The organism is Mucilaginibacter sp. CAU 1740, assembly GCF_039839285.1.
Classification (GTDB): Bacteria; Bacteroidota; Bacteroidia; order Sphingobacteriales; family Sphingobacteriaceae; genus Mucilaginibacter.
Genome location: NZ_JBDOQS010000007.1, coordinates 57672 through 115342, shown reverse-complemented (window position 1 = coordinate 115342; position 57671 = coordinate 57672). Strand labels below are relative to the sequence as shown.

45 protein-coding genes (2 of these 45 cut by a window edge) are annotated in these 57671 nt (G+C 41.1%); 26 read left to right on the top strand and 19 right to left on the bottom strand.

The genetic code is table 11. The features are described 5' to 3' along the window. Nucleotides 1–1347 carry the 3' portion of a hypothetical protein gene (locus tag AAFN85_RS16335; protein WP_347528672.1) on the top strand. 180 nt of this gene lie to the left of the window's left edge, so the window shows 1347 of its 1527 coding nt (coding positions 181–1527); its start codon lies beyond the left edge, outside the window; its stop codon occupies nucleotides 1345–1347. A gap of 680 nt (nucleotides 1348–2027) precedes the next feature. After that, nucleotides 2028–2345 (top strand): hypothetical protein, encoded by a 318-nt coding sequence (locus AAFN85_RS16330; RefSeq protein ID WP_347528671.1) that lies wholly within the window; start codon nucleotides 2028–2030, stop codon nucleotides 2343–2345. A 181-nt stretch (nucleotides 2346–2526) separates the two neighbouring features. Here the strand turns inward: AAFN85_RS16330 and AAFN85_RS16325 are convergent, their stop codons facing one another. Beyond that, nucleotides 2527–2904 (bottom strand): hypothetical protein, encoded by a 378-nt coding sequence (locus AAFN85_RS16325; RefSeq protein WP_347528670.1) that lies wholly within the window; start codon nucleotides 2902–2904, stop codon nucleotides 2527–2529. A gap of 641 nt (nucleotides 2905–3545) precedes the next feature. On the opposite strand from AAFN85_RS16325, the gene AAFN85_RS16320 reads away from it, so the two are divergent. The 10 genes from AAFN85_RS16320 (at nucleotide 3546) to AAFN85_RS16275 (ending at nucleotide 10875) form a co-directional block, all read left to right on the top strand. Beyond that, entirely contained in the window at nucleotides 3546–4028 is a 483-nt protein-coding gene (locus AAFN85_RS16320; RefSeq protein WP_347528669.1) for a hypothetical protein, read from the top strand. A 599-nt stretch (nucleotides 4029–4627) separates the two neighbouring features. Next, entirely contained in the window at nucleotides 4628–4900 is a 273-nt protein-coding gene (locus AAFN85_RS16315; protein WP_347528668.1) for a helix-turn-helix transcriptional regulator, read from the top strand. Nucleotides 4901–6361: 1461 nt separating this feature from the next. Next, entirely contained in the window at nucleotides 6362–6499 is a 138-nt protein-coding gene (locus tag AAFN85_RS16310) for a hypothetical protein (RefSeq protein ID WP_347528667.1), read from the top strand. A gap of 182 nt (nucleotides 6500–6681) precedes the next feature. Beyond that, a complete protein-coding gene (locus tag AAFN85_RS16305; protein WP_347528666.1) occupies nucleotides 6682–6843 on the top strand; it encodes a hypothetical protein in 162 nt (53 codons plus the stop codon). 521 nt (nucleotides 6844–7364) lie between these two features. Next, nucleotides 7365–7655: a hypothetical protein gene (locus tag AAFN85_RS16300; protein WP_347528665.1), complete on the top strand. Its 291-nt coding sequence runs from the start codon at nucleotides 7365–7367 to the stop codon at nucleotides 7653–7655. 955 nt (nucleotides 7656–8610) lie between these two features. After that, nucleotides 8611–8892 carry a helix-turn-helix transcriptional regulator gene (locus AAFN85_RS16295; protein WP_347528664.1) on the top strand — a complete coding sequence of 94 codons (282 nt, stop codon included), beginning with the start codon at nucleotides 8611–8613 and terminating at the stop codon, nucleotides 8890–8892. Nucleotides 8893–8941: 49 nt separating this feature from the next. Then, a complete protein-coding gene (locus tag AAFN85_RS16290; RefSeq protein ID WP_347528663.1) occupies nucleotides 8942–9352 on the top strand; it encodes a hypothetical protein in 411 nt (136 codons plus the stop codon). A 323-nt stretch (nucleotides 9353–9675) separates the two neighbouring features. Continuing rightward, the gene (locus AAFN85_RS16285) at nucleotides 9676–9957 is read left to right on the top strand and encodes a hypothetical protein (RefSeq protein WP_347528662.1); all 282 of its coding nucleotides are present in this window, start codon (nucleotides 9676–9678) and stop codon (nucleotides 9955–9957) included. 311 nt (nucleotides 9958–10268) lie between these two features. Beyond that, nucleotides 10269–10523, top strand: a complete 255-nt coding sequence (locus AAFN85_RS16280) for a helix-turn-helix transcriptional regulator (RefSeq protein WP_347528661.1) — start codon at nucleotides 10269–10271, stop codon at nucleotides 10521–10523. Nucleotides 10524–10545: 22 nt separating this feature from the next. Next, a complete protein-coding gene (locus AAFN85_RS16275) occupies nucleotides 10546–10875 on the top strand; it encodes a hypothetical protein (RefSeq protein ID WP_347528660.1) in 330 nt (109 codons plus the stop codon). 147 nt (nucleotides 10876–11022) lie between these two features. Here AAFN85_RS16275 and AAFN85_RS16270 read toward each other — a convergent pair whose 3' ends face one another. Beyond that, a complete protein-coding gene (locus AAFN85_RS16270; protein ID WP_347528659.1) occupies nucleotides 11023–11286 on the bottom strand; it encodes a hypothetical protein in 264 nt (87 codons plus the stop codon). 408 nt (nucleotides 11287–11694) lie between these two features. Here AAFN85_RS16270 and AAFN85_RS16265 point away from each other — a divergent pair, with 408 nt between their 5' ends. Further along, nucleotides 11695–11958 (top strand): hypothetical protein, encoded by a 264-nt coding sequence (locus AAFN85_RS16265; RefSeq protein ID WP_347528658.1) that lies wholly within the window; start codon nucleotides 11695–11697, stop codon nucleotides 11956–11958. A gap of 1576 nt (nucleotides 11959–13534) precedes the next feature. Here the strand turns inward: AAFN85_RS16265 and mobC are convergent. From mobC to AAFN85_RS16245, 4 genes are all read right to left on the bottom strand, one after another. Then, nucleotides 13535–15583, bottom strand: a complete 2049-nt coding sequence (mobC, locus tag AAFN85_RS16260) for a conjugal transfer protein MobC (RefSeq protein ID WP_347528657.1) — start codon at nucleotides 15581–15583, stop codon at nucleotides 13535–13537. A 4-nt stretch (nucleotides 15584–15587) separates the two neighbouring features. Next, complete coding sequence (locus AAFN85_RS16255; RefSeq protein WP_347528656.1) at nucleotides 15588–16544, bottom strand: DUF5712 family protein; 957 nt, start codon at nucleotides 16542–16544, stop codon at nucleotides 15588–15590. Nucleotides 16545–16552: 8 nt separating this feature from the next. Beyond that, nucleotides 16553–17107 carry a BfmA/BtgA family mobilization protein gene (locus AAFN85_RS16250; protein ID WP_347528655.1) on the bottom strand — a complete coding sequence of 185 codons (555 nt, stop codon included), beginning with the start codon at nucleotides 17105–17107 and terminating at the stop codon, nucleotides 16553–16555. Nucleotides 17108–17292: 185 nt separating this feature from the next. Then, nucleotides 17293–17454, bottom strand: a complete 162-nt coding sequence (locus tag AAFN85_RS16245) for a hypothetical protein (protein WP_347528654.1) — start codon at nucleotides 17452–17454, stop codon at nucleotides 17293–17295. Nucleotides 17455–17788: 334 nt separating this feature from the next. On the opposite strand from AAFN85_RS16245, the gene AAFN85_RS16240 reads away from it, so the two are divergent. Continuing rightward, nucleotides 17789–19264, top strand: a complete 1476-nt coding sequence (locus AAFN85_RS16240) for a recombinase family protein (protein WP_347528653.1) — start codon at nucleotides 17789–17791, stop codon at nucleotides 19262–19264. A 27-nt stretch (nucleotides 19265–19291) separates the two neighbouring features. Here the strand turns inward: AAFN85_RS16240 and AAFN85_RS16235 are convergent, their stop codons facing one another. The 6 genes from AAFN85_RS16235 to AAFN85_RS16210 form a co-directional block, all read right to left on the bottom strand. Beyond that, nucleotides 19292–19942 carry an HNH endonuclease signature motif containing protein gene (locus AAFN85_RS16235; protein ID WP_347528652.1) on the bottom strand — a complete coding sequence of 217 codons (651 nt, stop codon included), beginning with the start codon at nucleotides 19940–19942 and terminating at the stop codon, nucleotides 19292–19294. Between the two features lie 28 nt (nucleotides 19943–19970). Beyond that, nucleotides 19971–21533: an ATP-binding protein gene (locus tag AAFN85_RS16230; RefSeq protein WP_347528651.1), complete on the bottom strand. Its 1563-nt coding sequence runs from the start codon at nucleotides 21531–21533 to the stop codon at nucleotides 19971–19973. Nucleotides 21534–21537: 4 nt separating this feature from the next. Then, on the bottom strand, nucleotides 21538–22359 hold the full coding sequence (locus tag AAFN85_RS16225; protein ID WP_347528650.1) for a hypothetical protein: 822 nt from the start codon (nucleotides 22357–22359) through the stop codon (nucleotides 21538–21540). After that, nucleotides 22337–23284, bottom strand: coding sequence for a site-specific DNA-methyltransferase (locus AAFN85_RS16220; RefSeq protein WP_347528649.1), 948 nt, complete (start codon nucleotides 23282–23284; stop codon nucleotides 22337–22339). The genes AAFN85_RS16225 and AAFN85_RS16220 overlap by 23 nt, the downstream gene beginning before the upstream one ends. A gap of 256 nt (nucleotides 23285–23540) precedes the next feature. After that, nucleotides 23541–25796 carry a hypothetical protein gene (locus tag AAFN85_RS16215; protein ID WP_347528648.1) on the bottom strand — a complete coding sequence of 752 codons (2256 nt, stop codon included), beginning with the start codon at nucleotides 25794–25796 and terminating at the stop codon, nucleotides 23541–23543. Between the two features lie 760 nt (nucleotides 25797–26556). Next, complete coding sequence (locus tag AAFN85_RS16210) at nucleotides 26557–27486, bottom strand: rhodanese-like domain-containing protein (protein ID WP_347528647.1); 930 nt, start codon at nucleotides 27484–27486, stop codon at nucleotides 26557–26559. Nucleotides 27487–27764: 278 nt separating this feature from the next. On the opposite strand from AAFN85_RS16210, the gene AAFN85_RS16205 reads away from it, so the two are divergent. The 11 genes from AAFN85_RS16205 to AAFN85_RS16155 all read left to right on the top strand — a co-directional run bounded on the left by AAFN85_RS16205 (nucleotide 27765) and on the right by AAFN85_RS16155 (nucleotide 43171). After that, nucleotides 27765–28598 carry an ABC transporter ATP-binding protein gene (locus AAFN85_RS16205; RefSeq protein WP_347528646.1) on the top strand — a complete coding sequence of 278 codons (834 nt, stop codon included), beginning with the start codon at nucleotides 27765–27767 and terminating at the stop codon, nucleotides 28596–28598. A 6-nt stretch (nucleotides 28599–28604) separates the two neighbouring features. After that, the gene (locus AAFN85_RS16200) at nucleotides 28605–29393 is read left to right on the top strand and encodes a hypothetical protein (RefSeq protein ID WP_347528645.1); all 789 of its coding nucleotides are present in this window, start codon (nucleotides 28605–28607) and stop codon (nucleotides 29391–29393) included. Nucleotides 29394–29404: 11 nt separating this feature from the next. Next, nucleotides 29405–29806, top strand: a complete 402-nt coding sequence (locus AAFN85_RS16195; protein WP_347528644.1) for a GntR family transcriptional regulator — start codon at nucleotides 29405–29407, stop codon at nucleotides 29804–29806. Further along, entirely contained in the window at nucleotides 29793–30536 is a 744-nt protein-coding gene (locus tag AAFN85_RS16190) for a hypothetical protein (RefSeq protein ID WP_347528643.1), read from the top strand. Before AAFN85_RS16195 ends, AAFN85_RS16190 begins: the two co-directional genes overlap by 14 nt. Before the next feature lie 16 nt (nucleotides 30537–30552). Further along, nucleotides 30553–31440 carry an ABC transporter ATP-binding protein gene (locus AAFN85_RS16185; protein WP_347528642.1) on the top strand — a complete coding sequence of 296 codons (888 nt, stop codon included), beginning with the start codon at nucleotides 30553–30555 and terminating at the stop codon, nucleotides 31438–31440. Nucleotides 31441–31452: 12 nt separating this feature from the next. Further along, complete coding sequence (locus tag AAFN85_RS16180; RefSeq protein ID WP_347528641.1) at nucleotides 31453–35088, top strand: hypothetical protein; 3636 nt, start codon at nucleotides 31453–31455, stop codon at nucleotides 35086–35088. A 394-nt stretch (nucleotides 35089–35482) separates the two neighbouring features. Then, on the top strand, nucleotides 35483–35869 hold the full coding sequence (locus tag AAFN85_RS16175; protein ID WP_347528640.1) for a hypothetical protein: 387 nt from the start codon (nucleotides 35483–35485) through the stop codon (nucleotides 35867–35869). Between the two features lie 236 nt (nucleotides 35870–36105). Then, complete coding sequence (locus AAFN85_RS16170) at nucleotides 36106–37140, top strand: efflux RND transporter periplasmic adaptor subunit (protein ID WP_347528639.1); 1035 nt, start codon at nucleotides 36106–36108, stop codon at nucleotides 37138–37140. Nucleotides 37141–37169: 29 nt separating this feature from the next. Continuing rightward, nucleotides 37170–40334, top strand: a complete 3165-nt coding sequence (locus AAFN85_RS16165; RefSeq protein WP_347528638.1) for an efflux RND transporter permease subunit — start codon at nucleotides 37170–37172, stop codon at nucleotides 40332–40334. A gap of 4 nt (nucleotides 40335–40338) precedes the next feature. Further along, on the top strand, nucleotides 40339–41718 hold the full coding sequence (locus AAFN85_RS16160) for an efflux transporter outer membrane subunit (protein ID WP_347528637.1): 1380 nt from the start codon (nucleotides 40339–40341) through the stop codon (nucleotides 41716–41718). A 226-nt stretch (nucleotides 41719–41944) separates the two neighbouring features. After that, the gene (locus AAFN85_RS16155) at nucleotides 41945–43171 is read left to right on the top strand and encodes a hypothetical protein (RefSeq protein WP_347528636.1); all 1227 of its coding nucleotides are present in this window, start codon (nucleotides 41945–41947) and stop codon (nucleotides 43169–43171) included. A gap of 308 nt (nucleotides 43172–43479) precedes the next feature. On the opposite strand, the gene AAFN85_RS16150 is transcribed toward AAFN85_RS16155, so the two are convergent. The 6 genes from AAFN85_RS16150 to AAFN85_RS16125 all read right to left on the bottom strand — a co-directional run bounded on the left by AAFN85_RS16150 (nucleotide 43480) and on the right by AAFN85_RS16125 (nucleotide 52260). Beyond that, nucleotides 43480–44502: a hypothetical protein gene (locus AAFN85_RS16150; protein ID WP_347528635.1), complete on the bottom strand. Its 1023-nt coding sequence runs from the start codon at nucleotides 44500–44502 to the stop codon at nucleotides 43480–43482. Nucleotides 44503–44606: 104 nt separating this feature from the next. Beyond that, complete coding sequence (locus tag AAFN85_RS16145; protein ID WP_347528634.1) at nucleotides 44607–47735, bottom strand: efflux RND transporter permease subunit; 3129 nt, start codon at nucleotides 47733–47735, stop codon at nucleotides 44607–44609. A 141-nt stretch (nucleotides 47736–47876) separates the two neighbouring features. After that, nucleotides 47877–48935 carry an efflux RND transporter periplasmic adaptor subunit gene (locus AAFN85_RS16140; protein WP_347528633.1) on the bottom strand — a complete coding sequence of 353 codons (1059 nt, stop codon included), beginning with the start codon at nucleotides 48933–48935 and terminating at the stop codon, nucleotides 47877–47879. A 5-nt stretch (nucleotides 48936–48940) separates the two neighbouring features. Continuing rightward, a complete protein-coding gene (locus AAFN85_RS16135) occupies nucleotides 48941–50269 on the bottom strand; it encodes a TolC family protein (RefSeq protein WP_347528632.1) in 1329 nt (442 codons plus the stop codon). Between the two features lie 210 nt (nucleotides 50270–50479). Further along, nucleotides 50480–51241: a LytTR family DNA-binding domain-containing protein gene (locus AAFN85_RS16130; protein WP_347528631.1), complete on the bottom strand. Its 762-nt coding sequence runs from the start codon at nucleotides 51239–51241 to the stop codon at nucleotides 50480–50482. Next, nucleotides 51238–52260 carry a histidine kinase gene (locus AAFN85_RS16125; protein WP_347528630.1) on the bottom strand — a complete coding sequence of 341 codons (1023 nt, stop codon included), beginning with the start codon at nucleotides 52258–52260 and terminating at the stop codon, nucleotides 51238–51240. The genes AAFN85_RS16130 and AAFN85_RS16125 overlap by 4 nt, the downstream gene beginning before the upstream one ends. A gap of 303 nt (nucleotides 52261–52563) precedes the next feature. Between AAFN85_RS16125 and AAFN85_RS16120 the strand changes: the two genes are divergently transcribed. After that, nucleotides 52564–56067 carry an ABC transporter permease gene (locus AAFN85_RS16120; protein ID WP_347528629.1) on the top strand — a complete coding sequence of 1168 codons (3504 nt, stop codon included), beginning with the start codon at nucleotides 52564–52566 and terminating at the stop codon, nucleotides 56065–56067. A 208-nt stretch (nucleotides 56068–56275) separates the two neighbouring features. Here the strand turns inward: AAFN85_RS16120 and AAFN85_RS16115 are convergent, their stop codons facing one another. Continuing rightward, nucleotides 56276–57671 carry the 3' portion of a glycosyl hydrolase gene (locus tag AAFN85_RS16115; RefSeq protein ID WP_347528628.1) on the bottom strand. It continues 1886 nt past the right edge of the window, so the window shows 1396 of its 3282 coding nt (coding positions 1887–3282); its start codon lies off the right edge, out of view; the stop codon is at nucleotides 56276–56278.

Genomic DNA, 57671 nt, shown 5'->3' with positions numbered 1-57671 from the left:
GGCAAAGAAGGCCCTGCACAAATGGTGCAGGCGGTAAACGAGTGGGTGAGGATGATCGAGATTTGTTATATTTTATGGCTCGACAGAAAAACCCCGGATGATTGGGATAAGGCTGAAATTGTTGAGGGGAGTGAATTGCGGTTTGCCAAACATACATGGAAATATTTTCCGGATGATCTGTCGTTCTACGAAGAGCGCAATCCATATATAGTTTTTAGGCGAATTTTTAGCTATATCAGCTTGCAGGACCTCCGTGACTATTTCGATTACTGGCTTTACGCAGCTCTTAGCAATAAGGCATTGACTGTAGAACAATTTGAAGGCAATATGCCCCAATTATTTGATGACCTATTAAAACTACACTCGGCAGCTTATATGGTCGAACAACTTGCCATTGGCGCGGTATGGGAAACCCTCACTACAAATAACGGCCATCATTTATCTTACACCAAAGACGGCAGGAAGGTGATCACGATTATGGAGGATACGGAAAACTACAATCTTTTTGATTGGAAGTTGCCACGGGCACTTAAACGCAAAAACAGATTAGAGAAGGAATTCAAATTCGGGGAAATGGCAGAGGCTCTCGTAAAAGAATTTCCATTTATTAAACATGTATGCCACCTGGGTGCTATACCACATGCGGACAGGATTTACCTGCTGATTTTAGTTGATGACCAGGTTGAGATAACAGAAGATGAGGTATCGGATAAAATTCAATCTGACAGGCTTGGAAAAACCTTTATCGTTCCCATCGTTTATAAAGTCAAAGATGCTTTAGATGAAATCAAAACGAATCCACGCTTTTGGGAATGGGTAATTTATGCTGGGACAGCATTATATACCGACCCGGATCTTTTGATTCCAAATCCTGAATATGTGACTGTCGAATTGCATAAGACGGTGTTGGAAAGGTGCTGGAGAAACGCTCATAAACAGTGCAGCAGCCTGTTAAAACGAGTAGAAACCCATTTGAAGAAAGAAGAATACATATCTGCACTATCATTTATGATCAAAGCGATTGAAACTGTACAACGGTGTGCAATAGAGCTTAAGTTGGGATACAACAGACAGGACGGAAAATTTGCCAAACTGCAACAGATAATTAGTCTGTTTACTGATGATTACCAATATATCCTTTATAAGGATACAGATGATGATACGGAGTTTGTTTTCTACAATCTTTTCGATAAGGGATATCCTAAGGCTAAAACGAAAAATTTCAAAGCCGACAAATCCATTTTGGAAACTGCCGTAAAAAAGATTGAGAAGTACCTGTCGAGAACTGAAGAATTATATAATCAACAAATCGCATTTCTTGAGTATGCTCTGGGCAAATTTTCGTGAGTAAATACCGTAAACTAAAATAGGTTATGTTTTAGAGTATTTTAGAAACGCAAAAAATGGAGTATCCGGGTTTTCATTGTGAAATTTGTATTGTACCGTCAAGTAACGAGGGGTGGCAACGGCCAAGGCCCGGCGAAGGCAAATGCAGGGGCGTAAAATTCACGGCCCTGCCCGCTTAGCCGGAAACACGGAGTTCTTAGAATTGATCCAACTGAAAATATTTTTTTTTAACCGCTTAATACGTAGGTTTCGGCGATTTTTAGCCTAATAATTAGCCTAAAAAATGTAACAATCAATCCATTTGTTGATCTCATCCCACGACATTCCGGATCATTAATCAATGTGTCCCGAAAAAAAGTTCAGGAATTCCGTTACATTTTGATCACGCTATCTTCTGAACCAGGTATTCGAATTTGATATTCTAAACGTAACTCGATGTGTAATTTGCGCGGAAATTTGTGGTCAAGTATGCCGGGATGTCCAGTAAATTCTGCATATTTGAGAATTGAAACTTGTCAAAGTTTCATTGTGATAAGGTTTAGGAAAAAGTCCCGGCGGCGAGCGCTTAGGGGCTTTTATAAGAACATATCTTATCGCTGGCAAATAATTGCGAAACTACATAGTATCATAATTTTTATCTCAAACATCTTTTGCAGATATTTATTCAAATAGCCTTATTTATGAAAATGATTGTCCGTTTTGAATTTGATTCCCAGCTATTTTATTCAACGTACTCTGGTCCTCGCAACATTATTTTTGAGAATCCGCCACACATTCCAGCGACAGGTGATCCTGTGAATTTTAAGATCAGCGATTTTTTTGAGGATAAAAAGGTAATCAGAAAGTTTAATTCTATAGAAGAGAATAACCTATTTTATGCTGAACGATTGCAGGCGAAATATCATAAAGATTTTGTGGAGATTATAATTGTTCTATATGAAGAAGCTATTTTTAAGGCAAAAAGACCTGATCTTTTTGCACAGAATTCACTGTATTGAAGTTATATAAATAATTCTTGTTTTGCTGTGAAATAAGTTTTGCGCTTATCGATTTCAGAGGTAAGAATGGATTCCCCTGAAAGGATCAACCTTTGTTTTGGCCAGTGTACTTGTAGAAAATCACGCTCTTTTTCTGTGATTGTATCGGGAAAGTTTTTTAAATTATGATTCTCAGCATCTGTTATAACAGTTTCAATGTCTGTGGTTTGCACTTCAATATTTTCCCCTGGAATATTATTAGCAATTGAGAATGGGAAATGCCTTCTGCGTACAATATTTCGTCCACGTATGCATCGACGAGGCCCTCAACAATTTTGTCGTCAGTCAACACTGTTTTGATCGGCTTCGAAAGTTTTGCCGGCGCAGAGTCTAAATAACCAAAAGGCATATTCACAGTCAAGCGCAAATGCTGGTTTAATGTCGAGTTGTAAAATAACAGTCTCTCGACAATCGGTGATTGCGAAGCCAGTGCGGTATCTTTTCTTGCCTTCAAGGTCTTAATTTTCATTTGGATCAAATCTCCAATATCGGCTTTAATCAACAGGCAGTTTTCTTGCATGGCAGTCCGTTTTTTACAATCCATTCGAAAAAAAAATTTTCAGCGCAAGAAGAAAAATTTCAAAGCCGACAGACCTATTTTGGAAACTGCTGTAAAAAAGATAGGGTTGTATCGGTCAAGAACTGAAAAATTATCCAATCAACAAATTACATTTCTTGAGTATTCTTTGGGTAAGTTTTCGTAAGCAAAACGTATAAACTAAAATATGTCATGTTAAAGGATATTTTAGAAACGTTAAGAATAGATTATCCAGATTTTCATTGTGAAATTTGTATCGTACCGCCAAGAGGTAGTGGGGACCGACCAAGTAGCCGACCGGGAGCCTTAGCAGGGTTTGGATTTATTCAAATCCTGCGGGCTTCTTTGTGATTGACTACGGTAAAGAAAACAAGAGCAAAAACGACAAATACTTTGGTAAGGAGTCGTTCTTTCTAAGGGCAATCTCCAAGCTCGATTTGAAATCTGGAACTCCGGTTAGACATTCTCAAGACGACTTGAACAAAATTAGAAAACCGGAATTTGAATTAGTCGAAGACTCGATAAAAAAGGTTGATCAATAATTATTTAAAACAGTCCTTATATAAGGCTTGGCACTCTTCTTGAATCACTCCTAAACAAGTTTACTTTTCTGTGGCAAGAAGATGAGCAGCATTGAATCAAATTTAGAAAACAGTGTTTTTAGCTTTAGGGGCTTAGAAGATTTTATTGCTCAAGACTTCTCCCCTGTCTCCTATTCAAAATCGGAATTAAGACAGGCCAATCATCCCATCGAGCTTTATCGTTTTAACAGGATATATAAAAACGATCTTCCTTTATCATTATTTGGCATTGCCGTTAAAAATATTTATGCCTATCGGCAAAATGATGACAATCTATGCCTTTATCTACTATTGCCCGTCAATAGTCATAGGAATATAGATCGCTTCTGCGAGTCTTTAGGACGGCCATGGAATGTGACAGAGGACGATTACAGGCAAAGGCGCTATGGCTCGTTAATGTGGCAAAAAGAAGAGTTGGAAGTTGTCCTTATGAAGAATTTTGATTATTCCAATCCAGAAAGCACCAATTTGCTTATCATTACAAATATCAAACTGTCCGCTCTTGTAAATAATGATCCATGGTAACTGTAATCGACAGTAAAAATATGCTATAACCAAACAACGATCGCCATCGTAGAAGGTGCGTTGCTGTTAGTGCCAATCAAGGTGCTTCAGCTAAATCCGTATTACACCGGATGACGATTGTTTAACGATGATGACCAGACCGAGAGATAATCAGAAAATCAGATGTTCCCGCTGTGGCAATGTTCTGCACTATGAATTACAGCGAAACTGGATTGGCAGAAACATTCTTTCCATGCTGCCGATCAGGCGCTTTTTTTGTGTCGGATGTTTTCAGTTTCGTTTGATCTGGGATAGCATTCAAAAATAAAAAGCGCCAGACCTCGCGCCTCGCGCTTTTTACCGCGTTGCCTGGGACAACAGTGCGTAAATTGAAAAAGTATATACTTTATATTACAATTCAACAGGTTAAAGGTTTTCACATGCCTAAATAAGCGAAAAGCGGATTCAGCAGGATTCGTCTTTTTCCCATCGCTTATTAAGGTTTATCTTTATTTAAGAGTGCAGTTTTCAGTGTGGCAATCTGTCTCTTCTCATCGTTTTGTTTTGTATCTTCGGCGACAGAATAATTTGTTTCTGTTTGAGTAAACAGCGATTTTATTATGCAATTGTCAACGATACATGTGAAGGTGAGTGGTGTAACAGATAATATCCGCCACATTCGACGCGCTAAGGACTATACGCAAGCCTATATGGCGCAGCATCTGGATATTTCACAAACAACCTATAGTAATATTGAAAGCGGCAGTGTCGCACTTACATTGGATCGTTTCTTGGCAATCGCTCAAATTCTGGACGTCGATACCAAAGAACTGCTTGCAGTACCTATGCCGGAAAATAACTTTCCGGCGGTTGACCAGTCCTTTGAAGACTAAGTTAAAAAGAACGGGTACCTAAAGCACCCGCTCAACCAATTTTAACCAAGGCTTATCAATAAGCCTAAAATGACAATACAATATAATTAACCTATTGTTCTGCGGATATATGATTAAAAATATCTTTTAAAAAAGCAATTTCAAACTAAACCCACAATAATGGCTTTTGCAGCTTAGCAAGCTAATTATAGCAGGACGCAAAAGTTTAATGCAAGCCTGTCCGTGAGCTTTAGCTTCGGCAGGCTTTTTTATGATTGGTCATTTGATTACCTGACACGAAAAATTAAACTCTGGCTGTTGTTTTATTGAGAAGATTTAGTTTTTTTGTAAAAGATGCGTAAAGGTACGATAAAAAGTACCTTGGATTGATAGGGACTGGCTTTCATAGTGATGAGCCAGTCCATTTTTTACTGCCTATTCTCGAATACACCCTTAACCTTAGACTGAAAAAAGAAAAGCCTATCTTTACACGATATTAATTGGCGACAGCCAAATCTCTGCTACATATAAAGGCTGGCGCAACGCCAGCCTTTATCCTTTCGGGGCAACCGATAATCGCTACCGGAACCCCAACCCTGATTAAATGACAATTGTCACCCTTTGCCTGCAAAGATAATAAATATCCTAAAAAAGGGATATTTGCCTCTCTCATGTTAATGATGCTTTATGTCCATTTTTAATCTATGGTTAAACCCTGACTGATTTTGCTTATCTTCGCCGCCTAACGCAGCAAAGGGTTTCCTGCATTCGCAAAAGTTAATTTGACCCTTCGGATTCGCAAAAAAGCCGGAGGGTTTTTTCTGCGTTACAATCTTAAAAGATCGAACAAACAAAGCCCCGGCTATAAACCGTGGCAAAGGAAGCCTGCACCATCACATAAATTACGCAATCACAAAAAGGTCGCAGTCTCCGATATCATCAACGCTCAATAATGAGGTGTTTGCGTCGGCATCGCATACATCTATAGCGTTTAACAGGTAGCCAGAACAAAAACAATTTCATTAAAAAATTTCGTCTTATGCGGTGGAACGCATCACGACTGGCACCGCAACTGCAAGCTTTCTTTGGAGGTTCAAGGGCAAGGATGTTCGTCATAGCTGTGAGATGTCGAATGATAAAATCTTCTCACAAGCGGTTTGACTTTGGTTAGAGTAAATATAGTCAAAACTTAAATTCTTGCGCAGGATTTTTTATCTTTTAAATCACAGTTGTGAGTTTGATTTTCCGTTTGAGAGGCCAGAGTTGATGTATCTAAATTCACGATTCCGGTTTCAGTCCCTCCATTGGCATGACGTTTTTTGTCGAAGTCTTGTTATAGGGTATTGCAAAATTGAAAGCAGTATCGGCGAAAATGGCGGTCGCATCAAAAAATGATGCCGCAGGCGAACCTGCCTATGATCGGGCTTACAGTCGCAGCTCTTTCCGGCTCTTAAAACACCTTGGAAATATGACGGCTACATCATGATCATCATAGCCGATCCGCTTTATCTGAAAAACGATTTAAGCAAACTGGACAGCAATAAATATAACAGAAGGGATAGTGATTTTAGTGGCGTAGTGCTGTACTCAACACCAAAAGGGAAATTTGTCAATGCGTGATTTTATAAAGACGGCTCCATAACCGGCAAGCTTTTACCTGACGGAACTAATCCAGCCGATTCACTAAATGGCAAACAGATTAGGTACAGGATATCAAGACGAATAAAATCATCACAATCCCTACGTGCAAAATCTCGTGCCAGACTTCGATTTTCGAATGTACCACCACGGAACCATATAACTTGGTACATTGTACAACCACTAAAGTTAATGATGGCACCAATGGCAATACTGGCGGAGGTACTACGGTGCCTGGCGGGGCATGTAGCTCGGGAGGCGTCTCAACTCCTGCTAACGCTTGCATAACAGGCTCAGCCAATCCATCATCGGCACCTAAGATATAAATCAACGGCGTCAAGATGCAATATGTCCAGCCACCACCGCCGGTGGACGGAAGAACAGGTTATCCGCGACCAAGTGGCACCTTCCTTGCCCCGGTTCGGCCACCTCTGTAACGATTGTTGCGCCCAATCCGGTAAAACCCTGCGCCCTAAAATTTAAGGATATCACATCAAGTTACCTGGCCGTTGCCGTTACAGATTATAAATTCGGCATTACTGATAACGTATTCGGTACAAAATTTATTAAATTTAATATACAGATAGGAGCGTCAAACTCTGTGAACCTTGCTAAGGCACAAAATGCGACAGCTGCCGCCATGCTGGTTGCGGAAGCAACGATTGCGCAAACGCATGGCGTGGACTTTTCCTGAGCGTCGGAGCGCAAGGCACCTATTCGAAGGAATTTGCAAATATTGTACAAGCGCAACTTACTGTAGCCTTAAGTACTAAAGTGGATGTGAGCAACGCAATTAGTAAAGGCACGCCGATCATTACCTATGCTGATAACAACTGTGATTAAGAAAATGGATGTAATAGAACTGACTAAAATTATTGACAACTATTATCCACCGGGCATCGCGTTAAACGATGATAGGTTAAAGGCTAATGACCGGTATCGTCGCTTGATCGAAAAATGCCTGTTGGCTGATTCGGAGCGAGAGCAATGGCAAAGGCTTATCACGTCGATAAAACAACAGGTCGATGCCGAAATATCCGAATTCATTTTGCTAAAAGAACATAATTCTCGTTCCTGGCCGTTATTCTTACCAGCTCATATGACCATTCAAAGAGTGACTATCAACCCTGCCAATTGATTCTTAAAGTGAGTGTAATAGCACCTGTCTATGCACTTTATTTTGACAACTTAAGTTCCGATCTCAATCACCGCTTGATCCGCAATAATCCCATTACTGATCTTGAAGCTGATTAGTTATACCAATGTACAGCAAATGTTATCATCTGAATATCCAGATTTCAGGCAGATGGATTTTGCGTTGTTGTACCATCAATTAACGAAGTTAGGGAACATTAGCTTGTCTAATAACAGAAAGCCTTTTTTAGGTGAGTGTATTTTTGGCTTATATTTAAGCATTCATCCCTATGTCTATCCAAGGGATAAGCCCTATCTCGATAATATTTAGAAATGGTGGGCAAACCCATTTACCAATTTTCTGCAATCAGCTTTATTTATGGTGATTTATTCTTACAACGATAAGTTGATTATTTTTCGGCGCTATTTTTTGTCTTTTTTAATGCCATGCTTTTTAAATGCATGGTTCGAACTTATTTTTTATTCAAATCTTATGTGCCGTAATTTACTGTTAACCAAAGTTATAATACTTCACCCCTTTTTAAATAAATTCGTCACTCTTTTTTTCTTTCACGAAACTATTCTACATTATTCCTCGTAGGAATATTAAAGTGAAATATTATAGTGTCAAAACCATGGATAATAAAAAATTTGGCATGTTGATCCAGATGATTAATATGCTTAGCATGTTGAGCCTTGAGAAATACTGGAAGAATGGATATAAAATCATATTTAAAAAGCACAGCAAATCATGAACTCGTTCAAAATATGGCTTGTTTGATAAGTTCATATGATCAACATGGGCGACTGAAATATTGGGGCATCTACGCCCCTCTTTGTGTAAAAATGACCCGACCAAATCGACGGTAACAATTAAAACACAGTTGACCTGCATTAGGCATCAAAGTTGCATCTTCGCGCTCGCGAGTGACGAACAAGAAAAAATCACTGCGAGATGAATGGAAAACGATATAGATCAGCTCATTAGGCTAAGAGTAAAAAAACTATCTTTAAACATCAGAGAAATACGGACAAATAAAGGTTACAAGCAAGATTACATGGCGGCAAAGTTGTTAATTTCACAAAACGCCTATAGCAAAATGGAGCTTGGCCGCAGCTCATTGACCATCGCACGATTATTTCAAATCGGGCAAATACTTGAGATGGATATATTTGATATTATCAATTATCAAAGTCCAGCAATCACCAACACTTTACACCTTTCAGACAAGGTAGCCTGAACAAAACACTTTGTTAAATATGTATGTTTAACATTCAGTTGAGAGAGGTATGAAGGCACCGCTGCTTTTTACAGGATTATGTTGTGTATGTTTTGCCGCTTGCAGCCAAAGGCATTCACCAGCTAATAACGGATTTCAAAAATCAGCTGACACAGCGGCGACCGCTTATAAAACTGCTTCTGATGTGGATGCTGCCTATGAAAATAATAAAATCAGCGAGTGGCGCGCGGCACAGGACGGCGACGAAGCCATTATGATAGGCAGGCTATTGGTCAAAACGAATTTGATTTGCGGCGAGTATCTTATCAGAGAAAGTAATAAACAAAGGGATTCTTATCTCTGCGCGTGCAGGCCAGGCGTTGAAGATCATGAGAAATGGGTTTACGTTCAATTATGGCCGTTGAGTAATGAATGGCGGATAGTTAAAGCCAGCGAGGTCAAGAATCCGCCAGACCTGTAAAGCATAATCAACCTTCATTTACTGTTTTTGTTCCCGGATGGTGCGGATTGTGTCGATCACCGCTTTAACTTTTTTATCAATTTCTACTTGATGTTACGGAGCTGGAAACTATGTTGGTTGCCTTGCAATTGTGATACCGTTGGCAATGATGACACAAAAGAAGCATAATGCCGTATGCTGTAGCGCGAATGTTACCCACTCTGTAGCAAAACATACCCGGTATCGCGTCGATAGTACGCAATGAAAAGCTCAATAAATAATTTCTAAGAAAATGATTTGAAAAATAATTGAATCGTATCTTGTAGGCACCTATCCCCCTTATTATGAGAATACAAGGAACGTTCAAAAATGAGCGACTTGAGTTTGACGTCGAATTATTTTCCGACCATGAGCACCGAATTACCTTCCTGGTGCTCCTGAATGACACCAAGTACATGCTGGTTCGAAAAAACGTTGATTTCCAACCGTGGCTCCAAATTTCAGGGAGCTTTATAATGCCGGAATTTCGCCAGGCGATATTTGCCGCGATGAGTTCCGCCGATCAGTCGGCATGGCATGATGAGATCAAGCCGCTTCGAGATCTTGATCCGCGGTATCTGAGATAGGAAAAGAGCACAGAGTGCTAATACTAACTATCATTTCTCTGGTCGCTTTCGCTTAAACGAGAATTTAACGCCGTGTTTCCAATAATTCTCTAGTAGCACAACGCTGAGTATGTTCATTGCCTGAACAAGCAGACTGAATTTTCTGTTATCCATATCAGGTAGGTTTATATATTTTCATACGATACCGTACATCATAAAGTTTCGCTAACTATGTAACAAAAAGCTCATTATTAGCGATATATAGAAAAAACATCTTCTATACATGTAAATTATTATTGAAACTTTCCTGTTTTTTGTTTCGTATAGAGGTAATGAACCATATCGTCATTCGCGAAAAGATCAGCCTTGTGCTTCACAATATCCGCTCAGTACGACATTTCAGGAATTTTACCCAGGAGTATCTTGCCGTGCAAATGGGAATCTCTCCAAAAACCTACAGTAAGATTGAAAATGGCGTAATCACTTTAACGGTTGAATATCTTTTACAAATTGCGGAGATTTTGAATATTGAGCTATCCCAGCTGATTGGAAACGAGAGCATCAGCGCAGTTTCGGTGTTGACCTAATCTGTGTTATTTATCTACGACCATGAAAGTGCTTTCTATTACTTTTACCCCTCCGGCTAACCATATTATTGCGACCTTGCAGGATCAGTGTCGGATACTTTTACTCCATATCTTAAAAGATAAGATTACTATCGTGCATCAATTGAAACAGGTAGTTGCCATGGAGACGGCTGAATTATATACGCAACACCCAGAGGCCCGGTTCGAACACATCACCTTTGAAGTGTCGTCCAATCTTACATATGAGACTTTTACAATCCTCCGCGATGGGAAAGAAATAGTAACACTGAAGGCAAGAAAAAGCGCCTTTGAGTATGCGTTCAGAGATTATGATAAGGGACTGCATTGTTGAAAAACGATTTGATGTTCTTCCTTTAAATGCGGTCACAAAAAAAGCAAGGCCTCGCGCCCTGCTTCATACTTATTACATGCTAAACCTAAAATGGACAAGTATCCTAATGCTATAACACAATTTAAAGATCGCGGTTTGCGCTGATTGCTACCATCCTTCTAACATTCGTAATGCTGCCATATGATGATGATTGAGCCAATGCTGTAAAGCGCGGTCAACACACTGCCACCCCCATTCTTCATCTTTAACAAACACAAAATGCGAGGTATCTCCTTCTGTCTCGATATGCCGGTGGCTAAAGGTGCCTCGATCACGGCCAATGGAAATAATCAGCAAATCGATATCGCACTTATTGATGGGAGGCAGCACGGTTCGCGCTTCCAAAAATGCCTGTTGTAATGGTGTAAGCATAAACCTGTGTATATCATGATCGGTATATGTTATATATACATACCCCATCATGTTTAGTTTTTATATTTACATCATAATGGACTTAAAATTGTAAAAGCCAGACCTCGCGCCTGGCTTCCACCTCATTTATCTAATCTTTGATATCTATAATTGTGGAACAATGGTTTTCGGTCATTGTTTTTATAATCTACTGATAAATAGATCTATTTGCTACTTTCAGCACTTCGCATTATTTAATCACACCGTAGTTGGATCACCGGTAAGTACTGGAATGTAAACCTTGATCATTCAGCACTGCACAGCTATGAAAACTATTCCCAAAAGCTCTAAATGCTTGATTTTCAATATTATTACTAAACAAAAAATAAGACCTATCCGTATTACTTAATAGTTTATAAACGTAAACCTATGTTGCCCGATCCTTGTCTTGAATCTTTGAAAGTGTTAGTCCTGGTGAATGGCAACACCCTCCTTACTGCGCCCTATGAGGCGAAACAATTGGCTACACTCATCGATAGTCGCACCCAGCACCCGGTAGCTGAGATTACGATCTTGCGCCTGTTTGGGTTTGTTGCCGCTAAATTTCCGCCTTCAGCCTATACAAAAGATGTCCTGGCGCAGTTTTGCGGATATAGCGACTATGCCATGTTTTGTGAAGATCAGAGGGTTTAAAAAATAAGCGCGCCGATACCTGCACCGGGGCAGATACGGCAGTAAAACGGGGGTACCAATTGTTATAAAGATGGGATGAAATTCGAAGGAATCGTCTGCTTGATAGCATCCGTGATATTGAACGCAAAGATATGGTTTTTAATTAATAAGCAATACTATTTCGATTTATCTTGGTGATTAAAGAGAGAAATGTAAATTGCATTTTTAGAAAGAAACAAAAGATAGCTGCCGGACTTGAAACCCGGCAGGACCATTAATTAAACATGACCTATGTGCACTCACTAATTACGCACATACTCTTATATACGTCTGAGTAACAAGTTTGTTTATTAATTTTAACTCTCTGAGCTTACATAATTTAAAATCGCATGAAAAAAACTCCTCCGCAATTAGTATATCATAACTGTGGCGGCTTGCTAAATTTTAGACAGTACTCGTTGAGAAGCACTATTGATACGACAAAATTACTCAAGGATTGTTTTTCTAACTTTCCAATGGTACCGTTATGCCTGTTCCTAAAACAAACGCCTGCATAACACGTTGATTAAGTACTTAGAGTTCATAGAGTCATTTTGGTTAAACTCAATTATGCAAGCAGTCCTGTACAGTTATCTGTGCAGGATTTTTTTATGGCCTTGAAGCGTTAGATTAATAGCAAAGCATTTTAGCTATAACGTGACTGCACAGCCTGGCTATGGTTAAAATGCTTAAATTATTCATAGAGAGAAGTAGAGTGCAGTACAAATATACATCCCATTTCCTGCAATACAGCTATGTTATCCACTTTGTTACCATACTGAGATAAGGTGTTTTGTTGTAGCGTTAATGATAAATGTAAAAGCCAGGCCTCGCGCCTGGCTTTTACCCCTAATTTTAAATTGTTTGTACATTTAGTCCAAAACGAAGATATTCAATCCTCCTTACAATATGTCACACTTTTTCTCACTCACGAATAAACATTTCAGGAATATTAATGTCTCATTGATGAGGAATGAGAACATGAGCGGACGAACGAATAAAACGACTGAATTTGAAGCACGAAAAAACAACTTTGCCCGAAGGCTTGCACTTTTTGATGAATCCTACGCGGCAGTATTAAACGACAATGACTGCAGCACATTAAATGACTGCTTTGAGATAGTGTTTGCACACAATAGCTTCGGTCTCCCATGCTTTCGCTTGCGCACGTGTCATTTTTGTACCATTCCGTGTCATTTTAATACGATTGCTCAAATGCTATTTAAAGAATGTATGGGACCATATGCGTTGTAAGTGCCAATAATTCTCGTGCCGAGCAACCTGTAACGGGATATGTCATACTCCTTGACTGATATTAGATCTTTTTTCGGTCAGAAAGGCTGTAGTAAAGACAAAAAAGTATATCACCACGCATTCTTTATGTATGAATTTATTGATAATTAAGTCGTATAAAAATAGTTAAAGGTAAGCAAGCAGATTAACCCTACATTGAAAATTATGTCAATTACCAAACAAGATTTTTTTGTGATAAAAGACATTTTGAAACTGCGAAACTTTTATCTTTTTATATTCTATCAATTTGTTTAGCCGTACGTCTTTAAAATGACACTCCCGCTCCTTTCGAACTTCTGTCTTTGTCTTGACTGTCGCCATTTGAGTTGTTATCACTTTCAAGAGGTATTATCGTAGCTTTTCTTGCTTTCAATAAATCAATCTCAGTTTGAATTAGATTTCTAATATCCGATTTAATCATTAGGTAATTTTCCTGGACATCTGTTGAGGTCACCTTATTTACCTCTGGAATCGGCACGTATTCATCTTCTTCCGCCTTGATGGCAGCATGATCGTTTTGAATTACATTGTGAAAGATCTTCAAATCAATCCTTTCATCCGGATTATCTGCTACCATACCAACAAACGCCCCGGATGACAAAGCGGATATTTTAGACGCTGGCACCGCGTAATCTAACTGTGTGGATTTACTCAGCGATGTATCGCTGGCATTTATACTGACACTTTCACGTTGCTGTATGATTTTCCCGATACGCTCTGACAATTGCTTTGCAGTGTCGCCAGTTACCTGACCGCTGATTATGTTACCGACGATATTCATGATTACTTCGGCTTGTTCCCGTCCATAATCTTTCTTTAATTGACTGTAATCTTGTATTCCCAACGTAGTAGCCACACGATTACTTCTCGCAGTTGCCAAAAGTCCATCCACACCCGAACCACCGATGTAAATCGTAGGGAACTCGTCGAAGATCAGGCTGCTTTTCAATTTACCTTTCTGGTTGACCAGTTTGATCATCCTGGATATGTATAATGATAATACTGCACCATAGACCTGAATTTTTTGAGGGTTATTACCCATGCAAACTATCTTAGGTTCTTTTGGATTATTAATATCAAGCGTAAAATCATTACCGGAAAGCACGTAATATAATTGTGGTGACGAAAGACGGGCTAAACTGATCTTCGCACTTGCTACCTGCCCCTCCAATTGCTCCCTGGCTTTATTTTGAAAGGCCGATATAAAAGGATTGATCAACACTTTAATATCTTCCTGCTCCTGCAATATGGGGAACAGTTCCTCGTAATCGGCCTGCATCAATTCAATGACATGAGGTAAAGTACAAAACCTGCCATTTTCATACTTGCGCAGATACCAGATAATGGCCGTTAGAAAGTTGATGGGGCTTTCAACAAAGAAGTCGCCTTGCTTTTTTACCCATTCCCTGTTAAGGCCTAAAAGGATCGTTCGCGATGATTCCGTAGCATCCGTAATATCTTCCATGCTCTGAGGGTCAAGAGGGTTGCAACGGTGAGTTTTGGAAAGGTCATCAAAATTGATGAGATAGAATTTAGGTTTAACTTCATAGTTACGCCTATATCGTTTCAATTTGTTATAAGCCAGATTGGTGAGGTCATCGAACTTAAAATCATAAATGAACATGGAAAAACCTTTTCTGATGTGCTGATCGATGATATGACGAATGACAAAATACGTCTTTCCGGCTCCCGGCGTGCCTATGACCAATAAGCCCCGAAAAAGGTTAATAAAATTGATCCAGCTTTTCCTTACCTTTCCTTTGAAATGATAAATCGCGGGCAGATTGACCGAATATTCATTTTCAATGAGCCGTTCTTCCTGTGGAAATGTTTCATTTTCAGTATTGAATATATCTTTCTGTAAGTTCAATTTGAGCAAACGGGATAAACGGCCACCGCCGGTTAAAACGAGTATATAACCCATTGCAGTGAAGAACGCGTACATGGTTACGATTAAAGATGGAGCTGCTCTCAGGTAAAAGCAAAGCGCACTGACAAAATAAAAGAACAGGCCCGCGCCTATGAAAATGGCGATGAAGTCTTTTCTGATATTCTCATCTTTTTTCCCTTTAGCGCCAATTAAGGAAACCACTAATAAAAGTAACGCCGCCAGTTTAGCTTTAAAAAAACCTTCGAATAATCCGGTTTTGCCGATATTAAGTATTATACGATCAACAATTTGCGTAGTCAAATGCCAATATTGAAACACCGTATATCCGCTAATGTAAAAATGGATACTTAAGACGGTAACGCTGAGTACCCTCGTAAAATCAAGAATCTTTCTTAATCCCTGTATATCTTCTCCTGTTTGCATGATATTATAAGTTTAACCCTTTACGTTTTTTATCCTTTTTCTTCGGCAATAGTGGGGCGATGTCGCCCTTATTTCCTGGTTCCAGCAATGTCTGTAGCCGGTCAGGTATGTTTTCAAGAAGGTTTGACGAATTTGGGTAATGACCTTTATCCAAAAGGCTTGTAGTCTGTTGACTTTTTTCTAAACCGAAAATTCTTTTACCTGGCTGTTGTCCGTGATATTGATCATATCTTTCGGCCCCAATGGCGATACGTTGTCCGAGGGTGCCTTTTTTTTGAGCATTAGCATACCGGTAAGTGTCTTTCAAATCACGCTGAAATTTAAACTGTTCGTCGAATAGCCTTTCACCTGATTCTTTAAAGGCCGACCGGTTAAACTGTCCGACCTTTTTAGAATGCTCCTCGTTTGAACCGCGTGATTTATTCATCGGGCTGAGCTTGATCTTATTCGTAATATCTTTTCGGCTAACGATGACCTGAATGTGCATTTGTTCACCGGGCTTTATATCCCCGCGTTTTCTAAAACCATTTTTTACTTCATCATCTTTGTGATTGAAATAACGGTGATTTTCCAACTTTCCGAACCATAGCAGATCGCTGTTGCTTTTTATGCCGGGTCGATTAAAGTTTTTTGCGTATTCGTCCATGATACCCACCGCAAATGCTTTTAGCATATCCTTCCCACCAGCCTCACCATATTGTGATTTAAGCCAGGCAATTTCTTTCTGACTGGGGCTGATATTGATAAGAAAAAATTTAGCATCGTCGCGGCCTAATTTGGCGATGTTGTCATCCAGCCTGCTACCAACTTCATGTGGCAAAATGCCGTTACTTGTTCCATTGAACCATCGCTCCGGCTCATGCCGATCAATCAGACGGTTCTCTTTTTCAAGATAATGAACCAATTGTTTACTGCTTTCTTTGTTATTTCCGGCTTCGCTGTCGGTGATATTGATATACATAATGGCTTCTATAAGTCTGTTATCTGTTTTCTAAAACTTTCCGTCAGTTCTTCTTTTTCTCTGTTCTTGAAGCTGCCGAGTTCCTCACGCATTTTGATGTAGCCGGTAAGGATCATGAGGAATTTCGCTTTAAGCTTTTCTTTGGTATCGATCCGGCCGTAAACAGCCTGAAGCAGCTTGTCGGTTTCTTTTTGCCTGGAAGCTTGTGTTTCCTGACCTGTTAGAATGGCCTTGTTTGCATTGACTACCTGCTCGTTAAAGTATCTGACTATTTCGCGTTGGTTGTTGATCATCCGGTCAACTTCTTCTTTCAAGGGTATGAGCAGGGTATCTTCCTGGGTACGGATAAACCGTATATAGGTATCGTGGTTTTTGGCGAGCGACGTTTTTAGCATTTCGTCGCTGATATCCGCAGGGTCTTTTTTTGTCTTATAAAAATATTCAACCATCAACCCGAAGAGTTGCAATTTACTGCGGTTCAGCTTCTGCGCCAGCTTGCCAAACTTTTCGTCCAGTGCATCGGAGAACCTTAGGGTTTTCGTATGTCCATCCTTATTACTCATTCTGTCGTTTTTAGTGGTGGGTTATAACCGGGGTTATACTTTTTTCGGTGTTTTGGATATAGCTTGTGCTACAACTTATACCCGGAGTATAAGTTAAACCCTCGTAGCGAAGCGTAGAGCAAGCAAAGTAGGGCTCTGCCCAACTTCCGCTTGCTCCTTTTTTCTTTTAAAAAAAGGACACGCTTTTAACGGTTGTCCGGCCTGCGGCCCGACAACTCCAACGGTTCGAAGGAGCGCAGGAATTGACGAATCTGCTGACGTGGTTTGGTGCGGATAAGCTTAATCTTGGTTATATGTCCGTTGAATTTTCTGCCTTTTACTCCTGGTAGTATTTCACTGTTTTTCATGACTATCTGAATTGATAGTCAAAGGTGCTAAGCAAGCATCTTAGCTTTTGACAACTTGCCTAAAATAAAAAGTGAAATTGGGAGATGCCATTACACGCTTAAATTTCATCGTGATAAAATCTTAGGCAACTGGTCTATTCATTAGTTGACAAGTCCGCAACATTGTAGTATCCAAAACAAGATATGAAAATGGTTAGCCAGAAACGAAGTATAACGCCGGAAAAGGCGGTGGCCTTATTAAAAAAAGATGGTCTGATTATTAGTCCAACCGAGGCAGAGGTGATAGTTAACTTTCTTTACTTGCTTGCAGAAATAGTAATTGACATAAATGCAGATGATGAAGGTAGCAGATCTATATATTAGGGTAAGTACAGATGAACAAGCGGATAAGGGTTATTCCCAACGAAGTCAGGAGGAAATGCTGCGCAGATATTGCCAACTACATGGCATTAGCGTCGGACATGTTATCTATGAAGATCATTCGGCCAAGAGCTTTAACCGGCCCGGTTGGCAGGGCATGCTAAATCACTTCAAAAAGAAATCAGCAGAAAGGCCACATTTGATATTATTCACTAAATGGGATAGGTTTAGCCGAAATGCCGCTGATGCCTACCAAATGATCAATTTGCTTAGGAGCTATAGAATTGAACCTCAGGCGATAGAACAGCCATTAGATTTGACTATACCAGAAAACAAGATAATGTTGGCCTTTTACTTGGCTGCGCCAGAAGTTGAAAACGACCGGCGTGCGCTCAATGTCTTTCATGGTATGCGAAGAGCAAAAAAAGAAGGGCGTTGGATGGCCACTGCACCAATTGGCTATAAAAATAAAAGTCACGAAGACGGGCGCAAATACATAGGAATTGATGAGCCGATCGCAGAAATATTGAAATGGGGTTTTGGAGAAATAGCAACCGGTAAAACGTCAATAGATCAAGTATGGAAACAGGCTCGAAATAAAGGATTAAGCTGCACTCGTTCCAATTTTGCTTACCTCCTGAGAAATCCTGTCTATTGTGGTAAAATCGTGATTGCCGAGTTTAAAGATGAACCTTTGCAAATAGTACAAGCACAGCATCAGCCGATAATTACAGAAGCTTTATTCGAAGATGTGCAGAGGGTTTTAGATGGAAGAAAGCGATTTAAAAGTTTAATAAGCCTGCCTTCAAAACTGCCGTTGCGAGGCTTGCTCCGATGCCCAAAATGCGATCGTATGCTAACCGGTAGCCAGTCAAAGGGATGTAGGTCTTACTACTCTTATTACCATTGTTCATCAACCTGTGGAATACGATTCAATGCGGATCAATTAAATCAATCCTTTATAAACGAGTTAACCAAATTCAGGGTGAAAGGAAAAGTTTTAAGTCTTTTTAGAAAGGTAATTGAGGATACCTCACAGAATAAAAACATTTTCAATCTTAATAAAAAAGCCCAACTCACGAAACAAATTGAAGATCGACAAGCTCGCTTTAGACGCGCCCAAGATTTATTGCTTTTAGGGGATTTAGATGCAGAAGACTATCACGAAATAAAAAAAGAAACAAAAGTCAAAATAAGGGAATTAAATGAAATGCGATCACTTTTGTCGAATCCCGATGAGGACATTCGGCAATTAGCCAATAATCGAGAAAAATTGATCCTAGATTTGTCGGCAGTATATCAAAAGGCAAACATTGCGCAAAAACGCAAGTTAATTGGTGCTTTATTTCCAAAAAATCTTGCCTATTCAGTAGTAGGATTTGGCGACTTTGAAATAGAAAGTTCGATACAATTATTATATTCCTTTGAAGTTAAATTAACCGATATTTGAGCATGCGAGTATAAGCCATTTTCGATCTTACATCTTGGCACATGCGAAAAACTGCTCATTATGAAAATCCATTGATGTAGGCGAAATTGTATGTTTCAATAGTTTAAAGCCATTTTTTGTTAACGGGATAGCTTTGAAATCCAACAGGACATGACAATTTGGACATACGCAAATCATATTATCTAAGGAATCTTTGCCATTATGAGGTCTACCTAAAGGAATAATGTGATGAATCTCGATATAGTACTCATTACTCGCTAACTTTAATCTCCCTAAACAAATTTGACATGTGAATTCATATAATCTTTTAAGTTTCGCAACCGTCGCCCTATTTCGAAGAATTACATCAATTTTTCTAAGGGTTCGGACGACCTCCTCGCTTTTATCTTTCTTTACAACCATGTTCAAACTGATTCCATAAATCAATAACAATTGGTTTTCAGAATATTTTTGATACGTTGGTAATACTTGAATGCCACCGGTTATATGTAAATCCTTTTTAATCTGTAAATTTGGATTGTTAATATATTCATCTTCAGTGATAAACAAAACATAACCAGACTTGTCAAATAACACTCCTGGGAATCGTTTAAGATTGTGATACCAAAGCCCATCTTCACGATATAACGCATGATTTGCCTCTATGGCCAGCAATCGATTCAATTGGGCTCCGGTCATAATTTACTGTTATATCTCCCTTCCCAAATTAGTCTAAAATATCCAACCTCAACCTTAAGAAATGATCCTTTATCAATTTTATAGTGCTTGGATCAATTGATTCTACGATAAAAAAGGCTTTCCATTCCGCTATACCATCATAGATACAATTTAGCAAGAAATTAAATGCAGAAGATTCGTCCAATTCTGACCAGTACGAATGATTTTTATTGATAACTATTGTCAGTTTATCTCTATCTGATCTTGCCTGAACAATCAAGTAAGGGTCAAAAACAGAACTTTCATCACTCATCAGGACCAAAATTTCTAATTGGCCAATTTTTGCAATTAAACTTTTATGTTCAACCCTTGAAACCCGGCGAACCGCCTCATCATTGCTAGATTCAATGACTTCCTCTGGTAAAACGTCTTTCTGGAATAAAGTGTATTGAAAGTCCTTAGTTTTTAAGTTTTTGAGAACATGGCTGGTTGCAAGTTCAAAATTGATTGTTGGACGACTTTCAATTTCTTTTACTCTAAGTTTTGATGCCAATTTTTTGAAGTCACCTATTTCTCTTATCAAATTTTCTTCCAATGCAACTTCTTCTTCTTCATCAAATAAAATTTGGTCTTTAGTATGACTCACCTCAAAGCCATCTACATGCAATTCGCCAACCAAACGTTGATTAATTAAGTCGTTTCGGCCACCATCTTCTCCAAAAATCGAACGGGGCTTATATGCCATAGGAAATCCTTGTATTACTCTATTTGCTTGTAACAATGAAAATCCCGCGTATTTTCTACCACCATTTTGTAAAACGCCAGCCCAACCGTAAACATTTTTGCCATTTATTACAAAAGAAAAACTTCTATGCAAGCGAGCTCGACTATCATCCAGAGCCAAACGAGATAAAATTTCCTCCATCGACCACCTTAAGGCTTCACCTTGAAAATTTATTTCGACGCTTTTAGACTCTAAGTCTTTGCGGTAAATTGATGATAGGTATTCCCGACAGGTTGAGACGGTCGTTGCTATAAATTTTCTGTATAAGTCAGTGATATGTATTCTGGTACCATGGCTACTTACGTCGCAATCTACTTTTTTAATTTCCAGATTTGGCTTGAATTGTATAAGAGCTTCTACATTCGGATTCTCAAGGCGTTGCTTTTCGTAAAATGCTTCTTCTTCTTTTAAAATTTTGTTGAGATCGACTTCGACTATGAGTTTTTTTGCGCTTCCATATTCCGTCGTTTCAATTGTCCACGCGCGCCCGAACCAAAATGCTGCGGTCTTCAAACCCAAACCATATTTGGAGAGTCCGTCTTTTACTTCAGGTTTTTTTCCAAGGATTAAAGCGTTTTGGAGCTGCTGTTCATCCATTCCCCAAGCATTGTCCACAATTGAGATAAAGCCGGGATTTGTTGCCGTCTTATTCTGATAGCTTATATTTACGAATAGCCCAATTCCTTCACCTTTCAAAATATCTTTAAGTTCAGGGTGATTTCTATAAGATTGAATACTGTTATCGATAAATTCAGCTAAAGCGTACCAGATCTTGTATGGAAGCCTTTGATAAGAATCGAGAATTTCGTAGCCCAGTAGTAATTCCATAATTTTAAAGTGGCTGGATTATTAGTTTATTATCAACATCAATCACCAACTGCAAAAGGTCGTTTTTGTCGAAGTTATGATCAACAATTTTAAGCATACATTTGCTGTTTTTTTTCTTTGGTTTCGTCAATACGGCATTATAAGGCACCATATTGAAATGTACTTCAATTTCGCCAGAAGACAAGTGGCTTACAAGGTCTGCCTTTTCAATGGTGAAGTGCATTTCGTCGTAGTAAGCAATTTTGGTTGTGTTAGTAATATCATAAGGATACTTACCACCTAATCTATAAGCGTCAAAGTGGTTTCCATGCTCTCGATAAACTTCCAATACACAAACATTTAAGCTTTTATAACGCAAGTCGATCTTTTCAAATACCTTTTTGTCATAATCGTCAAAAATTACTAAAACTTCTGGAGCTTTTGCATTGGTCTTTATTAGATTGATGAGTTCAGCCTTATGTTGGACGAAAGTTTCATTGTGTTTCAATAAAAACTTAATTACATCATCGGGGTCAAAGTAAGGGTCTAAGAAAGTGTCAATTTGACGAAATGTATGTCCTAAATCAGGCTTGCAAAGTTCCACTTCCACAAGTATCCATCGATTGAACTTTTTTGATATCAGCAATAAATCTGGTTCGTATGATTCCGATATATCAGATTTCTTTTTAATAGTGTACTTAAATTTTACAGCATAATAATTTGAAAAAAGCTCTTTGGAGTACTTAAATAGCTTTGCCTCGAAGTCAGGCTCACTATAGTCTCTTATGCTAGCGATTGGTTGATATAAACGCCGCTTTTTGTCCTCAATTACTAACAGCTGTGCCATGTATCAAATTAGAAAATCGTCCTTTTGAACCGTTAATATACTCAATATTCAATTCAGTAGAAATCCATTTTCTGTTAAGATTTTCCGCAACCGCTCCTGTCGTATTAGATCCGCCAAACGGATCTAATACCATATCACCTTCATCCGTTAACATGCGAATAAAAAATTCTGGAATTTCTTTCGGCATCCTGGCGGGATGCAGTGGAATATTGTTTGCTTTACAATAAATTTGGTAGTCAGTATTTGATGATGTATTAGAAGAAATTAATACATTACTCGGTATAGAGCCTTCATGAACCTTCAGAAAGCTGGTTTCATTAATAACATGTTCACTTGGCCGTTGACCAGCGTTGTATTTCTGATCCTTTAGCAGTTTCTTCATGGACTTGCTATACTCCTGAAGAACTTTTCTATTATCAGCTTTTGGGAAAGGAGTTTTTGAAAGCCACCAAATATGTGTGAAGCTTTCTTTGACTCTTATACGCTTTACATTCACCCACTCGGCAGGCCCTGGCAATTTGGCCGCGTTATACCAAACAAAACTTTGGCACAGATGAAGGTTGCATTTATTTTTTATAGCTAGAAGCGCCTCAATCGGCAAAGTTGACATTTCTGGAATCCCTGGTTCCCAAGCGTTGCCCACCTCAATTACTAAAGAGCCATCATCTTTTAAAAATTGAAGTAAGTGATTAACAACATCGACAAGCCAATCAAGATAATCTACCCCATTTAGATTCCCATATTTTTTCTTACGCTTCAACGGAAAGGGGGGGGAGGTGAAGATTAGACTAGCTTTTTGATCAGAAAGATTTTCGAAATCCGCTTGATTTAGCTCAGCAGTGCTACCATGATAATAAATTCCGTTGTCCGTTCTATAAGCTATATCCATTAAAATATTATTCTGATAAGGAAAATAATCAGCCAAAGTATGATTTTTTTAAAGGATTACGGAGAATTATTTCAACTTCATACTGTGAAGAGTTAAACCAAATAGTCAGTCAAGCTATCACGACTAAGAGTGAGCACTTTTCATTTATTCAAATTCAAAGTACTCGATATCAAATTGCGACATGGTTTTGGAATTTTAACATATTTGATTTTTAAGCAAAGCGTTAGCTGATAACATTAATAAGAATTTCAATTTCTTTTAAAGATCGGCTCTCAAGCCATTCATCGCAATACTATAACTTTTCCACGGGGCACGGCTGCTCTGCTATAAATCCTGCTTCTATTTCTGATCTTTGCGATTCTACTAGCCTGTGTTTTCTTTTTGAAATTCCAAACGTTGAAGCCCAAGAAATACCATTGCCTACACGTTCTTTTTTTGTAATATATGTTCGCCTTACCACTTCTATTCCAACAACTAAACCTAAGACAATCACGATCCAAGTAAATTGATTATCCGAAAGATAATTGGGAACTAAGAAAAGTTTTATTTTTTCAGAATATCTGGACAGGATAAATACAGAAAATGCTGTTACAAATAGCATCAAAGTTGGCACAAGAGAATATTTAAAATCCAAAACATACTGCTTCCTTATTTGTGCCAGGCGCTCATCACAAAATTTTGTTTTTTTTTCTGTCCAATCGAGCACCCTTTCTAAGTGTATTTTTTTATCTTGTTCTATTTTCCATGCAGCTTTTAAGGTTTCTACCTCTGTTTTTAGACTTTTAATCTCTTCTATAGATTTTTCTTTAAGACGATGGTTGGAATCCGTTGCCAAGGCAAGTTCTTCAGAAATAATTTCAATTTCCCGTTCCGCATCTTCTTTTTGTTGCGTAAGAAGTTGATTTTCAACTGCGATCCGATTTTCAATCAATTCGATTTGTGCCAGTTGATCTGTGCTTAGTTTTTCAAACTTCTCAAGCAATACCTGATCTCGAAGAATGGCAACCTTTGTTTTAAATGACGTATCATGATAGCTGTCGTTTAAAATTTGTAATGTCTTTGATCTTGTTCCGGTATAGTCAATTTCGAAAGTTCTCAAGTCCGGAATGCTAAACGTGTCAATGAATTTTTTATTAGTCACATAGTCATTTTGAACAAATGGTCTAATTAATTGAAGAAACGTACTTGGACTAATGATGAAATTAATTTCCCAACGACGCTTATAGTTTTCTCGTTCAAATTTGCTCAAGACATAATCGGAACTAAGGAAAAACGCCTTGCTTTCCAAAAATTTTGTTTTCTTAAGATTCAGACTCCGGACTTCCCTCAATACTTCTATATCATGCTTAAATCCTTGGTATGTTTTAGGCTTTCTGTTTTTGTTGGACTCATAAAACGTCTTATACTTCTCAATATCCTCTTCAACCTCCGCTGAATCGTAAACCGATTTCTTTCCAACAGTGTATTCCGTTAAACCAAGATCTTTAATAATTAGATCCACATGATCATACTTGTCAAGAAAAACTTCGGGGTCTATATTGTTTTCGACGTTTTCCTTATGAAATAACTCCTCCAAAGGGCTAAGTCCGTCAACAGCTAAAGCCAAACGGCTGGTTTCCCTGCTCCACTTAGTTGACTTTATAAACAACGCCTTGGAATCAAATGCACGTTTAAACTCAGAAAGCGTTTCAGGATGAAACGTGAGTTGAAATGGGAAATTATTCTTTTTTATCTCTGATAAAATCTCCCTTGCAGATGCGTCCTCGTTATTTTTATGCAGGTCAAGTATCCCGAAAATAAAGTTTGTATCAAGAAACAGGAATAAGTTCTGAAAACGATTATTAAGAAAATTAACAGTGTCATTATCGGATGTTAGCGCAAAACTAGTAAACGTTGCGTCAACCAATTGAGAAAGATAACTTGTTCGCTCTTCATCAGCTTTCAAGATAAATTGATTGATAGCATTAGTTAAATTTTCTTTTGAGAACTGACCTCCGTTTTCTTTAATTACCTTTTCTAAGATGGATGTTAAACTCAGTTGGGCTTCATCTGATACTTTTAGAGAAGGATTAAGTAAATTCAATGTTTCAACGCCATGTTGCTCCAATACATTAAAAAGGTAATCTGTTAAATGTCTCCAGAGCATTTCATAATTATCCGCGCTGATTTCGGGTAATACCTGAGCTATTTCGTAAAGCCACTTGCTTTTAACTTTCGATTCTAATTCAGTATTATCACTTATACGCTTTTTAATTCTTTCCGCTATTTGCGGTTGCAGTGTAATTGCTCTAGTACTTGGGTTCTTTATAACTGAGCCATTGTCCAACAGTCGGTCTAAGTTAGATTGAACTATATGAGTGCGGATGGAAATACCGTACACTTTAACAATATTATCGGCGAGATCTTGCTCGCCTTTGATTTCCTGATTATTATTAATTAATGAATATGTAATAATATTCTGAACCACTTGTTCAAATTTCTGATCATGAGATAAGGCCTTGATATGACTAAGTTTTGAAAATACCTTTTTGTAGTCAATAGATTGCATATAGTTAGGAGATTTTTACTAAGATATATATTGGCCGCAAAATTGAAAATAATATTGAATGGAAAATAAGTAAATCAAATTATTTCTTAGAAAGAGGATAATTTTCATAGCAAATCTGTCTTTAAAACCTCTACAAGGAATGAGGTTAGAAATTATAATTTTCTTGAACGGCTTAAATCAACTTCAAAGATCTCTTGGGAGATTTAATATAATTAGTCAAAATTCACGAATAAACGTAAATCAGTGAGGAAATAGTTCGAGATAGTGAGAAGCGGGATCACTTAAAAAACGAAAAACAGCCTTTAAACATACAAAAAGGATGTTTTTCGTTTCACAAATCAATACAATACCTATCCAAAAACAACCTTTTACAGGGCTATATCAAATTTTGTTTCACCAATATTTCACTGCGTTTCACCAGGAGGGCGGAATGTCTCGCCCCGATACCAAACCAAATCACCGCGAATTATCTATAGTTAATAGCATTTGATCCGGGCTTGCAATTTTGCCAAAACCGGGTTTGCCAAATTTGTAAGACAGGGTAAGGCCGATACTTTGTACTAAAGCGTTGTTTCAATAGAGGCCTGAACCCTAAAGTCAAATGACTTAAAATGAGGAAAGTTGATAGATGTTTAAAACAGTTTTGCCGAGTAACTAACGCAGCAAGCCTATTTGCTTGATTGATTCGCAATATTGCTTTGGCAAAAATTGCAAGCCCGGATCAAATGCCATTCACTAATATTTATCAGCAAAATGGCGTTTAACTAAATACAACCAGTTGGCCCGATTCAGCCCAGGCGTCGATCCCTCCCACCAGCGGACGGATTCGTTTCAAACCAACTTTACGTAATTTCTCTGCATATTTTGCAGCGGTAATTTCATTTGGGCAGGAGCAATAAATAATAATTTCCTGGTGCTGGGCATATCTATCCGCTATAGCGTTGAGACTATTTTCGTCAACAGGAACTGAACCCGGTATAAATCCATTTCTGGTACGTTGATCAACCGGGCGGGCATCAAGTATCACAGGATCATATTTTCCATCCATCAATTCTATCAAATCGTTAACAGTTAGCCTATCTGTTTCAAACTGCCTGATAAGGCGATAACGCCGAAGCCATTTAAACAAAAGGTACAAGCCGAATAATAAAACAATAAATAAACCACCCATTGCACCATAATGACTCATTGCTGCAATCAAACCATCAACCTGGTGCCGGAAAACCGCACCTAACGTTGCTGCCGCACCAACGTAAATAAGCGCAGCCAGAGATGAGAAAAATATAAATAACGCCAGTTCCATTGCGTAAACCCCGGCAACAACCGGCGCAAGCGTTGACAGACCCGGAATAAATTTTACAACTGTTAAAGCAGGCGCACCGTAGCGGTCAAAAACATCGCCGGTGTTGCGAACACATGAATCTGGTGAGATAGAAATTTTACATAATTTCCCGAGGATCCCTGTTCCATATTTCTTACCGGCAAAATATAATATGAGGTCACCCATTAGTGTTCCCAACGCCCCTATCAAAACAAGAACGATAATGTTGGATGCTGTTGGCGGAGTAACGGCCGTAGTTACTATAAGCACTGCAAGGGCAGGCAAAGGTAACCCTACACTTTGTAAAAGAGTGATAAGGAAAACCAGCCAGATCCCATGGGTTTGTATCAAGTGAACTAATGTATTCATACTTCAGTTGCAGCTAAGATAAGGCAGTTAATTTATTGATCGGTCAGATTTTACCGATAAACTATTATTTGACTTTAAAAGTACTAACAGTGCTGTTGAATTGAAACGCATTTTTAGAACCTGCAAATAACACGCTACAAAACAAATAATCAGCACAACTCCTCATCGGCCTACTATTCAGCGCAAAACATTAATATTAAAACAAAATTATTAGGAATTATCAAAAATTAAACTTCTATTTGCGGTGTATTAGATAACCAATACACCGAAACAATATTATGATCGAAATTAATAATTTGAGCTTTGCGTACGACAAGCGAACCGAGTTATTTAAAAACCTAAGTCTTTCGCTTAGCGAAGGTCATATATATGGCCTGTTGGGAAAGAACGGAGCCGGTAAATCTACTTTATTAAAAAACATGGCAGGCCTTGCTTATCCGCAAAAGGGTACCTGTTTATTGAATAAAGCAAATGTTTCAGGGCGGCCGGTTTCGGTGCTGGAGCAGCTCTATTTCCTTTCTGAAGATATTTATGTGCCTTCGTTCACCCCTTCGCAGTATGTAGACAATACCGCTGGGTTTTATCCAAAATTCAGCAGATCTGATTTCTATACTTACCTCAATGCACTTGACGTTGACGAAAATGCGGTAATGGACAAACAATCGTTCGGTCAGCAGAAAAAAGCAATGATCGCTTTTGGCCTTGCTACCAATACCAGTTTGCTTATTATGGATGAACCTACCAACGGACTGGATATTCCATCTAAAGTGCAGTTTAGGAAGCTGATAGCCTCGGTGCTGACCTATGAGCGTTGTATCGTGATCTCTACCCACCAGGTACGCGACCTTGATAGCCTGATCGACACATTGCTGATATTACACGATAAAGAGATTGTAGTTAACTGTACCATGGATGAAGTGGTTGAGAAATTGACCTTTGGCTTTTATACGGATAATGATGGACTAAAAGCTTTATATGAAGAAAAAGACATGCGTGGAACTTCGGCCATTTCCGAGAACACCACGGGCAGGTTCAACAAAGTTGACCTGGAGTTGCTGTTTAATGCCATCATCAGCGGCAATAAAAAAATTGTAGAACTATTAAAAGCATAATAAAAAATGTCAGACTTTTTTAGCCTCAGCAGGTTCGGCAGGTTGTTTGTCAAGCATAGTAAGGAATACTATACCAGGTATCTGATGTCGGCAGTAGTATTGATTGGCGTAATGGTGATGGGCGGCGGTTTTTTAGTTTATCTGATCAATACTTCGCTCGATTCCATTTTTCAGATCCTGATTTATGTCTGGCTCCTGATGTTAGGAGGTACCATATTTACCAGCAACATTTTTGCCGAATACGGCAGTAAGAACAATATACCATGGCTATCATTGCCTGCCAGCCACTTCGAAAAATACCTGGTGGCCTGGCTGTATTCTTTTGTGATCTTGTTTGTGGTGGTTACCGGTAGCTTTTACCTCGTGATGCTGTTTTTTATTAACGCGAAACACTTTCCGCAACAACAGCCGGAGCTATTTAGCCTGTTGGAAAGGCCTGGTGCGCTTCGCTATGCTCTGTTGGTCATTATTTTGGCTTTGTACGCCTTTTTACACTCCATAGCCTTTTATGGTGCTATATATTTTAAAAAGCTTCATTTTATCAAAACAGCTTTTTCCTTTTTTATCGCCGTTGCCCTCCTGATGCTTGGTAATAAGCTTTTATACGACCTTTTGCTTGGTAAAGATACCATCGCCACAATGCCATTAACTAATACCGCCTTTATAGAAAATGGCCGCGTTACAGTGATCAACCTAAATGATAATAAGGAAATGTATGCGGTAATATTATACTCTGTTATTGCTGTTTTGTTTTGGATAGCGGCTTACCACCGTTTAAAAGAAAAACAGGCTTAATTGTTAATCATATGGATTTTAAGGACAACGAACCCATATACCTGCAGATAGCAACTGCTGTGAGTGAAAATATATTGACCGGCAAGTGGCCCGCCGGCGAAAAGATAACTTCAATACGTGATTTGGCGGTTGAATTGGAGGTTAACCCCAATACGGTTAACCGCGCGTACGAACTTTTGCAAAACCAGGAAGTGATCATTAATAAACGGGGAATGGGGCTTTTTGTAGCACAAGACGGAGCTGCCAAAATAAAAGTGCTTCGCCGGGAGCGCTTCATGCAACAGGAACTCCCTGAGTTTTTCAGGAATGTTCTTCTGCTTGAGATTCCGTTCGATGATCTGCAGCCACTGTTCGAGAGATATAAAGTATTGAATAGCAAACCCACCGAACCTACGCCAGATGAAAACAAGTAATAAAATAGTGATACTTATTGCTGCTACGCTTGTAGCCGCCAATGTGATATACGACATCGCAATTAAGCGAGAATATGCTACAGGCAATTACAAAAGGCCTTTTGCAGATTTCGCCAGCTTGCCTTACCAAAATTTTAATAAAATAATGATCAACCCTGCCAGTATGATCACGGTTAAACTTGTTCAGGGGCCGTTTAAAGTATTGGTGCGCAATACGGTTAAAGATGTTTTAGCAATAAAGCAAATTGATCATAGCCTGGTGATTGATTTAAATTGGAGAAACGCCCGATATAATTCAGGGAGAGATATTGCTGTATTGATTTCGTGCCCTGTGCTTAAATCTGTCAAAGCAGGCGCCACTTACACCTTAAACAAAGTAAAATACACTGATACGATTGCTGTTGATGACTGGTCGGATCATCATTTGCTTGTAGAAGGGTTTAAACAGGATAGTTTAAACCTGGTACAGGAATGGGGAAGCAAAGTTGTGCTGCAAAACAATGTACTGGCATATTTTCATGCCAACACCGGTAACAACAAAGAGAGTAGCCCAAAACTTACCATACAAAGAAACAACATTTTAAACCATGCCGATTTTGAAATAAATGATAAAAGCAGACTCATTTTAAGTGAGGCGCGGATAAAAACTGTCAATTACCATCTGGCAGATAGTGCCAGCCTCACCGTAAACGGGGCCGCAACAAGATCTATCAATAAACAAATACCCTAACCTGAATAAAATCCTTATGAAATTACAAATCAATGCACTATCAAAAACATACTCCAACGGGGTGCATGCCCTCAAGGATGTATCGCTTACTTTAAACAATGGCATGTTTGGTTTGCTGGGGCCGAATGGAGCCGGCAAATCATCGCTGATGCGAACAATAGCAACCTTACAGGAAGCCGATGCAGGCAGCATCTTTTTAGATGACCTTGATGTACTCAAAAACAAAACAGAAGTCAGGCAATTGCTCGGCTATCTTCCCCAGGAATTTGGTGTATATCCCAAAATAAGCGCGGAGCGGATGCTGGATCATATTGCACAGCTAAAAGGCGTTGGCAACAATGCCGAACGTAAAGAACTGGTTGCCGCCCTGCTTGATAATGTAAACCTGGGTAAGGATAAAAAGAAAAACCTTGGTACTTACTCAGGTGGTATGAAGCAACGTTTTGGCATAGCGCAAGCGCTGATCGGTAATCCAAAACTCATTATTGTTGATGAACCAACGGCCGGGCTTGACCCTGCTGAACGCAACCGTTTTTACAACCTGTTGAGCCAGCTTGGCGAAAACACCATCGTTATCCTATCAACGCATATAGTAGAAGATGTAAGCACCCTTTGCTCCAACTTTGCCATTATTTGCCAGGGCGAGGTTTTGTATGCAGGTGAACCTGATATTGCGGTGAACGAGATGGAGGGCCGCATTTTTACCAAGGCCATTGATAAAGCAGAATTAGGCTTTTACCAGGACGATTTTTCGGTGATCTCAACACAGTTGAAAACTGGAAAACTACACATCCGTATTCTGGCCGAAACTGATCCGGGTAAAGGTTTTATACCGGCAACGCCCAATTTAGAGGATGTATATTTTAGCAATATTGCTACCCGTGTAGATGTAAATACCATTTAAAACCATACCGCTATGTTTTGGAAAATATTTGCTTTTGAGGCGCAGAACCGCCTCAGAAGGCCCCTGGTGTATGTTTATTTTTTCGCCACGCTGATATTTATAACACTTTCATTCGCAACAGGTTCGCTCCCTGTTGGCGAAAAAGAACACATTAACAGTCCTATGCTCATCGCATTTGCCATGGGGTGGATAAGCATGTTCATGATGCTGGTAACATCGGGCATTATGGGGATGCCCTTGTATAAGGATATTGAATACAATACCAAAGATTATTATTTAACCTACCCCATTACCAAAGCCGGCTACTTTTGGGGCAGGTACTTCAGTTCGCTGTTTTTTGTGCTTATTATTGGCAGCGCGGTTATGACGGGTGTATTTTTAGGATCGAAACTTGGTCCCTTGATGCACTGGAAAGATGCCAGCAATTATGGCCCCAACAACTTCATGTATTACTGGCAGCCATTTTTATTGATAGCCGTACCCAATCTCATTTTTACATCGTCATTATTTTACGGGCTGGTCGCCATAACACGAAACATTAAAGTGATCTATAGCGGGGGTATCATTCTTTTTCTGGGTTACCTGATAGCTACTTTCTTTTTACAGCGCACCAATAACCACTATGTGATTAACCTTGCCGATCCATTTGCTTTTAACGGCATCAGGGAGCAAAGGCAATCGGCAACGGCGGCTATGCAAAATACTAACCTGCTTAATTTTGGCGGGCCGCTGCTGCTTAACCGGATCTTATGGCCTGGTCTTGGCTTGGTTTTGTTGATCTACACCTACGTCCGTTTTAATTTTGAGGACTTTTTTAGCGGCAAGCGCGATAAAAACTTAGTTAAAGATGGCGAAGTGAACCGCGGCGCGGTGCGGCCCAAAGTAGCTACCTCTTTTAGTGGTAGTTATAACTATAAAACGTTGTTAAGCCTCACCAAAACTGAACTACTTAACATTATACGCGATAACTATTTCTGGATCATCATTTCATGCGGGCTTGTGTTTTTAGGTTTTGCACTCTCTATGGGAAATAGTTTTTACTACATCCCCGATTATCCGCGTACAGTTGAATTACTGGACATTTTTAACGAAGTTTTCCTCTTCTTTATATTCTTTATTATCATTTTTTACACCGGCGAAACCGTACACCGTGACCGTATAACCCGCTATGCATTTATCAACGATTCGTTACCTGCTCCTAATTGGGTTTTAAATGGCTCGAGGTTATTGAGTTTATTGGTATTAGGCCTCGGCTTATCATTGGTGCCCATGCTTATGGGCCTTGGAATACAAATAGCTAAAGGGTTTACACAATTCAATTTCCCGGGTTATATTCTTTCTGTTTTCGGTCTAATTTTGCCGAGGTTTTTAGAGATGGTAGTGTTTTCGTACGCCGTACACGTAGTGGTGAATAATAAATTCGCCGCCCATGGTATTGGCATAACCATTTGGGTTGCGCTGTACTTTTTACATACCACTTCCATTTTTAATTATAACCTGCTACTATACTCGTACACTCCGGGCTATCGTATTTCTGACATGGATGGTATCGGTCATATGGCCGCGCCTGTAGCCTGGTTTAACCTTTACTGGCTTTTAACTGCAGGCTTGTTAGTTATTTTAGCCGCCCTTTTTTATTACCGGGGCGTATCATCAACCCTAAAAGAAAGATTGCAATTGATAGCCGGAAGGTTCAATACCCCTACCCGGCTGATCACCGCTGTTTTGGTTATGGCCTTACTGTCGCTTTCATCATTTATTTATTATAATGTGAGCTATCTTAACAACTACCTCACCCAATCAGAAAATAATGAACGCGCCGTGTTGTACGAGCATACATTAAAGCGCTATCAAAACCTGCCCCTACCCGTTGTAAGCTCAGTGAAACTTAATGTGGACATCTACCCGGAGAAACAACAGTCGGCCACGCATGGATATTTTACATTGGTTAATAAAACAAAGAAGACTATAAGCCAGCTATTGATAGATGGTGACGAAGTACCTGAATACGACTTAAAAATCGACGGTAAAGCGATACCTTTTACTACCCCGCTGGTTTATGAACGGGGTAAATTCAACTTCTTTAAGCCTGAAAAGGATACCGCCGATTTCAGGCTGTATAAATTTGAAAAAGCTTTGGCACCCGGCGATTCGGTTGTGGTAGAACTGCACTCGGCTATTTATTATAAAGGCTTTAGTAATGACCTATACAGTGCCGATCTGTTGCGTAACGGCACATTCTTTAAAGGAGGTTTGCCGGGTATCGGTTATGATGAAGATGATGAGCTAAGCAGCCCTTACGAACGTAACCGCTACGGGTTACCGCCCAAAAAAGATGAAGTATTTGAACAGAATAATCCTGAAGGCGTCAATAACCTACTGGCCGGCAAAAGTGTTAGCATACAAAGTTTGGATATCACTATAAGTACATCCGCAGGGCAAACCGCTATAACAAACGGCAGTTTACAAAAACAGTGGACAAGCAACGGCCGCAGCTATTTTCATTATGTGCAAAATAAACCAGGCATGTACCCGCCGTTTGGTATTTTAAGCGCGAAGTACGCCTTATTGCAAGATGTTGTTAAGTTAAACGATGGCAGGCAGGTTAACACCGGGATATATTACAATCCATTACATCCTTACAATGTTAACAGGTATCGGGACGCTGTTAAAGACGGCATCAGCTATTTTTCGGCTATGTATGGCAGCTATCCTTTTGGTGATATGCGGATAGTTGAAACCGGGGTTTACGGAGCACGCTCGGCCTCGTTATCAACCCTGGATACTTATGCTGAAAATAATGGCTGGACGGCCGATTTTAGAAAGCCCGGTTTGTTTGATTTTTGTTATTACACAGCTATCAGGCAGGTATCGCAGCAATGGTGGCGTTACCAGGTAGCCCCCAACAAAACCATTGGTTCGTTTATGATTCCTGAAGGGTTGGCATTGTATGATGCTTATGTAATGGTGGAAAAGAAATATGGAAAAAATAACATTCACGATGTATTACAGGATGAAATGTGGCGCTATCTATATTTCCACAGCCGGGGAAGCGAACCCGAACATACCCTGTTAAGGGCCAACGAATGGCACCAGTACCAGGGTAAGGCTGCCAACATGCTATATGGTTTACGGGACCTTATTGGCGAACAAAATATGAATGCGGCCCTGCGTGAATTTAAAGAGGCTTACGCTTTCAAAAAAGAACCGCCCTACCCCGGCAATAACGACCTATATCGCTATTTGAAGAAGCACACACCCGATTCATTACAATATTACTTAACCGATAGCTGGGAAAAGATCACTTTTTATGATAATCATGTAGTTAATGCGCAATCTGTTGCTATAGGAAACGGGCAATATAAAGTGACCTTGAAAGTGAGCACCGGCAAAATTTACATCAACGGTAAAGGAGAAGATGTACCGGCGGCCATGGATGACTATATTGATATTGGGATTTTTGCTGCAGACACCAGGGATAAAGATGGACGAAACCAGGTAAACCCGCTTTACTTTCAAAAACATAAACTTACTGCAGGCGAACATATAATTACTATAACAGTAAAAGGCAAACCCGTAAAGGCCGGTATCGACCCCTACAACAAACTGATTGACCGCGTTGCCAGGGATAATACCAGAGATTTTTGATCACTTAACGGATGAATAAAAATTAATGCGTTGATCCCTAAAAAAACGATGAATAAGCCCCGGCTAACCAAATCGGTAGGTGAACCTGATTGACGCAGGCCGGGGTTTTCCATAATGCAATCGTTGCAGTAAAAAAACGAGGTGTAAAGCTAAAGGGCCGTAGCGGGATGCCGTCAAGCTCCTTATAATTCCGTGCAATCACGATATCTCAAACACGATAGGCTTTTACAAACCAGCGAAGAAAGACTGCTTAAAGCGGTCTTTCTTTATTTATCTACCACCTATTAAAACGTTTTGTAATCTCAATGAAATAATCATGTAACATAAAGGCGATGGTTTGATGGTTTAGCAGTTTGCTCATAAAAAATTCAGAATTGGCGACCAGTTTTGTAATATGATTAGCCAGGATGTTATTCCTGGCTATGAAAAAGAATATCAAGTGGTTAAATTGTTCAGACACATAAGCAGGCTAAGCATAGTCCTCATTATCTTCTTGTCGCTACAGGGAGAAGTGATAGTGCGCTATGCCCAAATGTTTAAGGTTAGATCTGAGCAAAAGTTCCAGTCAATCAAAAAGAATGACGAACGCAGGCGCTTAATTAAACTGCAATGCTACACACAAAAATTCCAGGTGCTGGCTTTGCCCCAAAAAACATCCTTCACCTTTGGCTCGCCTTTAAGATATCTGCCCGCGCTAACTTTTATCGGTTTTAAAACCGCTGCCGGTAATCTTACCCAGCCTGAGTCTGTTTGCCTGCGCGGCCCTCCTTCCCTTTCTTAACATCCCTTTTACTTAAGCGCTTATGCGCTGCTGTTTTATTAAATCATCAATGATATCGGGTGTAAATACGCTGCTGCTTATTTGTACCTGGCAATCATTTGTTAAATGTGTTTGTTATGAATTTATCTCAAAAAATCTTATCCTATACTGTACCGTCCCTGCTTGTCTTTACTTTATATTCATGCGGTGGCACGGGTGCATCGGCGCCAAAAACCGGGGCCAAAGTTTTTACTACAATGAAACTGGCTCCGCGCCAGGCCAATATCAATGCCGATTATCCTGCCTCTATAATGGGTATCCAAAACATCGAGATCAGGCCTAAAATTGATGGTTATGTTGAAAATATTTATGTTGATGAGGGCGCTACAGTAAAACGGGGCCAGTTACTTTTTCGCATTAATGCCCCGCAATACGAACAGGATGTAGCCACAGCCCAGGCTAATATCAAGATAGCCATTGCCGATGTTAATGCAGCCAAAATGCAGGTTGATAAAGTACGACCCATAGTTGAGCAGGACATTGTAAGCCCTTATGAACTTAAGGCAGCACAATACACTTTAGATTCGAAAGAGGCGGCGCTGGCGCAGGCCAGGGCGGCACTTAACAATGCTAAAACAAATTTGAGCTACACCACCATCTACAGTCCGGCGGATGGCGTAATTGGGATCCTTCCTTATAAAATTGGGAGCCTCATTTCAAGCACCACAACCAATCCTTTAACCACGGTATCTAATATTGAAAGCGTTTACGCCTATTTTTCAATCAATGAAAGCCAGGGACTCGATTTCTTTTTGGCCGCCAAGGGTGGCACCATGCAGCAAAAACTAAGCACATTGCCACCGGTTACGCTGGTATTGGCCAACGGTACACAATTGCCAGGTAAAGGCAAGGTAGAAACAGCAAGCGGGTTGATCAATGCTGAAACAGGCTCCATTAATATGAGGGCTACATTTACTAACCCTGGCGGCCTGGTGCGCAGCGGCAGCAGCGCCATTGTACGCATTCCCAAAACGGTAAGCAACGCCATTATGGTGCCTCAAAAATCGACTTACCAAATACAAGGGAAAACTTTTGTTTATGTTGTTGATGCCGCTAATAAAGTTAAATCTCAAGAGTTGGAGATCGGTGCAAGCCCGGGACAGTTTTATGTGGTGAACAAAGGCTTAAAAGCCGGGCAACAAATAGTGGTTGATGGTATCGCTTCACTGAGGGAAGGGCTGCAAATTAAGCCTCAGTTGCTGAATGCCGATTCGGTTTACCGCAACCCGTAAACATTTTCCGTTCACCTTATTTCCATATCATGTTAAAAAAATTCATCGAACGACCCGTTCTTTCAACGGTCGTTTCTATCATAATCGTAACAATAGGTATCGTTGGTTTATTAACGCTCCCTATTTCTCAATATCCTGATATCGCGCCGCCTACCGTGCAGGTACAAGCCACCTACAGTGGTGCAAATGCCGATGTTGTACTTAAAACCGTTATTATCCCGCTCGAACAGCAGATTAACGGCGTTGAAAACATGGATTATCTCACTTCAACAGCAGGAAATGATGGTACTGCCAATATCACAGTAAGTTTTAAAGTAGGCAGCGATCCTAACCTTGCAGCTGTAAACGTGCAAAACGCTGTTTCGAGAGCTACGGCCTTGTTACCGCAAGAAGTTACCAAAGCCGGCGTTACCGTACAAAAAAAGCAAACAAGCAGTTTGCTCACCTATTCGGTTTACAGCGAAAGCCCGGCTTATGATCAAACCTTTATACAAAATTACGTTGATATCAACATAGTCCCGGTTATTAAAAGGATCCAGGGTGTGGGCGATGCTTCATTGCCAAGCCAGATGGATTATTCCATGCGTATTTGGCTCAATACACAAAAAATGGCCTCATATGGCCTGGTTCCAGCGGATATCAATGCAGCCCTGGCCGATCAAAACATCCAGGCCGCACCCGGCCAGTTTGGCGAACGCGGCGGACAGGCATTTCAATATGTGATCAAATATCCGGGCACCTTAACAGATACTGCCCAGTTTGGCAATATCGTAGTACGGGCAAACTCGCGGAGCAGGTTATTACGCCTGAGGGATGTGGCCCGGATAGAACTTGGCGCGTTAAACTATTTTACCACCACGCGTATGAACGGACACCCTGCTGTATCTATAGATGTATCGCAGATTGCGGGTTCAAACGCGCACCAGGTAATACAGGAAACAGTTAAAGCGATGACCGCCGCTGCAAAAAACTTCCCGCCTGGTATCAAGTATGTAACGCTGCAAAATGCCGATGATTTCCTTAACGCATCTATTGATAAAGTGCTGCACACCCTATTCGAGGCCTTTATACTGGTTTTCATTGTGGTATTTATCTTTCTACAGGATTTCCGGTCAACGCTTATTCCGGCCATATCCGTTCCGGTGGCTATTGTGGGTACATTTTTCTTTCTTAAGCTATTCGGGTTTACCATCAACCTGCTTACTCTTTTCGCCATTATCCTGGCCATAGGTATAGTTGTGGATGATGCTATTGTAGTAGTTGAGGCCGTACACGCCAAACTGGATGCCGGTTATCACTCTGCAAAAGAAGCCAGTATTGATGCCCTGGGCGAAATTTCAGGCGCGATCATCTCTATAACCCTGGTTATGTCGGCTGTATTTATCCCGGTTAGTTTTATCGGTGGTTCATCAGGCGTTTTTTATAAGCAATTTGGGCTTACGTTGGCCATTGCCATCGTATTATCAGCAATAAACGCGCTTACTTTAAGTCCCGCATTGTGTGCGCTGTTTTTGAAAGGACACGATAAGGAGCATAAGAAACTCAGTTTTATTCAGAAGTTTTACCTCGCTTTTAATACCGGGTTCGAAAAAATAAGTAAAAGATATATTCAGGCAGTAACCTTTTTTAGCCGGAGAGCCTGGGTGCCTGTATCTATGCTTTTGGTTTTTATAGTGTTACTTTTCTTTATTGCCAGGGCCACTCCTACAGGGTTTGTACCGGCAGAAGATCTTGGTGCCATTAGCTGCAGTATTTCCCTTCCGCCGGGTTCATCGTTGGGCCGCACAGACCAGGTAACCCGGAAAATAGAAACTTTTGCCCGTTCAATACCCGAGGTTAATAATATACTGGGCGTAAACGGCCGTAACCAGCTTGCCGGCAGCGGTAATAATTACGGCATGGTGATCATGCGGCTAATTCCGTGGGATCAGCGAAAAAGAGATATCCAGGCTATTATTAACGAGTTGATAGCCAAGTCATCGAATATAACTGAAGCGGAAATTAAGTTTACTTCGCCGCCTACTATTCAGGGTTTTGGTGCTACAAGCGGTTTCGCCTTTCAATTGCAGGATAAAACAGGAGGCGATATTGCCAGCTTTTATAAAGTGAGCAAAGATTTTTTATCGGCCCTTGCCGAGCGGCCTGAAATACAGTTTGCTACAACATCCTTCAATCCTAACTTTCCGCAGTACCTGATGAACGTAAATGTGCCTAAAATAAAAGAGGCCGGTTTAAACGTTACAGATATTACAGGCGCTATGCAAAGCTATTATGGTGGCTTGTATGCATCAAACATTACCCAATTTGGTCAGCAATACAGGGTAATGGTACAGGCATCACCCGAATACAGAATGACCCCGGAGAGCCTTAATTCGGTATTTGTAAGAAACGCTGCCGGGGATATGGTGCCTATTACCGAGTTTGTGACCTTAACGCAGGATTACGGTCCGCAGGCAATTACCCGTTTTAACCTTTTTACATCTATTAATATCAATGGCACTCCAAATACCGGTTTCAGTTCGGGCCAGGCAGTAGCGGCCATTCAGCAGGTGGCCAGCCAGCAATTACCTCAAGGCTATGGATACGAATATTCAGGTATTACCCGCGAGGAACTTTCCGGTAACAGCCAAACCATTTATATCTTTTTGCTTTGTTTGGTATTTGTTTACCTCATACTAAGCGCCCAGTATGAAAGTTATATCCTGCCGCTGGCCATCCTGTTAACCATTCCTATCGGGATAGCCGGAGCCTTCATTTTTGCATACCTGTTTGGCGTTGCCAATAATATTTACCTGCAAATTACGCTGATCATGCTTATTGGCCTGCTTTCAAAAAACGCCATATTAATAGTTGAATTTGCTGTTGAGAGGCGGCGCGGCGGCATGAGTATTATGGAAGCAGCCGTAAGCGGTGCCCAGGCAAGGTTACGCCCTATCCTCATGACCTCTTTTGCCTTTATACTTGGCTTAATACCCTTAATGCTGGCTACCGGGGCAGGTGCCAATGGCAACCGCTCAATAGGTACGGGCGCTGTTGGTGGTATGCTTATAGGCACAGTGTTCGGCATATTTATTACGCCGGCGCTGTTTATCATTTTCCAAACACTTCAGGAAAAATTTAAGAAGCCTAAGGATGCAACTACCGCAACCGGCGAACATGGCACCGATAACCTCAATACAAACCCAGCCCATTAAACAAATGAAAACTATCATAAAAAATATAGCATTTGCAGGCGTTTTGGCCATATTAGCTGCCTGCAATGTAACCAAACCATACAAGGCTCCTGATGCCGGTAATACCGCGCTTTTCAGGGATTATACGGGTACAGATACCAACTCGATAGCTAAATTGCACTGGAACCAGGTTTTTACCGATACCGTTTTACAAAGCCTCATTACAGAAGGGATTAACCATAATATCGATCTTCAAAAAGCCTATTCGGTAACCAGGCAGGCACAGGCTTATTTTGATCAAAGTAAATTGGCTTTTTATCCATCTGTAAACGCAGATGCCGGTTTATCATTATCCGGGGCGGCAAACCCTCAAAATTTCAGTTCGGCAGCGAGGGGACGTGTTTATAGTACAGAACTTACAGCAAGCTGGGAGGCCGATATATGGGGCAAATTAAAAAGCGCGAAAAAAGCACAATTGGCTTCTTTGCTGCAATCAACAGCAAATGCAAGGGCTGTACAAACCACGTTGATAGCGGATATTGCCAACAACTATTATAACCTGATGGCTTTAGACGATCAACTGGCCATTACCGAGCAAAGTGTAAAGGACTGGCAGACTACGGTTAACACCATGAAATCCTTAAAAGTTTCGGATGTGGTTACCGGCGCCGCGGTTGTACAGAGTGAGGCCAGTAAATACGCTGTACAGGTAACCATTCCGGATCTGAAACAATCCATATGGCAAACCGAAAATATCATTAACCTATTATTAGGTCGCGTTCCAGGCCCGGTTAAACGGAGTAAAATAGCTATGCAACAACCAATAACTATCCTTACCCCTGGCATCCCGGCGCAAATGCTTGCCAACCGGCCCGATGTAATGGCAGCCGAATATAATTTCAGGAATGCATTTGAACTTACTAATGTGGCCCGCACTTATTTTTATCCAAGCATTTCCCTTACAGGATCAAGCGGATATTCAAGCTACAATTCATTTTTCGGGTTAGGATCATTGGTGGGCAATTTAAGCGCGGGTATTACGCAGCCCATATTTAATCAGGGCCTTAATAAGGTACGCTTAAAGGTTGCAAAAGAGCAGCAGCAACAGGCGTTATTAGATTTTCAATACACCGTGCTAAGCGCAAGCCAGGATGTATCAAACGCCCTAATGTCGTACCGTACCGCGGGTGAAAAAGCTGCCACACGGATAGATGAGTTGCAAAACCTGGATAAATCTGTAAACTATACCCAACAACTGGTTAGGTATGGCTCGGCAAATTATACCGAAGTACTTACCGCCGAACAAAACCTGCTCACAGCAAAACTTAACAGCGTAGATGACCGCCTACAGCAATTGCAGGCTATTGTATATGTTTACCGGGCCTTGGGCGGTGGTTGGCAGTAATTGAAAGTTGACACAAACCCAAACGGCGACGATATACATTGTCGCCGTTTGGGTTTAAAAGGCGCATGTATTTAAACTATAAATGAAATTAATTATAGCATTACTTAAAAAATGAGGTTGCTATTCTTTCTAATTTGAAAAAAATTCAGATTCGGGATGTTGGTTTGCCATTGTTGATGATTTGGTCTAAAATTTGCTTTTAGCCAGGTAACATAAACTTTTATCTATGAAATACCCTGGCTTTGTTATCATTGGCTTGCTATTTCCTGTATTACTCTTTTCTCAAACCAGCATAACGCCAATACCCGGCTGGAATATGAAAGAAATTGGCGGACAGTATAAATTTACGCCGCCCGATGGTAATTTAGAATACGATATCATGCCTCTTAAAACGGAGCCGGTTAATGATCTCATGGAATGGATCAAGGTTTTCTCTGTAAAAGACTTGCCGGCCTCCGGCTATTCTGGGCCGTTAGTTTCGCCGGCACCTATAGCAAAATATATACAGTCGGCTGCAACTTATACCGTAATGGCAACCGATCAGCAAAATAAAAAATGGGGTTTGATATACATTGCATACAAGTTGCCAAATAACGCTATCAGATATGCTAAAGTTAAATGGTCGCCCGGTACCCAGGGAACATCACTCAAAATAGCCACTGGTCATTTCGCGGCGCTTATGAAGCAGGAAACACAATCGGGAACTGCAAAAGCGACGGTCTCCGACGCTGGTACTCAACGTCCGGCTACAACTAAATCGACTAACTCAAGGCCTGCTTCCCCTACAACCGCTCCGGGAAAAGGCATACCAAAAAGTGATATTGCCGGCTTAGCTTTGCATAGCGAAACCGGAATTGGTGTAGGCGGAATGGTACTTATAGTATGGAGACCTTACCTATTATTAAAAGATGGTACAATGTACCAGAACCCAGACATAAGCCCCTATGACCTGAATGTGGCGAAATCAAAGCAGCAGGAACCAGAGAAATGGGGTACATGGAAGTTGGACGGAAAGATAATTACTGTTAAAAGGGGAAGCAAAAATGGAGTGCAGGAAAAACCAGAAGAATGGAAAAACGGCTGGTGGGACTGGGCAATGCCTGCTTTTTCAAATGAAAAATTGAATGCATCTTACAATTCCTTAACCGGAGGGGGCAATACCGCTATGGGAGGAGGCACGATGACTGTCTCGTCGACCGATATTACGTTTAACAATAATGGTCAGTTCACGTATGAAAGTACAGGAGGAGGAAGCTTCAATGGCCCGGGTGCTAACGTAACGGCCTATTCAAGTAAAAACAAAGCTGGTACCTACAAGCTGGATGGTTACAGCATCGAACTTAATTACAACAACGGCAATACTACCAGGCAAAGTTTCTATTTTTTTAGTAGCGACAAAAAAGTTTTCGGTATAGCCAGTCGGGCGTATACGTTATCTGAAAAAACAAAGTGACCCGTACTAATAAGGAAGCTCATAATTCTAATTCATTGGATCGAGAGTTTGAATCTCTCCGGGATCGCTAAAAAACAAAAAAACAGCATTTTAATCATCAAAAATGCTGTTTTTGTTTCACCAAGCTATAGAAAGCTATCAAAAAATAACCTTTTTAGGTTCAGTCACGATTCTCCACAACACCTCCTGATTCCAAAAAGATATTTGCTATTCTGAAATTTACATTAAGGCTGTTAATTGCTTTTTTAGGAGTCGATTTGATCTTCACCTTTCAATAAATTTGACAGTTCTGCTCCTACATCCTTTTGTTATCTCAAACTTTTAAGGAATGGTAAAAACGACAGTGAGAAACTAACATACGGTACCGATCCATTAGATGTTCTGAAAAAGTAGTCGTTAGGTTTGGCATTGTGATCAAATATGCGGGCCTGGGCGGTTGTGAAAACGCCCCCGCTAACACCGAATACAAGTTTTTTGGTCAGCAGATATTCAAAAGTTGCACCGGTTTTGATATCTAACGATGTGTAAATATTATTCTGCGGCAATGAAGGCTGTTTCAGATCGAAAAAGAAAAGACTGCCGCCTAATTCACTGCCCGCAAATACCCAGCTCTTTTTAGATAGTTGTTTTCTTACGGCCACGCGGTAAGGAATATCAACAAACAGATCAAGATCGGCATCTTTAAATTTATGCCAGTAGCTTACAAAAGGCACAACCGGTGATACTGAAGACGGATCGATAATAACCGCGACACCAACCGACCATGATGAAGTAGCTGTGTGACTAAGCGGAACATTCAAGGTACCGCTGTAATTTACCCTTTTTATCGAGCTAAGCTCATCCGTAAGTCCGGATACACTTGCCGAATAAGTTACCGGGTGGTTAAAAATACTATCCGACCGGCTGAACGTAGCTGTGAAGCCAACGGTTGATTTGTTCAGGCTTTGGTTTGCGGTAGAAAATGCCGGGTTGTAACTGGTGATATCTTTGGTATCAAAATGTATCTGTTGGTAGCTTACCACGCCTGTTATGGTATTTTTCCCCCACTCGGCCAAAGGTATTTTAAATGCTGCCCTGATGCGGCTGATATTCGTTTTGCCTTCGTAAAGATCATGACCGTTAAGTTCGCCTTTTATAGTACGTGCGCCTAAAAAATCGGTAGCTATTGATCCTTGCCTTAAAATAGGATAGCGGGTGGCATAATCAGACAGGGCCGACATTTTCAGCGAGTCGATGATGCGTTGCCGGGTTAGCGGGTTAGTATTTTGCGCATACGAAGCGGTGAACAGGGTGCTCAGCACAATAGTGCCAAGATAAAATTTGATTTTCATAGGGGTTCGGAATTTAAAAAAATGGGACAAAGCAGAGCCATTATTCCGGGGCAAGCAGCATTTTTATGCAGCTTGCCCCGGCAACAATGAGCCATATGTAGATGTTAATTATGGGCTTCTAAAAGCGGTGTTTCTGTATTTGTTTTCTTGCTCTTGAATTTCAGGAGCAGGTTTTCGATAATGAGGTACATGGATGGCACAACAAACAGCGTAAGGATCATGGAGCTTGTTAAGCCGCCTATAATTACCCAGGCCATACCATTTTTGATCTCGGCACCGGCACCGCTGGCTATGGCAATGGGGAGCATACCTAATATCATGGCAAGGGTAGTCATGAGGATGGGCCTTAATCTTTCTTTTCCAGCCTCAATCAAAGCATCTTTAACAGAATGCCCCTGCGCCTTGAGGTGATTGGTAAAATCCACGATCAGGATAGCGTTTTTAGCTACCAGGCCAAGCAGCATGATCACCCCGATAAGTGAAAATATATTCAACGTTTGCATGGTTAAAGCCAGGGCCAGCAAGGCCCCCACCAAAGCAACCGGGATAGAAAACAGAACTACGAAAGGATAGATAGCGTTTTCATAAAGGGCAACCATGATCAGGTAAACCAAAACAATAGCCACACCCAGGGCGAAGAATAAACTTCCAAACGCGTCGGCCTGGTTTTTGGCATCACCCAAAAACTCTACCGAAACACCCTCCGGCAATTTAACTTCCGGCAGCTTCTTTTTAATATCGGCAGTAACCGAACCTGACGGGCGACCAACAACGTACGAGTTTACCGTGATAGAACCCAATCGGTCAATCCGTTGTAAAACGCTTTCGCCAAGGCCTTCTTTTACCTGGGCAAACTGGCTTAGCACAAATGTTTGCCCATCGGCATTGGTAAATGAAAGGTTCCTTACGTTGTTGATATCCGAGCGATCATAACTATCCAGGCTTATCAGGATATCATATTCGTTACCATCCTGCTTAAACTTGCTGTCGTCATTGCCGCTAAAGGCATTTTGAAGCGCAGCACCAACCTGGCTGGCATCAATACCCAATAAGGTCATTTTTTCGCGGTTCAGGTTTACCTCAACCTGTGGTTTCTGATCTTTTACAGAAAGTTCAACAAAGCGCGTTCCCGGTACTTTGGCCACTATCTTTTTATAAGCTTCGGCCACGTTACGTACCGCTTTCAGATCAACACCTTTAACAGCTATTTGGATAGGTGCCTGGTTAGCCCCGCCGGTAATAGAGGTTGGCGATGATGTAACTTTTACACCAGGTATTTTGGCGCTGAGCATCTTTTGCAGTTTGCCGCCAAACTCTTCGGCAGTGATATCGCGTTCTTTTTTATCAACCATGCTTACGGTGATCTCGGCAAGGTTGCTGTTATTGGTTGTTCCGGCAACACTGCCTGTTACAAACCCAACGCTCGAAAACACCCTCACTACTTCCGGCTGTTTCATGATCAGCTTTTCAACCTGTTGCGTTACCATATTGGTTTGGTAAATTGATGCCGAAGGCGCAAGTTCCAAATTGATGAGCAACTCGCCTTGATCAGCACTCGGAATAAACGCCGCACCTACAAAACCTGCCGGTACTAACGCTATCGCGCCGATGATGAGCACAATAACGCCCGAGAGTAACCAGCGCTTTTTGTGAAGCACTATAGCCAGTAATTCTCCATAATCCTCTTTTAAAACATCAATAAAGTGCTCAAAACCGAGATTTAGTTTACCCCACAAGGTGGTTTTGCTCAGGGTTTCTATCTTGCCGAATTTGGCGGCAAGCATTGGCGTTACCGTGAAGGATACAAATAAACTCATCAGCGTAGAAAATACCACCACTAATGAAAATTCCTGCAACAATGAACCAATAATGCCCCCGGCAAACGAGATAGGCAAAAACACCACCACATCCACCAGTGTAATAGCTAATGCCGTAAAGCCAATTTCGCTCCGGCCTTCCAGCGCAGCGGTTTCTTTATCGCGGCCCATTTCCAGGTGCCTATAAATATTTTCAAGTACTACTATCGAGTCATCCACCAAAATACCAACCACCAGCGACATCGCCATCAACGTCATGAGGTTAAGCGAAAAGCCCAGAAAATACATAGCGATAAACGTAGGAATAATAGATGATGGCAAGGCCACCAACACGAACATGGAGCTGCGGAAACTGTGCAGGAAGGCCAGCATCACTACGCCTACGATCAATACAGCCAGGCCAAGATCTTCCATTACCGCGTCGGCAGATTTCAGGGTGTATACGCTCTGGTCCGACGATACGGTAAATTTCAATCCTGATGCTTTGTATTGGGCTTCTATCTCTGTGAATTTTTCTTTAACATGCTTGCTCACATCAACCGCGTTGGCATCGGTTTGCTTAACAATTTGCACACCGATGGATGGGATGCCGTTGATATGGTTAATGGCCGTGGTTTTGGCTGTGGCATCTACCACTTCGCCAATATCTTTTAAATAAATACTCCCAGCTTTAGGCCGTTGCTGAATGATGAGATTACTGATCTGCTCCGTTGATGTTACATTAGCATCAAAGCGGATGGATTGCTGTTCGTTCCGGGTTTCAATACTACCTGCCGGAAACGACTGGTTGGCTTTGGCTATGGCGTTGGCTACGGAGGCAATGCTCAATCCGTAAGCCTTCATTTTATCCTGATCGATATTTACCTGGATCTGGCGTTCATCGCCGCCAATAATATTTACCTGGCCTACACCCGCAACGTTTTGCAGCAGGGGCAGTAATTGCTTATCAACAAAATCATAAAGCTCTTTTGGCGATTGTTTGGACGTAACGCCGGCTTTTACAACCGGGGCATCCTCCAGGTTGATCTTGTTAACGATGGGTTTATTGATATTATCCGGCAAATCGTTCTGGATCTGATCTGCCTTGCGCTGGATATCGCGCTCGGCCTGGTCAACATCCGTACCCGTTTTTAATTGCACAACAACACTGGAAATCCCTTCCTGCGATGTTGAATTGATCTTATCCAAACCTTCTACCGACGAAAAAGCATCTTCCAGCTTTTTGGTAACCGAAGTTTCCACCTCGGCGGCGGCGGCACCGGGGTATACTGTACTTACCGATACGGTAGGCACCTCTATTTTGGGCAACAGGTTATAATTTAAACTGGAGTATGATCTGGCACCGAAAATAAACAGCACCGTAAAGATCACTATGATGAGTAAGGGCCGCTTAACGGCAATCTCTGTAATTGACATCTGTCTGCGTTTTAGTTAGTTGAACTGATTGCGTAATCTTCAATTTAAGGCAGGTTTGCATGATAACCAGCAACAGTACAACAAGGCCAATCAAAGCCCGCCATAAAACCTGTAGGTTGATTTTTTGCATCGTTATTATTTTTATTTGGAGATAGACACTTGTGCTCCATCCTTTAAATTGATTTGCCCGGAAGTAACAACAACCTCGCCCACTTTAAGTCCGTTCATGATCTGGATCATGCCATTAAGTTCGATCCCTGTTTTAACCTGCTTTTGATGAACTACATTGTTTTCCACCACATAAACAGAAGCATCTTTAACACCCTGGGTAAGCGCGTCTCGGGGAATGAGCAGGATATTTTGAGTTGTTTTACGCGAGAAATCAGCATAAACAAAAGTTCCGGAACGCAGTGGGTTGCCTTCCTTATTGCCGGCCATTACCTCTACTTTATAATTGTGCGTTTCATCTGCCTGCGGACTGATAAAGCTGATCTTACCGTTAAATACATCATCGGGGTTTACATCAGTTGTGATCTTTACGGCCTGCCCTTGTTTTACCTGGTAAACCTCGGCCTCGGTCAGGTTGATCTGCACCTTGGCCCGCGAAAGGTTTACAATGGTTGCTATCTGTGTGCCCGCGTTTGCATAAACACCTTGTTCAACCAGTTTTTCAGAAATTGTACCACTGGTGGGGGCTTTGATGGCCGCATCGTTAATTTGTTTTTTAACCTGGTTTACCTGGTTAACAGCATCAAGGTAGTTTTGCTGAATCTCATTAACCTTTTCCTGCGTTGCGGCTTGTCCTTGCAGCAGTTCCGTATAAGTATCCAAGTCGCGGTGAAGTTTCGCGGCATTGGTTTGTGCTTTTTGCAGGTCGAGCTGGGCTAAACGTGTATCCATTAGCGCCAGTACCTGGCCTTCGGTTACATGATCGCCAAGTTCAAAGCGCAATTGCTGTATAGTACCGCCTGTTGTTGAACGTACTTTCGCTTCTTTAAAAGGAGCCAGCGTTCCGGTTTTGATGAGGTTGAGGGCCTGAAGCTGCTCTTTAGCTACAGCAACTTTTACCGGGATCTGCACAACCGAATCCTGCGAAGGCTGGTTCTTTTTGTCGAGTGTTTTTTTATTGGATGCGAGCTTAAAAACTATCAGTGCCAATAAAACCACAATGATAAGGCCGATGATATATTTACGTTTCATATGTTTTAAAGTGTGCTGTAAAAAGTTTTGAGGGTACCTGCTGCTTTTTCCAGATCAAGCCTGGCCTGGTAAAAGCTGTATAAGGAGTTGAGGTAATTATTTTGCGAATCTTTGATGGAGTACTGCGCGTTTAGCCAGTCGGTAAGGTCGGTTACGCCTTTTTTAAATTGCAGGTCGGTAGTTCTGAAAACCGATTGCGCCAGTTCAATATTGCGTTTATCGTTGTCGAGATTAGCCTGCGCCTTGATCAGCTTGGTATTGGCATTTTCGTACTCCATCTGGTATTTGCCTTCATCAAGCTTTAAGTTTTCTACAGCGTTTAACCGTTTATATTTAGCCTGGCTGTACTGCGCGTTCCGCTTAAAAAAATCAAATAAAGGGATGGTTAGCTTCAAGCCAATGGCCGAGTAATCATTCTGATCCCTGAATGCCGGGCCTAAGGTATTACCAAAACCTACCGAACCATATTTAGCATACCCGGTTAAACGCGGAAGCGCGCCGGCTTTAATTCGTTTTTCATCTATCTCCAGCAAGTGCGTGTTTACCTGCGAAAGTTGATAATCGGTACGGTTACCTACAGCAAAGCCATCGTTAACGGGCGCAACCGGTGTATTGATCTTTTCGTTCGATGTACTATCAACAGGCAAGTTTGTATTGATGGGATAGCCCATATTATATTTCAGCTGGTTTTGCGAAAGGGCGAGGTTGCTTTCGGCAACACGGATCTGCGATATGGTGTTATTGTAATTAACCGTTACCTTATCAAGGTCTTTTTGCAGGGTAACACCCTTTTTTACCTGGAGCTGGGAGATCTCCATTTGCTTACGATAGGTTTCAAGGTTTTCTTTTGTCAACCTTAACTGTTCGCGATAAACATAGATCTGGTAATAGGCGTTGCTGATATCGTAAATGATGGTTTCCTCGTTTTTCTTTACGTTGAGGTCGGCCTGTTGCTTATTATATTTATTGGCCTGCAAGCCGGTTAGTAAAGCCTGATCATAAATGGTTTGATCGAGCTGGGCAACACCGTTGGTGTTATACTTTTGTGTAAAGGCCACTTTAACCGGATCCGGCCCGAAAATACCCGCCGGAATGATGGATTGCTGCACTTTTAAGTTATCATCAAAAGTTCCGGTTAAGCTTACTTTGGGGAGATAATCGGCCAGTGCTTCTTTGGCCTTCGCGTCGGCCGCGCGTTTTTCGTTTTCGTAAACCGCGTTGCTGCGGTTATTTTTCAGACCGTAATCAATGCAATCCTTTAAACTCCATTGTTGCTGGGCCAGCAGCTGGAGCGGCAGGAGGCAGATCAAAGCCAATAATGTATTTTTTTTCATAATCTGCATCAAACTGTAGTTTCAATACCCTTGGGCACTGGTTACTAAATAATTAATGATGCAAAACTATGGCCCTTAATAACGCTATAGCCTTAACCGCGAATGAAATGGACAAATCTGTCAATGAAATGGACAGGGTTTGGGGATTTATATATGAGCCTGAAAAGCACAGGAGCGCTTTTGTATAAATATTGCAATAAAATAGCGGATTTATTGCTCAATCCATTTTAAAAACGATTGCGCTTTAAGTTTACCTATCACAATTTTTTCGGGAGTAGCACAGGTGGTGGCAACGTACAGTTTGCGGTTAAAATAATGCTCAATATTGCTGATGGCATCCCTGTTGATAATAAACTGCCGGTTCGCCCTGAAAAATTGCTGTGGGTTCAGCATCGTTTCCAGTTGCTCGATAGTGTATTGTACCGGGTAGTTTTTATCGTTGGGAAGATAGATGTAAACCGCCCCGCCGGATGCGTATATAAACTGGATATCGATCACTTTTACCGGGATGATCTTATCGCGGTAGTGTACCAATATGCTTTGTTTGTAATTGGGATCCATCTGGGTAAGCACATTATTCAGGTTACGCGGGTAGGCAGTACTGGCAACCAGGTGCTCTTTTAAACGCGCGTACTTTTCAAGGCTTTTGGTGAGGGCATCTTCTTCTATCGGTTTTAAAAGATAATCGATACTGTTCGATTCGAACGATTTGATGGCGTATTCATCAAACGCGGTGCAAAAAATAACCGGCGTTTCTGTTTTTACCTCGCGGAAAATCTCGAAGCTTAAACCATCCCCTAACTGGATATCAGAAAAAATAAGTTCAGGAGCAGGATTTGAACGCAGCCATTTAATACCCGCCGAAACCGATGTAAGGATAGCTTCGATCTGGATAGAATTATCCAGGTGCTCCAGCATGCGCTGGAGTTCTTTGGCTGTTTTGCTCTCGTCTTCAATAATTACTACTCTCATGTATTTAAAAGTGGCAAAATTACTTTAAAGTTTGTTCCGTCGTTTATAATATGGATCGGTTTATGAACCAGTAGTTTGTAACGCTCGGTAATATTATTCAAGCCGGTTTTAGTACTTTCTTCGGCTATTTTTTTAAGCTGAAGGTTGTTGGATACGATAAGGGCCGGTGTATTATCTGTTTTGATGCTGATATGCAATGGATGCTCGGCCGAGATCATGTTATGCTTAATGGCATTTTCTATCAGTAACTGTACCGAAAGCGGCGGGATCATATAGCCAAGATGCTCTTCCGGCACATCAATGCTTACCTGGAGCGAATCCTCAAAACGGGTTGTCATGATAAACAGGTACGACCGGATAAAGGTAAGTTCATCTCTTAAAGGCGTAAGGTAATGCTGGTTAAAATTCAATACATAGCGATATACCGAGGCCAATTGTACAATATAGTTTTTAGTAGGCTGCTCGCTCGTTAACGTTTTGAGCGTGCTTAACGAGTTAAACAAAAAATGCGGACTGATCTGCTGCTGCAACGATATCAGCTGCGCGCGCAAATGTTCCTGCTCCAAAATCTCATTCTCCAATTTGGAATTTTGTAAAGCCAGGTTGGTATGCACGCTGTAAAATACCACGTAAGAGACAAGGCTTGCTAAAAATGCCCCAAGTAGATGGATGGCCATATCTGATAAACTATCGAAAGGGACGCCGCTATCCCTTAATGAACTTTTGGGCAGCAGATGATAAAGTATAAAACTTGTTGAAAATGTAAATACAGTTGCTAAAACATTACTTACAATGTGTTTTGAATAGCTATTTAACCACTTGAAATCGTGTAGTAAAAAGATGCCGTGCACAAACCAGCATACAAATAATACTACAGCCAGTTGGAAGGCATATTCGGGATATTCCCACCATCTAACCCCATTAAAACTATCATGACGTAACAGAAGGCTAAGCGTTGTTGCGCTGCCGAGCACACCGGTAACAATGAGGTACCATTTGAGATAGTAGCTTTTGAACATATATACAAATGTATCTGAAAATTGCGCTTCATGAACAATTAGCCAAATGAGCGGGACAATTATGTGGATGAAATGGACATTTTTTTAAATACTGTTTGACTGGCTTGTTTGATATTTACGGTGTAAGGAAAGGTAGTTTTTAATAGATAGACTTTATACGACGAGTCCGAATATGACTTGAACCAAAAAGGGATTCCAGCTATTAATTTTCTCCCGAATTTAATTTCCTAACAACAGCCATATAAAAACCGGAGATCTTATCAATGCCTTTCAGCGGCCCCTAAAAACAGTTTTCTATTACTTGTGAAGAAATCACTTATATTATTTATCATTGAAGTAATGATCCCTCGCAAACCGCAGGGATCCCAAAATGAGTCTTGTTTGAAATATCTTCCACTTCATATCACGCTATCAGATTTGTGCTATCTGGGCACAGTATTTTCAGGGCTGGCTTTTGCCCTGCTGTTGGCATTGGGCAAAAGTGCAGGTTACAGGGCTAACCGGATGCTGGCGCTGGCCCTGGTGACAGCGGTATTACCGGTACCCTGTTCGATGGCTATAGGGCCACTGGTTTATTTTTATGTACTCACTACAACGCGGCCCGGTTATCGTTTTAAATGGAGGCATTTGCTTCATTTTAGCCCGGTTTTACCTGCATTGTTTATTGGTTACGTAATGCCCTCATCCCACCTTTTAAACCTGTTGGTGCAAACCGGAACATTTGTTTCTATCATACTATACATACACCGTTCTCAAAAGCTGATATTGCTTTTTTACCGGCAATTGGAACCTGTGTTAATGGACCTCCCCTTGCATAAGCTCCGCTGGCTCCGGCGCTTATTAAAGGCAGGAATTCTGGTATCTTTTCCCGGGTTAATGTATGCTGTGCTATGGCCGGCCGGCTTTAATCCTATGTATTGGTTATTTGTTTTAGTGCTCATCAGCATCGGGGCGATGGTATTGCTAAAACAGACGGCGGAAATGTCGGCCGTGCCGCCTAATCCAACTAAACGGGCAGATACGGATTTGAAGACTAAAGCCATCCGCCTGAAAAAGGCCATGGATACCGGCCATTTTTATCGGGATCCCGAATTAAGCCTGGCATCATTGGCCGACTTGATCGGCTTGCACCCGCATGAACTGTCCCGTATCGTTAACGTCGCGCTGGAGAAGAATTTTAATGATTTTGTTAACAGCTATCGTGTAGAGGATGTGATACGAAAGATGCAGGATGAGGCTTTTGACAACCTTACACTGCTGGGCATTGCTTATGAGTCCGGCTTCAACTCCAAAAGCACTTTTAATCGTATTTTCAAACAGGTTACTGCAAAAAGCCCGGTAGATTATAAGGCGCAACTTAAAAAAGAGCGCCCAACTTATCATTTGAGACGCTCATACGCGCAGCAGCCCCTATTATTGGAACATAAATCAAATAATTATTACTTTATGTTTCGCAATTATTTCAAGATAGCCTTTCGCAACCTTTGGGCAAAAAAGACATTTTCACTGATCAACATTACCGGCCTGGCAGTTGGAATGGCCGGTGCGATCCTTATTGGGTTATGGGTTCAGAATGAATACAGCTTCGATTCTTTCCATGCTAATAATAAAACTTTATACAAAGTATGGTATCGTTTTGTAGCGAAAGATTATACAGGCAATAGCGATGTTACATCCGGGCGTCTCGGTAATGCGCTCAAGGACGAATTTCCGGAAATAAAAAGCGTTTCGCGTATTTACTGGAGCGAAAGTCATTTGTTCAACTACAAAGACATCTCGCTTAAAGCATTAGGCAATGAAGTAGATAAGGATTTCCTTAATATGTTCACATTACCTTTGCTTAAGGGCGATAAAGCACACGCGTTAAACGATGTGAATAGCATTGTTTTGACACAGCGCCTGGCAACAAAAATATTCGGCCATAAAGACCCGATGAACCAGCTGGTGAAACTGGACAATAAACAATCCTACAAAGTAACCGCTGTTTTGCAGAACCTGCCGGATAATACAGAGTTTGATTTTGAATATTTGTTACCCATACCTGCAACCGGAGCCTTTAACGATAACTCATGGAACAACAATAGTTATTATACTTATGTACAGTTGCAACAAAACGCGGATGTAAACCAGCTGAACCAAAAGATAAAACTCGTAGTGCAGCAACATATTAATGATAAAAACAATAACACCGAAGTATTTCTTTACCCCTTCAGCAAAATGCACCTCTATAGCCGCTTTGAGAACGGCAAAGTGGCCGGTGGCAAGATCGAAGTGATCCGTCTGCTGCTGATCATTGCTGGGATCATTTTATTAACCGCCTGTATCAACTTCATGAATCTTAGTACCGCGCAAAGCCATAAACGGTCAATGGAAGTAGGCGTGCGTAAAGTGATGGGCGCAACCCGGCTGAGCCTTGTTGGGCAGTTTTTAGCAGAATCCATAATGATAACGTTCATCGCAGGCATCATAGGCCTGTTAGTAGCGCAGTTGGGATTACCCGCCTTTAATAAGCTGACGGAAAAGCAACTGCACATTGGGTATCTGCAACCTAACTTTTGGCTTTTGTTTTTTCTTTTTATAATACTAACCGGTGTGCTGGCCGGTAGCTACCCTGCATTTTTCCTTTCAGCTTTTAAGCCGGTTAAAGTACTAAAAGGACGCTTCAATCATATTTACCGTGCGTTCAATCCGCGTAAGGTATTGGTTGTAGTTCAGTTTGCTGTTGCTGTAGTACTTATCGTATCAACTATTGTAGTTTATCGACAGATAGGCTATGCCCAGCACCGGGATACCGGCTATAAAATGGACCACCTGATTGAAGTTCCTATTGAAGGCGACATCCGGAAAAATTTTTCGCTGATCAAAAACGACCTTCAGCAATCGGGTGTAGCGCTCAGCGCCTGCCAAACCAGTGTGGATGTAACCATAGATGCCGCAACCGGTGGCGGGCTTTCCACCGATGGCAGCAATGTAAGCCAGCAGAACCTAAATTTTTCCAAATTTGGCACCTCCGGGGATTTTATTAAAACCATGGGATTGACATTAATTAACGGCCGGGACCTGGACTTTAATGAATATCCCTCAGATAGTTTATCTTGTATGTTGAACCAAACAGCTGTAAAACAGCTGGGCCTCAAAAATCCGGTAGGCAGTAATATTTACGCGGGTAAATCGCCTTTGCATATTGTAGGCGTATTTAAAGATTTTATCATCAATTCGCCTTACGTAGATACCAGGCCGATGATCGTTTTTGCCTCAAAAACCTGGGCCTATAATTCTGTTATCCGGCTGAATGGCGGCAAGGATATAACCTATGATTTAAAAACTGCTGAGGCTATTTTTAAAAAATACAATCCGGCCTATCCATTTACTTATCAGTTTGTTGATACGGCCTATCAGAAAAAGTTTAGCGATCAGCAACAAACGGGCAAACTGGCGGCAATATTTGCAGGTCTCACCATTTTCATATCGTGTCTGGGTTTGTTTGGACTGGCATCCTTTATGGCCGAAAGCCGTTCTAAAGAAATTGGCATCCGTAAGGTTTTGGGCGCAAGCGTATTGACCATTACACGTATGCTTACGCGGGAATTTGTGATACTGGTGTTCATCGCTATAGCCATTGCCACGCCTATTGCATTCTGGGCAGCGCACAGCTGGCTACAGAATTTTAGCTACCGGATCAATATCGGCTGGCTTACCTTTGTTGTAGCAGGTTTAACTGCAATTCTGATCGCTATCCTTACTGTATGCCTTCAATCGGTCAGGGCGGCCATGTCCAATCCGGTAGATAGTTTGCGGTCTGAATGATGACAAGAAAATCTATTATGATTACGCTTTAGCTGCATTGGTACAGACTTCCCGATTTCCGGGAATAAACATTGATCTCTTTTGAGAACTCCTATCGAAGTTAAATTAAAATGGACAACTATCAGGCAATGCAAGTTTATAATTTAACTAATTAACAATAAGTTATTTATTTAAATTATAAACTTGATGTAAATGATAACTAACTTAATCATTTTGTTTTTTCAACAAGCAAAGTTACGGGCCCTAACAATCCGCTTGTGCGTAATTGCTCATCTTTTGATGGCCCGTCTATCGTCCATGTTTTTCGCTTTTCTTCCGGTTGATTAGCATCATAAACCAGGCGGTTAAACCATGTGCTGGTTACTTCAACTTGGAGTGTATTTTTACCAGGCGTAAGTGCTTTGCTAATATCCAGCTGATAGGGCGTTGACCAAACCGTACCTACATCCTTACCATTTACAGTACCTTTTGCTATCATGGCAACTTTACCCAGGTTAAGAATGAAACTGTTAGCTACATCGGCACCGGTAGCATCAAAAGTGGTAGTGTAGGTAGCTGTTCCGGAAAAGGCCTTCCCCTCTTCGGGCATATCAATATCCTTCCATGGTTTTAACTCATTAAGCTGAACAGAACGCGGCGCGCCCCAGTTATCCGGAAATTCCAGCGTCCAGTTATTTCCAATTGTCTGGGTTGATACTATGTTTGTAACAGGTGCATCGGCGGCCTTGCCATTATGGTTAAAAACTACAAAACATGAACTACCTTGCGTAAGGTCAAAATCAATCGAGGTACGATCGTTTTCATTATTGCCGGTTACCGGTTTTACCGAACCATTAACCGGATCCCATATTTCGGCGTTGCCGGAGGTCCGGAAATCCAGTTTGCCTTTAAACGCTTTGCCTTTGGGCGCTGCTACAAAATACCAATCGGCCCCTTCAATTTTGCGATGAACCCAAAGCACGCTATCGCCACCCACATCCGGCGTCATTTTAAGTTGATTTAATGCTGTAGATAATGGAGTACGAGCAATCACAGTACCTTTGCCTACGTTTCGCATGCCTTTTGAGTTTTCATTACCCCAAATACTTTTTACCATAGCACTAAACCGTTGCTGCGCATTTTTACCGCCAACCAGCGTACCTAATTGCTTAGGCGCATTACCTATCACCACAGCACCGGCTCGTACCAGTTGGTTCAATTTCTCGAGGGTTTGCGGCAGCATATGGGTGGTTGCAGGCAGCCACAATACTTTATAGCTGAGCCCATCCGGCGTTGTGATCATGCCATTGGTAACCGAAAGCCTGTGCAACAGTGCATCGGGGTTACAGTAATCATATTTAAATCCCTCCAGGAAAGCAGCATTTTGATCAGGTTTATGATCAATCTCATCACCAAGGTACCATAGCACATCCGATACAGGCTTGCCGCGCTCCAACAGGTAGCCGCACCTGGCAAAGTAAGCATTAAGATAAGGCATATGTTTCCACCAGGTTTCTCCACGAAGAAAAGGCGTGCCTATATGCGCACCAAACGATGTGCCCGGCGGCAGGAAATCAGTACGCGGATTGTGCGTATAGGTGTGATATACCAAATGTGTCACCCCC

Coding starts and splice junctions, on each gene's coding strand:
- AAFN85_RS16180 (WP_347528641.1), top strand. CDS start 31,453: ATGTTTTGGAAAATATTTGCTTTTGAGGCGCAGAACCGCCTCAGAAGG.
- AAFN85_RS16285 (WP_347528662.1), top strand. CDS start 9,676: ATGAGAATACAAGGAACGTTCAAAAATGAGCGACTTGAGTTTGACGTC.
- AAFN85_RS16270 (WP_347528659.1), bottom strand. CDS start 11,286: ATGCTTACACCATTACAACAGGCATTTTTGGAAGCGCGAACCGTGCTG.
- AAFN85_RS16150 (WP_347528635.1), bottom strand. CDS start 44,502: ATGAAAATCAAATTTTATCTTGGCACTATTGTGCTGAGCACCCTGTTC.
- AAFN85_RS16290 (WP_347528663.1), top strand. CDS start 8,942: ATGAAGGCACCGCTGCTTTTTACAGGATTATGTTGTGTATGTTTTGCC.
- AAFN85_RS16225 (WP_347528650.1), bottom strand. CDS start 22,359: ATGGCACAGCTGTTAGTAATTGAGGACAAAAAGCGGCGTTTATATCAA.
- AAFN85_RS16140 (WP_347528633.1), bottom strand. CDS start 48,935: ATGAAACGTAAATATATCATCGGCCTTATCATTGTGGTTTTATTGGCA.
- AAFN85_RS16160 (WP_347528637.1), top strand. CDS start 40,339: ATGAAAACTATCATAAAAAATATAGCATTTGCAGGCGTTTTGGCCATA.
- AAFN85_RS16215 (WP_347528648.1), bottom strand. CDS start 25,796: ATGCAATCTATTGACTACAAAAAGGTATTTTCAAAACTTAGTCATATC.
- AAFN85_RS16190 (WP_347528643.1), top strand. CDS start 29,793: ATGAAAACAAGTAATAAAATAGTGATACTTATTGCTGCTACGCTTGTA.
- AAFN85_RS16245 (WP_347528654.1), bottom strand. CDS start 17,454: ATGAAAAACAGTGAAATACTACCAGGAGTAAAAGGCAGAAAATTCAAC.
- AAFN85_RS16250 (WP_347528655.1), bottom strand. CDS start 17,107: ATGAGTAATAAGGATGGACATACGAAAACCCTAAGGTTCTCCGATGCA.
- AAFN85_RS16205 (WP_347528646.1), top strand. CDS start 27,765: ATGATCGAAATTAATAATTTGAGCTTTGCGTACGACAAGCGAACCGAG.
- AAFN85_RS16315 (WP_347528668.1), top strand. CDS start 4,628: ATGCAATTGTCAACGATACATGTGAAGGTGAGTGGTGTAACAGATAAT.
- AAFN85_RS16320 (WP_347528669.1), top strand. CDS start 3,546: ATGAGCAGCATTGAATCAAATTTAGAAAACAGTGTTTTTAGCTTTAGG.
- AAFN85_RS16255 (WP_347528656.1), bottom strand. CDS start 16,544: ATGTATATCAATATCACCGACAGCGAAGCCGGAAATAACAAAGAAAGC.
- AAFN85_RS16185 (WP_347528642.1), top strand. CDS start 30,553: ATGAAATTACAAATCAATGCACTATCAAAAACATACTCCAACGGGGTG.
- AAFN85_RS16310 (WP_347528667.1), top strand. CDS start 6,362: ATGATCATCATAGCCGATCCGCTTTATCTGAAAAACGATTTAAGCAAA.
- AAFN85_RS16135 (WP_347528632.1), bottom strand. CDS start 50,269: ATGAAAAAAAATACATTATTGGCTTTGATCTGCCTCCTGCCGCTCCAG.
- AAFN85_RS16210 (WP_347528647.1), bottom strand. CDS start 27,486: ATGAATACATTAGTTCACTTGATACAAACCCATGGGATCTGGCTGGTT.
- AAFN85_RS16145 (WP_347528634.1), bottom strand. CDS start 47,735: ATGTCAATTACAGAGATTGCCGTTAAGCGGCCCTTACTCATCATAGTG.
- AAFN85_RS16275 (WP_347528660.1), top strand. CDS start 10,546: ATGAAAGTGCTTTCTATTACTTTTACCCCTCCGGCTAACCATATTATT.
- AAFN85_RS16175 (WP_347528640.1), top strand. CDS start 35,483: ATGATTAGCCAGGATGTTATTCCTGGCTATGAAAAAGAATATCAAGTG.
- AAFN85_RS16170 (WP_347528639.1), top strand. CDS start 36,106: ATGAAACTGGCTCCGCGCCAGGCCAATATCAATGCCGATTATCCTGCC.
- AAFN85_RS16295 (WP_347528664.1), top strand. CDS start 8,611: ATGGAAAACGATATAGATCAGCTCATTAGGCTAAGAGTAAAAAAACTA.
- AAFN85_RS16325 (WP_347528670.1), bottom strand. CDS start 2,904: ATGCAAGAAAACTGCCTGTTGATTAAAGCCGATATTGGAGATTTGATC.
- AAFN85_RS16300 (WP_347528665.1), top strand. CDS start 7,365: ATGGATGTAATAGAACTGACTAAAATTATTGACAACTATTATCCACCG.
- AAFN85_RS16125 (WP_347528630.1), bottom strand. CDS start 52,260: ATGTTCAAAAGCTACTATCTCAAATGGTACCTCATTGTTACCGGTGTG.
- AAFN85_RS16330 (WP_347528671.1), top strand. CDS start 2,028: ATGAAAATGATTGTCCGTTTTGAATTTGATTCCCAGCTATTTTATTCA.
- AAFN85_RS16195 (WP_347528644.1), top strand. CDS start 29,405: ATGGATTTTAAGGACAACGAACCCATATACCTGCAGATAGCAACTGCT.
- AAFN85_RS16280 (WP_347528661.1), top strand. CDS start 10,269: ATGAACCATATCGTCATTCGCGAAAAGATCAGCCTTGTGCTTCACAAT.
- mobC (WP_347528657.1), bottom strand. CDS start 15,583: ATGCAAACAGGAGAAGATATACAGGGATTAAGAAAGATTCTTGATTTT.
- AAFN85_RS16265 (WP_347528658.1), top strand. CDS start 11,695: ATGTTGCCCGATCCTTGTCTTGAATCTTTGAAAGTGTTAGTCCTGGTG.
- AAFN85_RS16240 (WP_347528653.1), top strand. CDS start 17,789: ATGATGAAGGTAGCAGATCTATATATTAGGGTAAGTACAGATGAACAA.
- AAFN85_RS16235 (WP_347528652.1), bottom strand. CDS start 19,942: ATGACCGGAGCCCAATTGAATCGATTGCTGGCCATAGAGGCAAATCAT.
- AAFN85_RS16230 (WP_347528651.1), bottom strand. CDS start 21,533: ATGGAATTACTACTGGGCTACGAAATTCTCGATTCTTATCAAAGGCTT.
- AAFN85_RS16155 (WP_347528636.1), top strand. CDS start 41,945: ATGAAATACCCTGGCTTTGTTATCATTGGCTTGCTATTTCCTGTATTA.
- AAFN85_RS16165 (WP_347528638.1), top strand. CDS start 37,170: ATGTTAAAAAAATTCATCGAACGACCCGTTCTTTCAACGGTCGTTTCT.
- AAFN85_RS16200 (WP_347528645.1), top strand. CDS start 28,605: ATGTCAGACTTTTTTAGCCTCAGCAGGTTCGGCAGGTTGTTTGTCAAG.
- AAFN85_RS16130 (WP_347528631.1), bottom strand. CDS start 51,241: ATGAGAGTAGTAATTATTGAAGACGAGAGCAAAACAGCCAAAGAACTC.